This is a genomic window from Candidatus Omnitrophota bacterium (assembly GCA_016929445.1).
Classification (GTDB): Bacteria; Omnitrophota; Gorgyraeia; order JAFGIU01; family JAFGIU01; genus JAFGIU01.
This window is the reverse complement of record JAFGIU010000063.1, coordinates 1-55,737: the sequence shown is the minus strand read 5'-3', so window position 1 is coordinate 55,737 and position 55,737 is coordinate 1. Positions and strand designations below refer to the sequence as shown.

The 55,737-nt window shown below is 55.0% G+C and carries 63 protein-coding genes and 1 tRNA gene; all 64 read left to right on the top strand.

The features are described from left to right. A partial coding sequence (locus JW937_05680; GenBank protein MBN1586905.1) for an elongation factor Tu occupies nucleotides 1-91 on the top strand: 91 nt, incomplete at its 5' end. A gap of 15 nt (nucleotides 92-106) precedes the next feature. Further along, on the top strand, nucleotides 107-412 hold the full coding sequence (gene rpsJ, locus JW937_05675) for a 30S ribosomal protein S10 (protein ID MBN1586904.1): 306 nt from the start codon (nucleotides 107-109) through the stop codon (nucleotides 410-412). Nucleotides 413-466: 54 nt separating this feature from the next. Continuing rightward, entirely contained in the window at nucleotides 467-1,333 is an 867-nt protein-coding gene (rplC, locus tag JW937_05670) for a 50S ribosomal protein L3 (GenBank protein MBN1586903.1), read from the top strand. A 2-nt stretch (nucleotides 1,334-1,335) separates the two neighbouring features. After that, nucleotides 1,336-1,998, top strand: a complete 663-nt coding sequence (gene rplD / locus JW937_05665; protein MBN1586902.1) for a 50S ribosomal protein L4 — start codon at nucleotides 1,336-1,338, stop codon at nucleotides 1,996-1,998. Further along, on the top strand, nucleotides 1,995-2,273 hold the full coding sequence (gene rplW, locus JW937_05660; GenBank protein MBN1586901.1) for a 50S ribosomal protein L23: 279 nt from the start codon (nucleotides 1,995-1,997) through the stop codon (nucleotides 2,271-2,273). The genes rplD and rplW overlap by 4 nt, the downstream gene beginning before the upstream one ends. Nucleotide 2,274: 1 nt before the next feature. Continuing rightward, a complete protein-coding gene (gene rplB / locus JW937_05655) occupies nucleotides 2,275-3,117 on the top strand; it encodes a 50S ribosomal protein L2 (protein ID MBN1586900.1) in 843 nt (280 codons plus the stop codon). Nucleotides 3,118-3,154: 37 nt separating this feature from the next. Then, entirely contained in the window at nucleotides 3,155-3,448 is a 294-nt protein-coding gene (gene rpsS / locus JW937_05650) for a 30S ribosomal protein S19 (protein ID MBN1586899.1), read from the top strand. Next, nucleotides 3,448-3,816, top strand: a complete 369-nt coding sequence (rplV, locus tag JW937_05645) for a 50S ribosomal protein L22 (protein ID MBN1586898.1) — start codon at nucleotides 3,448-3,450, stop codon at nucleotides 3,814-3,816. The genes rpsS and rplV overlap by 1 nt, the downstream gene beginning before the upstream one ends. Continuing rightward, nucleotides 3,817-4,503, top strand: coding sequence for a 30S ribosomal protein S3 (rpsC, locus tag JW937_05640; protein ID MBN1586897.1), 687 nt, complete (start codon nucleotides 3,817-3,819; stop codon nucleotides 4,501-4,503). A 14-nt stretch (nucleotides 4,504-4,517) separates the two neighbouring features. Next, nucleotides 4,518-4,937: a 50S ribosomal protein L16 gene (gene rplP, locus JW937_05635; GenBank protein MBN1586896.1), complete on the top strand. Its 420-nt coding sequence runs from the start codon at nucleotides 4,518-4,520 to the stop codon at nucleotides 4,935-4,937. Nucleotides 4,938-4,944: 7 nt separating this feature from the next. Then, nucleotides 4,945-5,139, top strand: a complete 195-nt coding sequence (gene rpmC, locus JW937_05630) for a 50S ribosomal protein L29 (GenBank protein ID MBN1586895.1) — start codon at nucleotides 4,945-4,947, stop codon at nucleotides 5,137-5,139. Then, nucleotides 5,139-5,429 carry a 30S ribosomal protein S17 gene (gene rpsQ / locus JW937_05625; protein MBN1586894.1) on the top strand — a complete coding sequence of 97 codons (291 nt, stop codon included), beginning with the start codon at nucleotides 5,139-5,141 and terminating at the stop codon, nucleotides 5,427-5,429. Before rpmC ends, rpsQ begins: the two co-directional genes overlap by 1 nt. Next, a complete protein-coding gene (gene rplN, locus JW937_05620; GenBank protein ID MBN1586893.1) occupies nucleotides 5,426-5,797 on the top strand; it encodes a 50S ribosomal protein L14 in 372 nt (123 codons plus the stop codon). Before rpsQ ends, rplN begins: the two co-directional genes overlap by 4 nt. A 10-nt stretch (nucleotides 5,798-5,807) precedes the next feature. After that, on the top strand, nucleotides 5,808-6,068 hold the full coding sequence (rplX, locus tag JW937_05615; GenBank protein ID MBN1586892.1) for a 50S ribosomal protein L24: 261 nt from the start codon (nucleotides 5,808-5,810) through the stop codon (nucleotides 6,066-6,068). A 4-nt stretch (nucleotides 6,069-6,072) separates the two neighbouring features. Then, nucleotides 6,073-6,624 (top strand): 50S ribosomal protein L5, encoded by a 552-nt coding sequence (gene rplE / locus JW937_05610; protein ID MBN1586891.1) that lies wholly within the window; start codon nucleotides 6,073-6,075, stop codon nucleotides 6,622-6,624. 8 nt (nucleotides 6,625-6,632) lie between these two features. Next, nucleotides 6,633-6,818: a type Z 30S ribosomal protein S14 gene (locus JW937_05605; GenBank protein MBN1586890.1), complete on the top strand. Its 186-nt coding sequence runs from the start codon at nucleotides 6,633-6,635 to the stop codon at nucleotides 6,816-6,818. Between the two features lie 12 nt (nucleotides 6,819-6,830). Then, entirely contained in the window at nucleotides 6,831-7,229 is a 399-nt protein-coding gene (gene rpsH / locus JW937_05600; protein MBN1586889.1) for a 30S ribosomal protein S8, read from the top strand. Nucleotides 7,230-7,235: 6 nt separating this feature from the next. Further along, nucleotides 7,236-7,775 (top strand): 50S ribosomal protein L6, encoded by a 540-nt coding sequence (gene rplF / locus JW937_05595; GenBank protein ID MBN1586888.1) that lies wholly within the window; start codon nucleotides 7,236-7,238, stop codon nucleotides 7,773-7,775. A gap of 14 nt (nucleotides 7,776-7,789) precedes the next feature. Then, nucleotides 7,790-8,155, top strand: coding sequence for a 50S ribosomal protein L18 (locus JW937_05590; GenBank protein ID MBN1586887.1), 366 nt, complete (start codon nucleotides 7,790-7,792; stop codon nucleotides 8,153-8,155). 5 nt (nucleotides 8,156-8,160) lie between these two features. After that, nucleotides 8,161-8,856: a 30S ribosomal protein S5 gene (gene rpsE / locus JW937_05585; protein ID MBN1586886.1), complete on the top strand. Its 696-nt coding sequence runs from the start codon at nucleotides 8,161-8,163 to the stop codon at nucleotides 8,854-8,856. Next, nucleotides 8,856-9,305, top strand: coding sequence for a 50S ribosomal protein L15 (gene rplO, locus JW937_05580; protein ID MBN1586885.1), 450 nt, complete (start codon nucleotides 8,856-8,858; stop codon nucleotides 9,303-9,305). Before rpsE ends, rplO begins: the two co-directional genes overlap by 1 nt. A gap of 4 nt (nucleotides 9,306-9,309) precedes the next feature. After that, the gene (secY, locus tag JW937_05575) at nucleotides 9,310-10,659 is read left to right on the top strand and encodes a preprotein translocase subunit SecY (protein MBN1586884.1); all 1,350 of its coding nucleotides are present in this window, start codon (nucleotides 9,310-9,312) and stop codon (nucleotides 10,657-10,659) included. Continuing rightward, nucleotides 10,656-11,417: a type I methionyl aminopeptidase gene (map, locus tag JW937_05570; protein ID MBN1586883.1), complete on the top strand. Its 762-nt coding sequence runs from the start codon at nucleotides 10,656-10,658 to the stop codon at nucleotides 11,415-11,417. The genes secY and map overlap by 4 nt, the downstream gene beginning before the upstream one ends. Beyond that, nucleotides 11,396-11,614, top strand: a complete 219-nt coding sequence (gene infA / locus JW937_05565; protein MBN1586882.1) for a translation initiation factor IF-1 — start codon at nucleotides 11,396-11,398, stop codon at nucleotides 11,612-11,614. Before map ends, infA begins: the two co-directional genes overlap by 22 nt. A gap of 42 nt (nucleotides 11,615-11,656) precedes the next feature. Next, nucleotides 11,657-11,770: a 50S ribosomal protein L36 gene (gene rpmJ / locus JW937_05560; GenBank protein ID MBN1586881.1), complete on the top strand. Its 114-nt coding sequence runs from the start codon at nucleotides 11,657-11,659 to the stop codon at nucleotides 11,768-11,770. A 6-nt stretch (nucleotides 11,771-11,776) separates the two neighbouring features. After that, a complete protein-coding gene (rpsM, locus tag JW937_05555; GenBank protein MBN1586880.1) occupies nucleotides 11,777-12,145 on the top strand; it encodes a 30S ribosomal protein S13 in 369 nt (122 codons plus the stop codon). Nucleotides 12,146-12,158: 13 nt separating this feature from the next. Next, complete coding sequence (gene rpsK, locus JW937_05550) at nucleotides 12,159-12,530, top strand: 30S ribosomal protein S11 (GenBank protein ID MBN1586879.1); 372 nt, start codon at nucleotides 12,159-12,161, stop codon at nucleotides 12,528-12,530. A 12-nt stretch (nucleotides 12,531-12,542) separates the two neighbouring features. Next, nucleotides 12,543-13,175 carry a 30S ribosomal protein S4 gene (gene rpsD / locus JW937_05545; protein MBN1586878.1) on the top strand — a complete coding sequence of 211 codons (633 nt, stop codon included), beginning with the start codon at nucleotides 12,543-12,545 and terminating at the stop codon, nucleotides 13,173-13,175. A gap of 50 nt (nucleotides 13,176-13,225) precedes the next feature. Continuing rightward, nucleotides 13,226-14,239 (top strand): DNA-directed RNA polymerase subunit alpha, encoded by a 1,014-nt coding sequence (locus JW937_05540; GenBank protein MBN1586877.1) that lies wholly within the window; start codon nucleotides 13,226-13,228, stop codon nucleotides 14,237-14,239. Nucleotides 14,240-14,255: 16 nt separating this feature from the next. Continuing rightward, a complete protein-coding gene (rplQ, locus tag JW937_05535; protein ID MBN1586876.1) occupies nucleotides 14,256-14,780 on the top strand; it encodes a 50S ribosomal protein L17 in 525 nt (174 codons plus the stop codon). A gap of 97 nt (nucleotides 14,781-14,877) precedes the next feature. Continuing rightward, nucleotides 14,878-16,050 (top strand): pyridoxal phosphate-dependent aminotransferase, encoded by a 1,173-nt coding sequence (locus JW937_05530; GenBank protein ID MBN1586875.1) that lies wholly within the window; start codon nucleotides 14,878-14,880, stop codon nucleotides 16,048-16,050. A gap of 5 nt (nucleotides 16,051-16,055) precedes the next feature. Then, nucleotides 16,056-17,327 (top strand): aspartate kinase, encoded by a 1,272-nt coding sequence (locus tag JW937_05525; protein ID MBN1586874.1) that lies wholly within the window; start codon nucleotides 16,056-16,058, stop codon nucleotides 17,325-17,327. Next, complete coding sequence (locus JW937_05520; GenBank protein MBN1586873.1) at nucleotides 17,324-18,937, top strand: citramalate synthase; 1,614 nt, start codon at nucleotides 17,324-17,326, stop codon at nucleotides 18,935-18,937. Before JW937_05525 ends, JW937_05520 begins: the two co-directional genes overlap by 4 nt. Further along, complete coding sequence (locus JW937_05515) at nucleotides 18,934-21,609, top strand: valine--tRNA ligase (GenBank protein MBN1586872.1); 2,676 nt, start codon at nucleotides 18,934-18,936, stop codon at nucleotides 21,607-21,609. Before JW937_05520 ends, JW937_05515 begins: the two co-directional genes overlap by 4 nt. Then, entirely contained in the window at nucleotides 21,497-22,348 is an 852-nt protein-coding gene (locus JW937_05510; protein MBN1586871.1) for an rRNA pseudouridine synthase, read from the top strand. Before JW937_05515 ends, JW937_05510 begins: the two co-directional genes overlap by 113 nt. Next, nucleotides 22,348-23,325, top strand: a complete 978-nt coding sequence (nadC, locus tag JW937_05505) for a carboxylating nicotinate-nucleotide diphosphorylase (GenBank protein MBN1586870.1) — start codon at nucleotides 22,348-22,350, stop codon at nucleotides 23,323-23,325. The genes JW937_05510 and nadC overlap by 1 nt, the downstream gene beginning before the upstream one ends. Then, nucleotides 23,322-25,370, top strand: coding sequence for an excinuclease ABC subunit UvrB (gene uvrB / locus JW937_05500; GenBank protein MBN1586869.1), 2,049 nt, complete (start codon nucleotides 23,322-23,324; stop codon nucleotides 25,368-25,370). The genes nadC and uvrB overlap by 4 nt, the downstream gene beginning before the upstream one ends. A gap of 101 nt (nucleotides 25,371-25,471) precedes the next feature. After that, the gene (locus JW937_05495) at nucleotides 25,472-26,260 is read left to right on the top strand and encodes a biotin--[acetyl-CoA-carboxylase] ligase (protein MBN1586868.1); all 789 of its coding nucleotides are present in this window, start codon (nucleotides 25,472-25,474) and stop codon (nucleotides 26,258-26,260) included. After that, nucleotides 26,257-27,036, top strand: coding sequence for a type III pantothenate kinase (locus tag JW937_05490; protein MBN1586867.1), 780 nt, complete (start codon nucleotides 26,257-26,259; stop codon nucleotides 27,034-27,036). The genes JW937_05495 and JW937_05490 overlap by 4 nt, the downstream gene beginning before the upstream one ends. A gap of 254 nt (nucleotides 27,037-27,290) precedes the next feature. After that, nucleotides 27,291-27,584 carry a co-chaperone GroES gene (groES, locus tag JW937_05485; protein MBN1586866.1) on the top strand — a complete coding sequence of 98 codons (294 nt, stop codon included), beginning with the start codon at nucleotides 27,291-27,293 and terminating at the stop codon, nucleotides 27,582-27,584. A 39-nt stretch (nucleotides 27,585-27,623) separates the two neighbouring features. After that, nucleotides 27,624-29,246 (top strand): chaperonin GroEL, encoded by a 1,623-nt coding sequence (groL, locus tag JW937_05480; GenBank protein MBN1586865.1) that lies wholly within the window; start codon nucleotides 27,624-27,626, stop codon nucleotides 29,244-29,246. A gap of 480 nt (nucleotides 29,247-29,726) precedes the next feature. Next, nucleotides 29,727-30,890 carry a GuaB3 family IMP dehydrogenase-related protein gene (locus JW937_05475; protein ID MBN1586864.1) on the top strand — a complete coding sequence of 388 codons (1,164 nt, stop codon included), beginning with the start codon at nucleotides 29,727-29,729 and terminating at the stop codon, nucleotides 30,888-30,890. Continuing rightward, on the top strand, nucleotides 30,887-32,428 hold the full coding sequence (gene guaA / locus JW937_05470) for a glutamine-hydrolyzing GMP synthase (protein ID MBN1586863.1): 1,542 nt from the start codon (nucleotides 30,887-30,889) through the stop codon (nucleotides 32,426-32,428). The genes JW937_05475 and guaA overlap by 4 nt, the downstream gene beginning before the upstream one ends. A 254-nt stretch (nucleotides 32,429-32,682) precedes the next feature. Next, nucleotides 32,683-36,132, top strand: a complete 3,450-nt coding sequence (dnaE, locus tag JW937_05465; GenBank protein ID MBN1586862.1) for a DNA polymerase III subunit alpha — start codon at nucleotides 32,683-32,685, stop codon at nucleotides 36,130-36,132. 76 nt (nucleotides 36,133-36,208) lie between these two features. Further along, a complete protein-coding gene (locus JW937_05460; protein ID MBN1586861.1) occupies nucleotides 36,209-36,481 on the top strand; it encodes an integration host factor subunit beta in 273 nt (90 codons plus the stop codon). Nucleotides 36,482-36,571: 90 nt separating this feature from the next. Continuing rightward, nucleotides 36,572-36,772: a cold-shock protein gene (locus JW937_05455; protein ID MBN1586860.1), complete on the top strand. Its 201-nt coding sequence runs from the start codon at nucleotides 36,572-36,574 to the stop codon at nucleotides 36,770-36,772. A gap of 102 nt (nucleotides 36,773-36,874) precedes the next feature. Then, the gene (locus JW937_05450; GenBank protein ID MBN1586859.1) at nucleotides 36,875-38,161 is read left to right on the top strand and encodes a histidine--tRNA ligase; all 1,287 of its coding nucleotides are present in this window, start codon (nucleotides 36,875-36,877) and stop codon (nucleotides 38,159-38,161) included. Between the two features lie 155 nt (nucleotides 38,162-38,316). Continuing rightward, a complete protein-coding gene (gene aspS / locus JW937_05445) occupies nucleotides 38,317-39,729 on the top strand; it encodes an aspartate--tRNA ligase (GenBank protein MBN1586858.1) in 1,413 nt (470 codons plus the stop codon). Between the two features lies 1 nt (nucleotide 39,730). After that, nucleotides 39,731-39,940, top strand: coding sequence for a hypothetical protein (locus JW937_05440; protein MBN1586857.1), 210 nt, complete (start codon nucleotides 39,731-39,733; stop codon nucleotides 39,938-39,940). A gap of 10 nt (nucleotides 39,941-39,950) precedes the next feature. Continuing rightward, nucleotides 39,951-40,913 carry a PhoH family protein gene (locus JW937_05435; GenBank protein ID MBN1586856.1) on the top strand — a complete coding sequence of 321 codons (963 nt, stop codon included), beginning with the start codon at nucleotides 39,951-39,953 and terminating at the stop codon, nucleotides 40,911-40,913. A gap of 2 nt (nucleotides 40,914-40,915) precedes the next feature. Beyond that, the gene (locus tag JW937_05430) at nucleotides 40,916-43,192 is read left to right on the top strand and encodes an HDIG domain-containing protein (GenBank protein MBN1586855.1); all 2,277 of its coding nucleotides are present in this window, start codon (nucleotides 40,916-40,918) and stop codon (nucleotides 43,190-43,192) included. Continuing rightward, a complete protein-coding gene (gene ybeY, locus JW937_05425) occupies nucleotides 43,134-43,586 on the top strand; it encodes an rRNA maturation RNase YbeY (GenBank protein ID MBN1586854.1) in 453 nt (150 codons plus the stop codon). Before JW937_05430 ends, ybeY begins: the two co-directional genes overlap by 59 nt. 11 nt (nucleotides 43,587-43,597) lie before the next feature. Beyond that, a complete protein-coding gene (locus tag JW937_05420; protein ID MBN1586853.1) occupies nucleotides 43,598-44,230 on the top strand; it encodes a DUF502 domain-containing protein in 633 nt (210 codons plus the stop codon). A gap of 9 nt (nucleotides 44,231-44,239) precedes the next feature. After that, entirely contained in the window at nucleotides 44,240-45,031 is a 792-nt protein-coding gene (gene recO / locus JW937_05415; GenBank protein MBN1586852.1) for a DNA repair protein RecO, read from the top strand. After that, nucleotides 45,003-45,914, top strand: a complete 912-nt coding sequence (locus tag JW937_05410) for a glycine--tRNA ligase subunit alpha (GenBank protein ID MBN1586851.1) — start codon at nucleotides 45,003-45,005, stop codon at nucleotides 45,912-45,914. The genes recO and JW937_05410 overlap by 29 nt, the downstream gene beginning before the upstream one ends. Then, nucleotides 45,907-47,997: a glycine--tRNA ligase subunit beta gene (locus tag JW937_05405; GenBank protein MBN1586850.1), complete on the top strand. Its 2,091-nt coding sequence runs from the start codon at nucleotides 45,907-45,909 to the stop codon at nucleotides 47,995-47,997. Before JW937_05410 ends, JW937_05405 begins: the two co-directional genes overlap by 8 nt. A 14-nt stretch (nucleotides 47,998-48,011) precedes the next feature. Beyond that, nucleotides 48,012-50,663 (top strand): pyruvate, phosphate dikinase, encoded by a 2,652-nt coding sequence (locus JW937_05400; protein ID MBN1586849.1) that lies wholly within the window; start codon nucleotides 48,012-48,014, stop codon nucleotides 50,661-50,663. Between the two features lie 128 nt (nucleotides 50,664-50,791). Next, nucleotides 50,792-51,646 (top strand): RNA polymerase sigma factor RpoD/SigA, encoded by an 855-nt coding sequence (locus tag JW937_05395; GenBank protein MBN1586848.1) that lies wholly within the window; start codon nucleotides 50,792-50,794, stop codon nucleotides 51,644-51,646. Then, nucleotides 51,621-52,178 (top strand): adenine phosphoribosyltransferase, encoded by a 558-nt coding sequence (locus JW937_05390; GenBank protein MBN1586847.1) that lies wholly within the window; start codon nucleotides 51,621-51,623, stop codon nucleotides 52,176-52,178. The genes JW937_05395 and JW937_05390 overlap by 26 nt, the downstream gene beginning before the upstream one ends. A gap of 1 nt (nucleotide 52,179) precedes the next feature. Then, nucleotides 52,180-52,251 (top strand) — tRNA-Arg (locus tag JW937_05385). A gap of 428 nt (nucleotides 52,252-52,679) precedes the next feature. Continuing rightward, a complete protein-coding gene (locus tag JW937_05380; protein ID MBN1586846.1) occupies nucleotides 52,680-54,257 on the top strand; it encodes a hypothetical protein in 1,578 nt (525 codons plus the stop codon). An 87-nt stretch (nucleotides 54,258-54,344) separates the two neighbouring features. Beyond that, nucleotides 54,345-54,704 (top strand): DUF4870 domain-containing protein, encoded by a 360-nt coding sequence (locus JW937_05375; GenBank protein ID MBN1586845.1) that lies wholly within the window; start codon nucleotides 54,345-54,347, stop codon nucleotides 54,702-54,704. A gap of 110 nt (nucleotides 54,705-54,814) precedes the next feature. After that, nucleotides 54,815-55,438, top strand: a complete 624-nt coding sequence (locus tag JW937_05370) for a hypothetical protein (protein MBN1586844.1) — start codon at nucleotides 54,815-54,817, stop codon at nucleotides 55,436-55,438. Nucleotides 55,439-55,551: 113 nt separating this feature from the next. Next, on the top strand, nucleotides 55,552-55,737 hold a 186-nt coding region (locus tag JW937_05365), incomplete at its 3' end, for a hypothetical protein (GenBank protein ID MBN1586843.1).

Genomic DNA, 55,737 nt, shown 5'->3' with positions numbered 1-55,737 from the left:
GCCGATCGCGATGGAGAAGGAATTGCGTTTCGCGATTCGAGAAGGTGGCCGTACGGTTGGTGCCGGCGTCGTCGCCGAAATCTACGAGTAGTAAGGAAGGTTAGCAATGTCTCAGACAAAAATCAGGATTCGGCTGCGGGCCTTTGACCACCGGCTCCTGGACCAATCCACTTTTGAAATCGTGGAAACAGCAAAGAGGACCGGGGCGCGTGTTTCCGGGCCCATTCCTCTGCCTACCAAGCGGGAGATCTTCACCGTATTGAGGGGTCCGGTCATTGACAAGAAAGCGCGCGAGCAATTTCAGATCAAGACCCATAAACGGCTCCTTGATATCATCAATCCTACCGCCAAAACCATTGATGCTCTGAGAAAGCTGGACCTCTCCGCGGGAGTCGATGTAGAAATCAAGTAACCCACGAAAAGACCTCACTTTATAGATGTCTTTTTTGTTTCTATTAGGATCGCTATGCAGAAGCTTGCTATTTTGGGTAGAAAAATCGGGATGACTCAGATCTTTAAAGAGGAAGGGGACCGCGTTCCCGTGACTGTGGTGCAGGCAGGGCCTTGTCCTATTCTGCAGGTGAAGTCGCAGGAAAGTCATGGGTATTCTGCGCTTCAAATCGCCTTTGAGGATAAAAAGGCTGCTCGATGCACCAAAGCAGCTCTTGGTCATTTCAAGAAGGCGGGTGTGAGCCCCAAGCGTTTTGTGCGGGAAATCCGTGTGAAGGATGTGCCTGAGCAATACCAGGTCGGCGGCTCAGTGACCGTGGATGTCTTCCAGGAGGGTGACTGGGTGGATGTGACGGGCACGACCATCGGCAAAGGTTTTGCCGGGGGCATGAAGCGCTGGAATTGGCGCGGAGGGCCAGGGGGCCACGGTTCCATGAGCCACCGTGCGCCGGGTTCCATCGGCCAGAGTTCCAGCCCGTCCAGGGTTTTTCGCGGGCTGCACATGCCCGGGCATATGGGAAATGTGACACAGACTGTTCAGAATCTGCGGGTGGTGTCTGTGGATTACGATCGGAATCTTCTCCTCATCAGGGGCGCTGTCCCGGGTTCTGAGGAAGGCTGTTTGGTGATTCGCCATGCAGTTAAGAAGAAGATGAGTCCGCGTATCGAGCGCGTCAAACCCGAACCAGAGGTTCAGGAAGAAGCCCCGGTTGAGGAAGAGGTGGTGAACGAGGCTTCTCAGGCCGTCCAAGAGGCGGCTGTGGAGGCTGTTGCGGATTTGGAAGCCCAGGCAGAAGGCCTTGTTGACGGGGCTCCTGAGAAAAACCAAGAGACTGCTGAAGAAGCTCCCGAGCCCGAGGGCGAAGAGAAGAAAGAGTCATAGGGATGGCGACGAGCAAGTTAAAAGAATCACAGATATTGCCTGTATTGGATGCGGATGGAAAGCGGGTGGGCAAGCTTTCTTTGGATCCCCAGGTTTTTGACGGGAAAACCAATCGTAACGCTATCCACCAGGTTTGGGTCAGTTCCCAAGCCAATCAGAGACAGGGCAATGCTTCCACCAAGCATCGTGGTGAGGTGAGCGGAGGGGGCGTTAAACCTTGGCGTCAGAAAGGGACCGGCCGCGCACGCCATGGTTCCAGCAGATCTCCGATCTGGCGCGGAGGGGGCACTGTTTGGGGGCCGAGGCCCCGGGACTATTCCCAGAAGGTGCCCAGGAAGCTGGGCCGCGCTGTACTCCGGTGGGTGCTTAACGAAAAGCTTTTGGCTGAAGAGATTGTTATCATCAAAGAGTGGAGCACTCCTGAGCAGCCCAAGACCAAAGCCATGGTTTCCCAACTTGAGGCATTCGGAGTCCTCAAAGACCGTCCTTTGTTGGTTACTGATGAAGTGGCGCCGTTAATTTATAAGTCAGCAAGGAATCTTCGAGGCGTGGGCGTGGTTTCAATTGATCAAATCGGAGTCCGGGATCTCTTGACTCACGGCAAGTTGGTGATTACGGAGAATGCATTCGGCAAGCTTGTAGAGAGGGTACAGGTGTCCTCATGAGAACCTCCCACGACGTTATTGTTTCTCTGATGCGGACTGAAAAGGGCGCATCGATGGAGCCCTTGAGAAAGTACCTTTTTAGAGTTTCGATGACAGCGAACAAAATCGAGATTCGCAGGGCGGTCGAACAAATTTATAAGGTCAAAGTGGAGCAAGTGAATACGGCGACAATGCGGGGAAAGAACCGCCGTGTTCGCCATCAGATCGGCAAGACTCCTAATTGGAAGAAGGCCATCGTGACATTAGCCCCGGAAAATAAGATAGAGACAATTTGACATGGCTGTAAAACGATATAAACCCACAACCCCGTCACGGCGCTACGCGGTTACGCAGAGCACTTCCGATATCACAAGCACCAATCCCGAGAAGAGCCTGCTGCGCCCTCTGAAGAAGTCCGGGGGCCGGAATAGTCACGGGCACATTACCATGCGCCGTCGCGGCGGGGGTCACAAGAGACGCTACCGTTTGATTGATTTCAAGCGGTTGCGTGAAGATGCCCCTGCTGTGGTTTTGAGCGTGGAATACGATCCTAACCGTTCCGCGCGTATTTCCCTTGTGCAGTATCCTGACGGGGAGAAAGCCTATGTGCTCTGTCCGGCGGGTATCAAAGTCGGTGAGCAGCTCCACGCGGGTGTGGATGTGGAAATTAAACCTGGGAATACCCTTCCGCTTCGGGCAATTCCCACCGGCACACCGATTCACAATATTGAATTGATTCCCGGTAAGGGCGGGGAATTGGCGCGCGCGGCAGGGACTTCGGCCCAGCTCTTAGCCAAAGAGGACAAGATGGGGCATGTGAAACTGCCCTCGGGTGAAGTCCGGTTGATTCCTCTCAAGTGCCGTGCCACTGTGGGTGAACTCAGTCCTTTGGATCACCTGCTCATCGTTTCGGGTAAGGCGGGGCGTTCCCGCTGGATGGGGCGCCGTCCTAAGGTTCGAGGTGTGGCAATGAATCCGGTGGATCACCCTCATGGAGGGGGTGAGGGTAAGGCGGGTTCCGGAAATCCGCATCCTGTTTCTCCTTGGGGTACACCGACCCTCGGGTATAAGACCCGTAAGCTTCGCAAGGCATCTGATCGCTTTATTGTGAGAAAGCGGCCAAGTAGGCGTAAGAAGTAGAGTCATCAAAGTGTTTTTGACGGAGGAATACTGAAATATGGGGCGTTCACTAAAAAAAGGCCCGTACGTTGATCCCCGGCTGGTAGAAAAATTCGAGCGTTACTCCAAGTCCGGAGACAAGAGACCCTTGCAGACTTGGTCCCGTCGCTCAACGATTATTCCGGAATTTGTGGGCTATACATTTGCGATTCATAACGGCAAGACGTTTATCCCTGCGTTTATCACTGAGAATATGGTGGGCCATAAGCTGGGGGAGTTCTCTCCTACGCGCACATTCCGTCGCCATGGTGGAAATGAGAAGGCATCTGCCGGAAAGATTGGAAAGAAGTAATGAAGGGTAAAGCGATTTGGAGACATGCCAGGGTTTCTCCGCGCAAGGCGCGCCTGGTCGCCGCTGCGGTACAGGGCAAGCAGGTGCCGCAGGCCTTGGCAGAACTGGAGTTTATGGGCAAGCGTGCCGGGCAGCTTTTGAGCAAGGTTATCCGCTCAGCCACTGCAAACGCCACCCGTGACGGGAGTGTTCATGCGGGGGAGCTGTATATCTCGAAGATTACTGCAGACGGTGGGCCGAGTTGGAAACGCTGGATGGCTGTGCCGATGGGGCGCGCCACGCGGGTTCTGAAGAGGACCAGTCATTTGGCTGTGGAGCTGGATGTGAAGCGGCCGGCCGGTAAAGAGGAATCGAAAGCGAGGGCTTAAGTGGGTCAAAAGGTTCATCCGGTCAGTTATAGGTTAGGTTATATTCGTCAGTGGGACTCCCGCTGGTATGCGGACAAGGCCTCGCTCCCCAAAATCCTCAATGAGGATATGCGGATTCGCAGACACGTTAAGAAGAATTTTGCGCAGGCGGCCATTGCGCGAACCGAGATCGAACGCTCCGGTGAAAAGATTCGCGTTTTTGTGCACACGGCCCGTCCGGGGGTTCTGATCGGGCGCCGGGGCACTGAGATTGACCGGCTTCGGGATGACTTAGAGAAGATTGCGGGGCGGGAGGTTCAAATTGAAATCCGGGAGATCAAGAACGCCGCGATTGAAGCCCAGCTGGTAGCCGAAAATATTTGCTTCCAACTTGAAAAGCGCGTTTCCCATCGCCGGGCCATGAAGAAGGCTGTTTCCGCAGCAATGGAGGCGGGCGCCGGGGGTGTGCGTGTCCACTGTGGCGGTCGTTTGGGCGGAGCGGAAATGTCCCGTCGTGAAGGGTACCATGAAGGCAAGGTCCCTCTCCATACCCTTCGGGCGGATGTGGATTATGGTTTTTCGGAGGCGCGCACTACTGCCGGGGCGATTGGTGTGCGGGTTCATATTTATAAGGGAGAAATACTGGACCCGATGGCCAAAGCCAGAGATGAGGCAGCGGAACGTAAGCCTCAACGCAGGCGCGGTTAAGGAGGTTTTAAGTTATGGCGCTTTTAATGCCCAAGAGAGTCAAGCATCGGAAGATGCAGCGCAGAAGACGCACGGGCCTGGCCACAAGCGGTGGGTCGTTGAGCTTTGGGGAGTTCGGGCTTAAGAGCCTCGAGAACCACAGCCTGAGCAATCGTCAGTTGGAGGCGGCCCGCGTGGCCTTAACCCGGCATCTTCAGCGCGGTGGAAAGGTATGGATCCGGGTGTTTCCGGATCGTCCCTTCACTAAAAAGCCGGCGGAAACCCGTATGGGTAAGGGAAAGGGCGCATTGGAGTACTGGACCGCGAACATAAAGCGCGGGCGCATGCTTTTTGAGACAGAAGGCGTACCCCAGGAGCTGGCGCGTGAAGCCATGCGCCGTGCCGCACATAAGTTACCGTTTCGAACCAAGTTTGTCGTTAGGGCCCACCATTGAGATGACTATGAGAGCGCAAGAAATTAGACAACTTTCTGATGACGAGATTCGCGAGAAGGTGCAGGCCTTCAAGGAAGAAATGTTCAACCTGCGGGCACAGGCTGCCTCCGGGCAGCTGGATCGATCCAGCCATATAGCCGAAGTGCGCCACGATATAGCGCGCGCACTGACCATCCTTCGTGAAAGGAAAGGCGAAAACTGATGCAGACAGAGGGACGTGGAAAGCGCAAGCAGCGGGTTGGGAAGATCGTCAGCGATGCCATGCAGAAAACACGCATGGTGCAGATTTCTACCCTGACTCCGCACCCCAGGTACAAGAAGGTAGTGACCCGCTTCCTCAAGGTGGCTGCTCACGATGAGAAGAACGAGTCCCGAAAGGGAGACTTGGTTCGCATTATCGAGACGCGTCCGCTATCGAAGACGAAGCGCTGGCGTGTTGTTGAGATTGTCAGGCAGGGAGAGATCGCTGCTTCCGTGGAGCAAGAGTCATGATCCAGGGCTTCAGTTTATTACAGGTTGCCGACAATTCAGGCGCCAAGAAGGTCAGGTGTATCGGTGTTCTCGGGCGCGGCAACAAGCGTTACGGCGAAATTGGAGATATTGTCACTGCCAATGTGCGTGAAGTCAGCACGGTTTCAACGAATGTTAAGAAGGGTGAAGTGGTTAAGGCGGTGATTGTGCGCACCAAAGATACGATTGTGCGGCCGGACGGCACTTATGTGCGCTTTGATCACAACGCTGTAGTTTTGATCGATAACCAGAAGAATCCCCGTGGAACGCGTGTCTTCGGTCCTGTGGCCCGTGAACTGCGCGAGAAGAATTTTACCAAAATAATTTCTCTGGCCCCTGAGGTCGTTTAAGGAACTGAGTATGAAGATCAAAAAGAATGACAATGTGATCGTAATTGCGGGCAAGGACAAGGGTAAGACCGGCAAAGTGCTCGCGGTATTCCCGCGCAGAGAGCGTGTATTGGTGGAACACATCAATATGGTGAAGAAGCATAGCCGTCCCAGGCGCCAGGGAGAGCTCGGCGGAATCCAGGAGCGCGAAGCGCCGATTCACGCGTCCAATGTGATGTTATTTGACCCTCGGCGTAACAAGGGTGTTCGATCACCCAAGTCTTTGGAATAAATTCATGGAACATTCACGATTAGAGAAAATCTATCAAGAAAAAGTCGTCCCGGCCTTGCAGGAGAAGTTTGGCTACAAGAATGCAATGCAGGTACCGAGACTCAAGGCAATACACGTCAACATGGGATGCGGCGAGGCGTCTAAGGACGACAAAATTTTAGAAGAAGCGGTGAGGGATCTGGGCCGGATCACCGGGCAGAAGCCGGTAGTGACTTTGGCCAAGAAGTCCATCGCCGGATTTAAAATCCGGGACGGCATGCCGGTTGGATGCAAGGTAACGCTTCGCCGTGCCGCTATGTATCACTTTTTGGATAAGCTTATCAGTGTTGTTCTGCCCAGACTTCGCGACTTCCATGGGGTTCCGGCGAGTTCCTTTGACAAGAACGGGAATTATTCCATGGGTCTTACGGAACAGAGCCTTTTCCCTGAGGTAGACCTGGACAAGGTGCAGCATGTTCAGGGGATGCATATCACTGTGGTGACATCCGCAAAGAAGGCGGATGAGTCACGGGAACTCCTGAGTCAGTTTGGATTCCCGTTTCAGAAAGAGGGGTAGTTTAGTTTATGGCGAAGAAAGCATTAATCGAGAAGGCCAATAGGACCCCCAAGTTCAACGTGCGCAAGTACCATCGCTGTAATATGTGCGGCCGTTCAGGTGGGTACGTTAGGCGCTTCGGCCTCTGCAGAATCTGCTTCAGAGAAGCAGCGTCCAGAGGCGAGATCCCCGGCGTGGTTAAGGCCAGCTGGTAAAAGGAATACAACGTGAGTATTACTGATCCCATTGCTGACATGTTGACGGTGGTCCGGAATGCCATTCAGGCAAAGAAGGCGCAGACCGTTGTACGTAATTCCAAGATGGCCCGTGAGATTCTAGGGATTCTCAAGGCCGAGGGTATGATTAAGGATTTTCGAGTTCTTGAAACAGATGTGCAGGGGGCAATCCGCGTGTACTTGCGGTATACGCCTGGAGGCAAGCCTGTTTTGACCGGCTTGCAGCGCGCATCCAAACCCGGGCTTCGGGTTTACAGGGGCTGCGATAAGCTGCCGAAGGTGCTCAGTGGTCTGGGCACTTCGATTATTTCGACTTCAAAGGGTGTGATGACCTCACAGGAAGCTCGCAAGCAGAAGCTTGGCGGCGAGGTCCTGTGCTACGCATGGTAGGTTCCGATGTCTCGAGTGGGTAAAAAACCAATATCAGTGCCGCAAGGCGTACAAATTACGATTGATGGGAGAGATATCGCGGTCAAGGGTCCCAAGGGGAGCCTGTCCCTGCGCTGTGATCCACGCATGAAGGTGGAAAAGCAGGAGCAGGAATTGGTGGTGAACCGCCCTACGGACAACAAGCTTGATCGTTCCCTGCACGGATTGACCCGCTCCCTGATCGCTAACATGGTTGAAGGGGTGTCCAAGGGTTTTGTCCGTAAACTGGAAATTGAGGGTGTGGGTTATCGTGCGGAGATGAAGGGCAGGACTTTGAGTATGAATGTGGGCTATTCGCATACCATTACCTTTGATTCACCCGAGGGCATCACGATTCAGTGCCCCAAACCGAATCAGATTGTGATTGAAGGCTCGGACAAGCAGCTGGTGGGGTATTCCGCCGCGCGCATCCGGGGATTCTGCAAGCCCGAGCCCTATAAGGGCAAGGGGATTCGCTATGCCGGGGAGCGTGTTCGTCGCAAGGCCGGCAAGTCTGCAGCGAAGTAGTAAGGAGTTGAGGAATGGCCTTTAAAAATTTAAAGAGGATATCGTTGAATCGCCGTCACCGCCGTGTTCGCAAGAAGGTGCGCGGATCAACGGATAGACCCCGGGTGGCTGTTTTTAGAAGCAATATGCATCTGTATGCCCAAGTGATTGACGATATGGCTGCGCGCACTCTGGTGGCAGCCAGTACGAGCGAGCAGGCCCTCAAGGACTTGCCTCGTGGGAATAATGTGGCAGCCGCGACGAAACTGGGTGAAGTGCTCGCCAAGAAGGCCGGTGAGGCCGGGATCAAGGCAGTGGTCTTTGACCGTGGTGGGTATCGTTATCACGGGCGCGTTAAGGCTCTGGCCGAAGCGCTGCGCAAAGGCGGATTAGAGTTTTAGGAGGTATGAATTCAGTGTCAGACGAGCAGACTTTAGACAATCAGCCGACAGAGGATGAGCCTCAGGAAGACGTCCAGGCTCCGGATGAAAAGGATGCGGACCTTGAGGCGCCTGCAGCGGCTGCCCCCGGTAAAGGCGGTTCAGGCCGGGGGGCTTCGGGAGGCAGGCGCGGTCAACAGGGACGTGGCGGCCGCGAGGGCCGAGGCGGCCAGGGATGGGGCAAACAGGAACCCCGAGATACAGAGTTTACTGAGAAAGTTATTGCGATCAACCGTGTTTCCAAGGTTGTGAAAGGTGGAAAGCGGTTTTCCTTCAGTGCTTTGGTTGTGGTCGGAGACGGTAAAGGCCGGGTGGGTTATGGATTGGGCCGGGCCCGCGAAGTTGCGGAAGCGATTCGCAAGGGAGTTTCCATCGCGCGCAAGGGTTTGTTTTCCATCTCCTTGAAGGGTACAACGATTCCGCATGAGGTTCTCGGCCGCCAGGGCGCGGCCATTGTGCTTCTTAAGCCGGCGGGTGAGGGTACAGGTGTTATCGCCGGCGGCGCGGTCCGGGCCACCTGTGATGCTGCGGGCATTAAGGATATCCTGACCAAGTCTTTGGGATCCCGAAATCCGATCAATGTGGTGAAAGCCACTTTTGAAGGTTTGCAAAGCGTTCGGAGCAAGGAAGAACTGGAAAAGCTCCGAGAGGGGAATGACTGATGAAGGTTCATGAACTCAAATCCAATAGCGGCGCCCGGCGTTCTTCGATTCGCAGGGGCCGCGGGCGCGCCTCAGGAAAGGGTGTTCGCTGCGGCAAGGGTCAAACAGGACAGAACTCCCGTGCCGGCCACGGCCATAAGCTCTGGATGGGTGGGGGTGAGGTTTCTTTGATCCGGCGAGTGCCCCGTTTTGGTTTTAATCATGTGCCCAAGGTGGCCTATCAAATTGTGAACACCGGGCAGTTACAATCCTTGGACGAAGGAATAAATGAGATTACGCCGGAAATCCTTCTGGAGAACCGGGTGATTCGCAAAGCTTCCTTGCCGGTGAAGCTGCTTGCCGAGGGCGAGCTTAAACGCAAGGTCAAGATTTCTGTGCACAAGGCTAGCGTGGCTGCACGGGAAAAGGTCCAGGCTGCAGGCGGGACCGTAGAATTACTGGAGTTATAAGCGCATGCTGGGTGCATTGGTTAACGCCTTCAAAATACCGGACCTGAAAAAAAAGATCCTGTTCACCCTTGGGGTGGTCGCGATCTACCGGCTGGGCACCTATATTCCGACTCCGGGAATCAATAGCCATAAGCTGGCTGAGTTCCTTGATATGTTTACCCAAACACAGGGTGGGGCGATCTTTGGTGTTGTTAATTTATTTAGCGGCGGCGCCATGGAAAGAGCAACCATCTTTGCTTTGGGGATCATGCCCTTTATCACAGCGTCTATTATTATGCAGTTGTTGACGGCCGTAATCCCGGCCTTTGAGAAAATGGCAAAGGAAGGCGGGGACCAGGGGCGCAAGCAGCTGACACAATATACGCGCTACGCCACTGTGGGTTTGAGTGTGGTGCAGTCTTTCTTCATCGCCCTATGGCTGGAGAGTCCCGCGCGTTTCGGGGGTTTGCAGATTGTGGACTACCCCGGTTGGGGATTTCGCCTGCTGACCATTTTGACTCTGACCAGTGGTTCAGCCTTCATCATGTATTTGGGCGAGCTTATTACCGAGCGCGGCGTAGGGAACGGGGCTTCGCTCTTGATTACCGCGGGTATCATTGCCGGTTTGCCGACAGCAGGTTTTCAGCTGTGGGTTTTGGCCTCGCCGCTTTCCGCGGCGCGGCGCCAGATACAACCCATCACCTTGGTATTGCTGGTGATCATGATGGTCCTTGTAGTTCTTGCGGTGGTGCTTATTACGCTGGGTCAAAGAAAGATATCCGTTCAATATGCTAAACGCATGGTAGGACGCCGCATGTACGGTGGCCAGAGCACGTTTATTCCGCTCCGTGTAAACCAAGCGGGTGTTATCCCCATCATTTTTGCGCAATCCTTGCTGGTTTTTCCGGCCACGATAGCGGGTCTGGTGCCCAATGCAGGGTTTCAGGGGCTTGCGAACATCATGCTCCAAAACAAGGCGATCTATATTCCGATGTATACCCTTTTGATTTTGTTCTTTTCATATTTTTATACTGCGATTACGTTCAATCCGGTGGATATCGCCGACAACATTAAGAAGTACGGTGGATTTATCCCGGGAATTCGTCCGGGCCGGCCGACCGTGGATTACCTGGATTTCGTGATGGTGCGTATTACTTTGGCGGGTGCTGTGTTCTTAGCTTTTATTGCCGTGTTCCCTGATTTGATCGGGCAGTGGATGAAGATTCCTTATTCGATAGCGAGTTTCTTCGGCGGGACGGCCATGTTGATTATTGTCGGTGTTATGTTGGACACGATGAGACAGATTGAATCCCACTTACTGACACGGCACTATGAGGGTTTCATGAAGCGCGGGCGCCTAAAGGGCCGCAGGTGATCGAGGTAAAGACACCGGATCAGATCGACCGGATGCGTAAGCCATGCCTGATGGTAGGAAAGGTCTTGGCACACCTGAGTGAGATGATTAAGCCTGGTGTGACTACGCAGGCTTTGGATGACGCGGCGCGGGATCTGATTTCTGAGCTTGGCGGCAAACCGGCCTTCAAGGGCTATCGCGGGTTTCCGGCACATATTTGTGCCTCGGTGAATACAGTTGTGGTCCACGGGATTCCAGGTGAAACCGTCCTCCAGGAGGGCGATATTGTGGGAATCGACGTGGGCGTAGAATACGATGGCTATTTTGGTGATGCGGCCTTTTCCGCAGCCGTGGGGCGAATCACACCCGAGGCACAGAAGCTTATGGATGTGACTCAGGAGTGCTTAGCCGTCGGGATTGCGCAGGCGAGACCGGGCGGGCGCGTAGGTGACATTGGCGCTGCAGTGCAAGCCTTCGCGGAGAGTCATGGATTCGGAGTGGTCCGGGAGTTTACCGGGCATGGGATTGGGACGCAGATGCACCAGGATCCCCAGGTGCCGAACTTCGGCAAGGCCGGGTTCGGGGCCTTACTAAAAGAGGGGATGTGTCTGGCAATAGAGCCCATGATTAATGCGGGCCGCCCTGAGGTGGAAATTCTGGAAGACGGGTGGACAGTAGTAACTCAGGATGGGAGCTTGGCAGCCCACTTTGAGCACAGCATCGCGATTACTGCAAACGGTCCGGAGATTCTAACTGAATGGCCAAAGAAGAAGCAGTAGAAGTTGAAGGAAAAGTCATTGAAGCACTTCCCAATGCAGTGTTTAGGGTTGAGCTTGAGAATGGGCACCAAGTCAGAGCCCACGTTTCAGGCAAGATGCGGATGCATTTTATCCGGATTCTGCCCGGAGATCGAGTAACGGTTGAACTCTCCCCGTATGATTTGACCCGGGGCCGAGTGACTTATCGACACAAGTAATTGCCGTCCGGCTTGTAGGCCGGTCCGAAAACGGGTGTAAAGATGAAAGTTAAGTCATCAGTGCGAAGAATGTGTGATCAGTGCAAGATCGTCCGGCGCAAAGGCGTCGTGCGCGTCATCTGCACGAATCCCAAGCACAAGCAAAGACAGGGATAAGCTTCTATGGCACGTATTGTTGGAGTTGAACTCCCCAAAGAAAAAAGGATGGACGTTGCTTTACGGTCTATTTATGGAATCGGACCTACGCGGGCAGCGGAGATCTTAGGCCGGACCCAGATTGATCCGGCAATCCGCTCGAAGGATCTTTCAGAGGCGGATGCCTCCAAACTGACCTCTTTTATTCAGAGCGAGTACAGAGTCGAAGGTGAATTGCGCCGTGAGGTGACTGGGAACATCAAGCGCCTCATGGAAATTAGCTGCTACCGCGGGAATCGGCATAAGAGGTCTTTGCCCGTGAGGGGACAGCGTTCCCATACGAATGCCCGAACCCGGAAGGGTCCTAGGCGAGCTGTTGGCGGCCGCAAGAAGTAGGAAGGAATAGACGTTGGCTAAGAAGAAAATCACAAGACAAGTCGTAAGTGGAATCGTTCACATCCAGGCAACCTTCAACAACACCATTGTGACGATCACGGATCGCCAAGGAGCAACGCTTTCTTGGGCTAGCAGTGGTTCCGTAGGTTTCAAGGGTTCGAAGAAATCAACTCCTTTTGCTTCGCAGATGGCTTCGGAAACCGCAGCTAGAAAGGCAAAGGAGTACGGGCTTAAAGAGGTTGAGGTGTATGTGAAGGGTCCGGGTTCCGGTCGCGAATCGGCGATTCGCGCACTTCAGTCGGTGGGTATCACCGTGACTGCTATCCGGGATGTGACGCCGATTCCGCATAACGGGTGCCGTGCACCAAAGCGCAGAAGAGTTTAAGAGGAGTAGAGAATGGCAAGATATTCCGGTCCCTCTTGTCGGTTATGCCGTAGAGAGGGAGAGAAGCTGTACCTCAAGGGCATCAAGTGCCAAATGGAGAAGTGCGCGGTAAATCAGCGAGCCTATGCCCCTGGACAGCATGGCGCAATGCAGCAGAGGCGTAAGGCGTCCAACTACGGATTACAGCTGCGCGAAAAGCAGAAGGCAAAGCGCATTTACGGTGTGTTGGAGCGGCAGTTCAGACGGTACTTCAAGATTGCCGACCGTTCCAAAGAGGTGACCGGCGTGCGCTTGTTGCAATTTTTGGAGATGCGTCTGGATAATATTGCTTACTCTTTGTGTTTAGCCGCTTCTCGTGCGCAGGGACGCCAGTTGGTACGGCACGGATTTGTGTATGTGAACGGAAGGAAGGTTACTATTCCATCCTATCAAGTCAAGGTTGGAGATGAAATACAGGTACGAACCAGCGACGAAGGACTCAAGCGTATCAAGGAGATTCTTGAGCAGGTCCAGGACCGTGGCGTACCGAGTTGGCTTAAGTTAACTGCGGACGACCTGTCCGGTGGCGTTTTGAGAATGCCAATGCGCGAAGATATCCAGCAGCCGATCCAAGAGGCGCTGATCGTCGAGTTATACTCCAAGTAGCGCGGGACTCCGAGGAGCCACCATCATAAAGGGGAGGCAGAGAGTAGATTATGGGAATCAAATGGAAAGATTTTGAAATGCCGAGGGAAGTTGTTTGGGAAGAGGAAACTCTCACGAACACCTACGGCAAATTTTCCGGGGAGCCGTTTGAGCGTGGCTATGGGATGACGATAGGAAATTCTCTTCGCCGGATCCTTTTATCATCTATCGAAGGCAGTGCTGTGACATCCATTAAGCTGGACGGGGTGCTCCATGAGTTCACAACGGTTGAGGGAGTTACCGAAGATGTTACGGAGATCGTCCTCAATGTGAAGCAGCTTGTTGTGCGCTGCCATTCCAGGCAGTCCAAGACGGTTTCTTTGATTACCGACAAAAAAGGCCCGATCACGGCCGGGATGATCGAGAGCACGGATCAGGTGGAGATCCTCAACCCGGATCTGGTTCTTGCCACTTTAACCCGTCCCGAGCGCTTTGCTATGGAGTTGGAAGTAGGCCGGGGCCGGGGCTATGTGCCGGCTGAAGGGAATAAGAGGGCTGATCAGCCCATTGGTGTGATTGCGGTGGATTCGATCTTTAGCCCGGTTAGGAGGGTTAGCTTCAAAGTGGAAGATGCCCGCGTCGGACACATCACGGATTACGATCGTCTCATTATGGAGATAGAGACCAATGGGTCTGTGACCCCCAAGGAGGCTCTGTTGCACGCCTCAAATATTCTCCGTGCGCACTTGGATATTTTCCTCTGCACCGGGGAATTGCCGCCGGAAGTGGCTGATGATGAGGAACATGAGTTTGACCGTGAGCTTTACGAGAAACTGAAAATGTCTGTCTCCGAACTGGAACTTTCTGTTCGCAGCGCAAATTGCCTACGCGAAGCAGGTATCAAGTCACTGGCGGAGTTGGTCACCCAGGATGAGAATGAGATGCTTAAATATCGCAATTTCGGCAAAAAATCCTTGGGCGAGATCTCTGCAACCCTTGAGTTGATGGGCCTTAGGTTGGGAATGGATATTGATACCTCCAAACTGGTGGACACTGTGTCTGATCCGGGTACGGAGACTGTTTAGGGAGAAGGTTTGAGCAATGCGACACAAAAAAGCTGGAAAAAACTTTGGCAGACAGAAGGCACACCGGGACGCGACTGTGCGCATGCTCGTCAGGGGCTTGTTTGAGCGCGAGATGATTGAGACTCCGGTGGTGAGGGCCAAAATGGCCCAGCGCCTGGCGGAACGCCTAATTACCCTGGGCAAGCGCGGGGACTTGCATGCGATCCGGCAAGTCAACTCGGTGCTCAATGATCGTAGCTTGACCAGGAAACTCTTCCGGGAAATCGCGCCGCGTTTTGAGGAGCGCCAGGGGGGATACACCCGGGTGATTCGTACACGACGGCGGGTCGGTGACGGGGCGAGTCTGGCGGTCCTTGAGCTGACAGAGCGTAGTATTCAGATTTCTGAACCCATTAAGGCCGCTCCAGTCAAGGCGCCCGAAACCCCTGAGGAAGCCAAACAAGAAACCAAATCAACGGAAGAGCCGAAGAAATCTTCAAAGGGGGACAAAGAGGACCCCGGCTTCATTGGGAATCTCCGGAAGTTTTTCAAAAAGAAGTAACTTTTCAGAGTTGTACAGCGGTTCCTGATCCCTTTGGCCCTAGGCTCCTTGTGACCCTAGGGCCTGTTTTTAGTCAAAGCCTAACAGGAGGATACTGATGCGACTGAGTTCCCGTATTTCCCAGGTTCAACCTTCCGCTACTTTGGCACTTACGGCCCGTGCGGGTGAATTGCGATCCGAAGGCCACAAAGTCATTTCTTTGGCAGCGGGGGAGCCTGACTTCAATACCCCTGTCCATATTTCCGAGGCTGCTGCGAAGGCCGCCAAGGAAGGGTTCACGCGTTATACCCCTGTGGCCGGAATCCCTGCCCTGCGCGATGCCGTGGCGAATCTGCTCAAATCGGACTATGGCCTGGAATATAGCCGTGACCAGATTCTCATTTCTTGTGGAGGAAAGCATTCGCTGTATAACGTGCTTCAGGTCACTTGCGAGGAGGGGGATGAAGTGCTCTTTCAGTCCCCCTATTGGGTCAGCTATCCGGAAATGGTGCGTCTGGCCTCTGCCACGCCCGTAATTCTGGAGACGACTGCAAAAGAAAATTTTAAGATTACGCCGGAGAATCTCAAGGCCAAGCTTAGCTCCAAGTCGCGCGTTCTTATCCTGAACAGCCCGAGCAATCCTACGGGAGTCGTTTATGACCGGGAAGAGTTGGAGGAGCTGGTCAATATCGCGGTGGAAGCGGGTCTCTTGATTATCAGTGATGAGATCTATGACAAGATCATCTACGATGGTGCGAAGCATGTGTGTGTACCGGCGCTGAGTGCCGCAGCCAAAGAACACACCATTTGGTGTAATGCGGTTTCAAAGACTTATGCAATGACGGGCTGGAGAGTGGGTTATGTGGCCGGCGATCTCAGTGTCATAAAGGCGGCAACACGTTTGCAGAGTCATTCGACTTCGAATCCGGTTTCGGTGAGTCAGTACGCAGCTCTGGCCGCGCTCCAGGGAGATCAGACTTGTGTCCAAGGGATGCTGAAGGCATTTACCCGGCGCCGCCAGATCGCGATCGATTTTTGTGAATCCCATGGGATACCGTATGTCAAGCCTCAGGGGGCTTTCTATTTGTTCCTGGGCGTGTCCCAGTGGGGGTTGACGGGGAATCAGTTCTCGGATGGGTTGTTGGATGATTCCAAGGTGGTTGTGGTGCCCGGAGAGGCCTTTGGGTGCAGTACGCATGTTCGTTGCAGCTTTGCCTGCGGTGACGAGGAATTGAAAGAAGGATTGGAATTGATTGCGGCGTATGGCAAAAAAGTATTAACGGTGGTGTAAAGCAAATGACAAATCTTGTAGTCCAGAAATACGGCGGGACCTCGGTTGCAGATCCTCAAAAGATCATGAGTGTGGCCAATCGTGTGATGAAACGCGTTCGCAAAGGGTCTCAGGTCGTGGTTGTAGTCTCTGCTCTCGGGGATACCACGGATCGATTGCTGGAACTGGCGGCTGAGATTACAGATTCTCCGTCGGAGCGGGAATTGGCTGTTCTCATGTCTACAGGCGAACAGATTTCTGTGGCGCTTTTGGCCATGGCCATAGAGAAGCTCGGCGGCTCTGCCATATCATTCACGGGTATGCAGGTGGGTATTCGTACCCAGGGTTCCCATACCCGGGCGCGTATCCAAGAGATTAGCACGAGTACGGTGCTTAAGGCGCTGAAGGCGGGCAAAGTGGTGATTGTGGCCGGGTTCCAGGGAGTGGATACGGAACTCAATGTGACCACTCTTGGACGCGGGGGATCGGACCTTACAGCCGTTGCCATGGCAGCGGTTCTCAAGGCGCCTGTGTGCGAAATCTATACGGATGTGGACGGCGTTTACACGGCAGATCCTCGTATCTGTCCGGATGCGCGGAAACTCGATGCCATTTCTTCGGATGAAATGTTCGAAATGGCTTCTCTGGGATCACAAGTATTGCAGACGCGGAGTGTTGAGCTGGCAAAGAAGGCAGGTGTGGAAATCCACGTGCGCTCCAGCTTTTTGGACAAGGAGGGAACGGTGATTGTTAACCAGGCCGATGCATTGGAAGGTGTGGTGGTTACTGGGGTGACGTGTAACAAGAATGAGGCAAAGGTCTCGGTTTTGGATGTTCCGGACCGCCCGGGTATTGCCGCAAAGCTCTTCAAAATGCTTGGCGCAGCTGAAATCAATGTGGACATGATCATTCAAAACATCAGTCGAACGGGCCATACGGACATTACGTTTACTGTGCCTCAGGAAGACGTTAAGCGCACGCTCGAAGTCGTCGAACCCGAGGCCAAAAAGATCGGCTTTGCCGGGGTCCAGGCCGACAAGAATGTGGCCAAGGTTTCAGTGGTGGGAGCGGGCATGCGCAGCAGCGCGGGCGTGGCCGCCACGATGTTTGAAGCCCTGGCCAAGGCCAAGGTCAACATTGAAATGATATCCACTTCCGAGATAAAAATATCGTGTGTGGTCCGGCAAGAGAAAGCGGACAAAGCGGTTAAGGCCCTGCATGACGCTTTTCAGTTGGGGAAGAAGCGTCAAACTTCGTCGAAGGTGAGCAAGAAGAAGCCCTCAGGGAAGCGATCATGAAAAAGACAGTCAAGCTTTACGATACAACCCTTAGGGATGGCTCTCAAGGGGAAGGGATTTCTTTTACCGTCCAGGACAAGCTCTTTATTGCCGAGAAGCTCGACCAGTTGGGGATTCACTATGTGGAGGGCGGATGGCCCGGTTCCAACCCCAAGGACATGGAATTTTTCAAGCAGTACAAGAAGCTCCACTTGAAGAATGCCAAGGTGGCGGCTTTCGGGGCTACGCGGCGCGCTAATTTGAAGGCCGGTCAGGATCCCAATCTGAAGGCAATCTTGGAGGCTGATACGGAGGTCGTTACGATTTTTGGCAAGTCTTGGGATCTGCATGTGACGGATGTTTTTCGTATCAACCTGGATGAAAATCTCAAGATGATCTGTGACTCGGTCAATCTGCTTAAGTCCAAAGGACGCGAAGTTATCTATGATGCCGAACACTTTTTTGACGGCTACAAGGCCAATCCCGAGTACGCGATCCGTTCCCTGCGGGCTGCGGAAGAGGGAGGGGCTGATCTATTGGCTCTCTGTGATACCAACGGCGGGACCTTGACCCTGGAGTTGGCCCGCATTGTCGCAGAGGTCGGACAGCATGTGTCCGTGCCTTTAGGAATCCACGTGCATAATGATGGAGCAGTGGCTGTAGCCAACTCTGTTTCGGCAGTTGAGGCCGGTTGTGTGCAAGTGCAAGGGACGATCAATGGTTACGGGGAGCGCTGTGGTAATGCGGACTTGGTGCCCATTATTGCAAACCTGCAACTCAAACTGGGGTACAAGTGCGTGACAGCCGCACAGCTGGAATCTTTGACTTCAGTTTCTCACTATGTCGCGGAGATTGCCAATATGCGGCAGGCGGGAAACCAACCGTACGTGGGGGCCAGTGCATTTGCACACAAAGCCGGGGTGCATGTGAATGCCGTTCGCAAGAATTCGGTGACCTATGAACACGTGGATCCAAGCAAGATTGGGAATGCGCGGCGATTCTTGATGTCTGAACTTTCCGGTGTCTCCAATGTCCTCTGGAAGGCCGAGCAGCTGGGCTTTAAACTGGACAAAGGCTCGCCGGAGGTCAAGAAAATCCTCAGCACCATCCAGGATCTGGAATTTGACGGATATCATTTTGAAGAGGCTGAGGCTTCCCTGGAGATTATGATGCGCAGGTTGACGAAGAGCTTTGAGGAGTTCTTTGCCAGGGAAGGTTTCCGCGTTGTTGTGGCGGAGCGCGCGGGCAAAGTCTATTCCGAGGCCATCATCAAGGTCAATGTGGACGGCGAGTCCGAACACACTGTGGCGGAAGGGGACGGCCCGGTTAATGCTTTGGACAACGCTGTGAGAAAGGCGCTGGAGAAGTTTTACCCCTCCCTGTCCGAAATGCATCTTTCGGACTTCAAGGTGCGTGTTTTGGACGAAAAGGCCGGAACAGCGGCTAAGGTGCGCGTGTCCTTAGTCAGCCAGGACAAGGAAGACAGTTGGACCACGGCCGGGGTTTCGGAAAATATTATCGAAGCCAGCTGGATTGCCTTAATCGATTCAATTGAGTACAAGCTCCTCAAAGACTCGCGCCGGTCCAAGGCTGCCCCGCGCCGCAAAAAAGTAATCCGGCGAAAGAAATAATCATGACTCAATTAGCGACACGCTATGACCCTCAGGCCAGCGAGGAGAAGTGGTACTCCTATTGGGAGGATCGCGGTCTTTTTCAACCTGTGGATTCGCATAAAGAACCGTATACCATTGTCATTCCTCCCCCGAATGTCACGGGCATTCTTCATATGGGGCATGCGCTGAACAACACGATCCAGGATATCCTGATTCGATGGCAGCGCGCCAAAGGGCGTCCTGTTCTTTGGGTTCCGGGTACCGATCATGCGGGGATCGCCACCCAGAATGTGGTGGAAAAGAAACTTTGGCGCGAAAAAAAACAGCGCCGGCAGGACTTAGGCCGCAAGGCATTTGTGGAAGAGGTTTGGAAGTGGAAAGAAGAATACGGTTCGACGATCATCAGACAGCTCCGGAAACTGGGCTCTTCCTGTGATTGGAGCCGCTTGCGCTTTACCATGGATGAAGGCCTCTCCAAAGCCGTGCAAGAGGTCTTTGTCCGGCTTTACGAGAAGGGCCTGGTCTATCGCGGTCACTATATCGTCAATTGGTGCCCGCGCTGCCATACGGCTTTGGCTGATGAAGAGGCTCCGCACAAGGATCAGAAGAGCCATCTTTGGTATATTCGTTATCCCTATGACGGAGGGCATATCGTGGTGGCCACAACGCGGCCTGAGACCATGCTCGGTGACGTGGCTGTGGCAGTTCATCCCGAAGATTCGCGCTTCAAGAAGCTGATCGGCAAGAAGGTGACTTTGCCTCTGATTAACAAGGAGATTCCCGTCTTAGCGGATGAGATGGTGGACCGGGAGTTCGGAACAGGGGCTGTGAAGATCACTCCTGCGCATGACCCGAATGACTTTGAGGCCGGGAAGCGCCATGGAATAGACCCGGTCTGTATTTTGCATCCGGACGGGCGGATTGATTTACCCGGTTCGGAGTTTGACGGTCTGGACCGCTTCAAAGCGCGTGAACTTGTGGTTCAGCGACTCGAAGAGCAGGGACTTCTGGATAAGACTGAGGATTATGATCACGCAGTCGGCCATTGCTACCGCTGTGACACGGTGGTGGAACCCTATCTTTCGCCGCAGTGGTTTGTGAAGATGAAACCCTTGGCTGTGCCCGCCTTACAAGCCTGTAAGGATGAGCGCCTGCGTTTTTATCCCGCGCGCTGGACCCGGGTCTATACGGATTGGATGGAAAACATTCGGGATTGGTGTATCAGCCGCCAGATTTGGTGGGGACACCGCATTCCCGTATGGTATCCGGTCAATGCGGACGGAACTCTTGACGAGGAGAACCTGGTGGTCTCTCCTGTGCAGCCCGAGACGGATAAGCAGGGCAGGACCTACCAGCAGGATGAGGATGTCTTGGACACTTGGTTCTCTTCCTGGCTTTGGCCTTTTTCCACCCTGGGCTGGCCTGAGAAAACCGGGGATTTGGAGAAATTTTATCCCACGAATTGCCTGGTCACGGCCCCGGAGATCATTTTTTTCTGGGTGGCCCGCATGGTGATGTCCGGCTGTGAGTTCATGGGGGACATCCCGTTTAGCGATGTGTATTTGCACGGCACTATCCGCGATACCACGGGCAAGAAGATGTCCAAGTCTTTGGGCAATATCATTGATCCTTTGGATGTAATCGAGCACGTCGGCGCAGATGCCTTGCGTTTCAGTTTGGTATCCATGCAGGCACAGGGGCAGGATCTGTTTTTGTCTGAGGACAGTTTCTTGATTGGCCGGAATTTTGCCAACAAGATATGGAATGCCTCGCGATTTGTGCTGATGAATCTTCCGGAGCAAGGTGCGGACCCCGGCGCGCCGGGCCGCGAGAACCTTGCGGACCGGTGGATTCTTTCCAGGTTACAGAGTCTGGGAGAGAAGCTCGAGGACAATATGGGCCGTTACCGCTTCAACGATACAGCGGGGGCTTTGTATGAATTTTTCTGGGGAGATTTCTGTGATTGGTATTTGGAGTGGATCAAGCCCGTTCTGACGGATGCGGACGCGGACTCGAAAAAGCGCCGGGACCACCTCAATACTGCGGTCCATGTGCTGCGCTCCTTTGCTATCTTGTTGCAGCCGGTCATGCCTTTTTTGGCCGAAGAGATTTGGCATCAGTTGCACGAGCGTCTCGGGTGCAGTCCGGAATTCGAGTCCGTTATGGAGGCGCGTTGGCCTGAGACCGATCCTCAATTAAGGGATACGGGTGTGGAGTCCGAGGTGGCTTCGGTGCAGGCCGTGATTGCCCAGATCCGGAACTTGCGGGCCGAGTTCAAGGTGCCCCCGAAAACCGAGGTTGAGACCTTGTTGCGCAGCCGCTGCCAGGACGCGCGATCCACGCTGGAGTCGCATATGGATATTATTTGCCGTCTGGCAAAGGTCGGCACATGGAGCTGGTTGGGTGAGGATGAGAATTTGCCCCACGGCTATGTGTATGGGGCTTTGGATGGCGGTCAGATTGAGCTGCTGGCCACATGGACGGGACTAGACATTGATAGCGAGCGCAAGCGATTGCAGCAACGGGTAGACACTTTGCGCAATGAGCTGCAATCCTACGAGGTGAAACTTCAGAATGATGACTTTGTCCAAAAGGCACCGCCCGAGGTTGTCGCGGTCCAGCAACGCAACCGGGACGCCAAAGCCGAAGAGCTCCAGAAGGCCGAAGAGCGCATCCTCTCCTTCCAGTAAGGCCTCAGAGCCGGTTCGCCTTCAGGTGGCCTTGGCCCATGCGGGCGTGGCTTCCCGCAGAAAGGCGGAGACCCTTATTACCCAGGGGCGCGTCAAGGTCAATGGGAGCACGGTGCGCGAACTGGGAGTCAAGGTGGATCCGGCCAAGGACCGGGTTGAGTTTGACGGCAAGCCTCTGCGAAAGAGTCCGGAGGAATTCATCTGTCTTTTGCTGTACAAACCCAAGGGTGTGATTTCGACTGTTTCGGATGAGCGTTCGCGACGTACAATTATGTCCCTTTTGCCGCCGGACACGCCCCGTGTCTATCCGGTTGGGCGTTTGGACCGGGACACCACAGGGCTGTTGCTTTTGACCAATGACGGAGAGATTGCCTTTCGCCTGGCTCATCCGAGCTTTGAGGTCCACAAGAAATACCGGGTTTGGGTGCGGGGCAAGGTGCGCCTGGAGGATTTGCGCAGGCTGGAAAAGGGTGTTCAGCTGGAGAGGCGGGAGCGCAAGACTGCGCCGGCGCGTCTGGAGCGCTTGAGTATGGAGGAAGGCGTGACCTGTATCGAAGTCGTGCTTCACGAGGGCCGGAACCGGCAGATCCGGCGGATGTTCGAAGGTTTGGGCTATGAGGTACAGCGACTCAAGCGCGTAGAGCTCGCAGGCTTGACTCTCGGACGTCTCAAACCCGGGGAATCGCGGCGTCTCTCAACGCAAGAGGTGACACAGCTCAAGAAGGCGGTAAAATTGTAGTGGTTGTCATCCCCGCGCAGGCGGGGATCTACTTTGGTCAACTTATGGAAATCACGAGACTTGCCCATCCTAAGCGCGCGGACGCGCGTCGAATTATCCTGGAAGCCCTGCGGGAGGATTCTGCCCGTAAGGACTGTACGTCCAGGGCGGTCTTGTCTCCGCGCATCCGGACCTTGGGCCAGATAACGGCTAAGGAAGAAGGAATACTCTGCGGGATTCGTATTGCCAAGTGGGTCTTTGAAGAAATTTCCACCAAGGCCAAGGTTCGTTTGTTGGCTAAGGATGGAGATAGGATTGAAAAGGGCCAGGTGGTGGCTGACGTCACGGGCACGGCCTGGGTTGTGTTTGCCGGTGAACGCGTGGCTCTCAATCTGTTGTCTCATCTCTCGGGAATTGCCACAGAAACACAGCGTTATGTAGAAAAGGTGAAACCCCATCCTGCTAAGATTTTGGATACGCGCAAGACATTGCCCGGTCTGCGTCTGTTCCAGCGCTATGCCGTGGGTGTGGGCGGGGGAATGAACCATCGCTTCGATTTGGCGGATGAGATTCTTATCAAGACCAATCACCTGCGTTTGATGTCCGGTTGGGATGAAGAGACTCAGAGCCATCGTAAAGCTTTACGTGAGGCCATGCAGAGAGTCCAAGGGCGCACACCAGACGCTGAAGGAACCAGGGTTATGGTGGAGGTCGCCAATCTGCACGAATTCGAAGAGGCACTTCATATGAAGCCGGATGTGGTACTTTTGGACAATATGGGGCCGGCCGAGTGTGCCGAAGCAGTGCGTATTTCCCGTACCTTGGCCCATCCTCCGAGGCTCGAGATCTCAGGAGGCATTAACTTGGCCAATGTGGGCCGGTATGCCGAGACCGGGGTAGACCGGATTTCCGTGGGGGCCCTCACCCATTCGGTACGCGGCCTGAATTTTTCTCTGCGTGCCCAACTCATCTTTCCTGAAGGCGGACGGCATTCGTGAGCCTGTTCCAGATTGAAAGCCCTTTTCCTCCTGCCGGCGACCAGCCACAGGCCATTGAATCCTTGGTCAAAGGAATCCGCAATAACGAAAGGGCCCAGGTCCTCATGGGGGTGACGGGCAGCGGTAAGACTTTTACCATGGCCCACGTTATTGCGCAGTTAAACCGGCCTACCCTGGTCATGTCCCATAATAAGACTCTCACCGCCCAACTCTATAGTGAGCTCAAGGAGTTCTTTCCGCATAACGCAGTGGAGTACTTTGTGAGCTACTACGATTACTATCAGCCCGAAGCCTACATCCCCCATACGGATCTGTATATCGAAAAGGATTCTTCGGTCAACGATGAATTGGACCGCTTGCGCCTTTCCGCGACGACCTCTTTGATGTCGCGCGAGGATGTCATTATTGTGGCCAGTGTTTCCTGTATTTATAACCTGGGTTCGCCTAAGAACTACCGGTCTATGCTGCTGTTTTTGGAAAAGGGTCAGATTGCCAACCGCGAAGAGGTGATGGAAAAGCTCGTGGCCATTCAATACGATCGGACGCAATATGATTTGACTCGCGGCAGCTTCAGGGTCAGGGGAGATGTATTGGAGATTCTGCCGGCCTATTCGGAGAAGGCTTTTAGAATCGAGTGGTGGGATGATGAGATCGAACGCATTGCCGAAATTCATCCGGTGAGCGGTAATATCCTGGAACGGCGCGAAAAGGTGGCGATTTATCCGGCCAAGCATTTTGTCATGGAAAAAGATTCCATGGGGCCGGCGCTGAAAGCCATCAAGCAGGAAATGATTGAGCGCGTTAGGGAACTCAATGCTGCCGGCAAACTGGTTGAGGCACAGCGTTTGGAGTCACGGACGCTTTACGACTTGGAGATGCTTGAGGAACTCGGTTTTTGCCACGGGGTGGAAAACTATTCGCGGCATTTGAGCGGCCGGGAGCCGGGTTCGCGGCCGGATTGCCTGCTGGACTATTTTCCGCCCTCTTTTCTCACCTTCTTCGATGAGTCCCATGTGACGATCCCGCAGGTAATCGGCATGTATGAGGGAGATCGCGTTCGGAAGAGCACGTTGGTGGAATACGGATTCCGTTTGCCGTCTTGTTTGGATAACAGGCCTTTGCGTTTTGAGGAATTCAACCAGACTATCGGACAGCAGGTATTCATGTCGGCTACGCCGGCCAAGTACGAACTCACCCTGGCTAAGGGACGGGTGGTGGAACAGATTGTGCGGCCCACAGGCCTGGTGGACCCGCCCATTGAAGTGCGGCCGACTGAGGGACAGGTGGATGATTTGGTTGAGCGCGTCCGGGAGCGCGCCAAGCGCCATGAGCGTGTGTTGGTGACAACCCTTACCAAACGCATGGCCGAGGATCTGAGCGGCTATCTGCAAAAAATGGACTTGCGCGTCAAGTACCTGCACAGTGATATCGGCGCGCTTGAACGCGTGGAGATTCTCCGGGACTTGCGCCTGCGCAAATTCGATTGCCTGGTGGGTGTGAACCTGTTGCGTGAAGGTTTGGATTTGCCGGAGGTGAGTTTGGTTGCTGTTTTAGACGCAGACAAAGAAGGTTTCTTGCGTTCGCAGACCTCTCTGATTCAGGTATCGGGCCGCGCTGCGCGTAACATTAACGGAGAGGTTGTGCTTTACGCGGATCGGGAGACGGGTTCAATGCAGCGGGCCCTGGAGGAATGCAATCGCCGCCGCAAGATCCAGGAGGCTTACAATAAAGAACACAATATTACGCCGCGGAGTATTCAAAAGGCAATCCGGGATGGGATCGAAACCCACAAGGAGGCCGAGGACATAGAGCTGCAAGTCACGGGCCAATCCGAAGCGGAATTTATCAATGAGACGGTGATTGCGGATTTGCAGGCCGAGATGGAACGCGCGGCCAGAAACTTGCATTTTGAGCGAGCTGCCCTCATACGCGATCAAATCAAAATACTGCGCGGGGAGAGCGACCAATCCAAAGCCGCGCTCCAGCAAGGCCGTTTTATGCACAAGAGCCGCAAGACCCACAAGAACAAGCGGAAGTTTGGTTGAAGCCTCAACACTGTCATCCCCGCGAAAGCGGGGATCTAGTTGGATGACTGAAGGCAAGAAAATTCCCGCCGGAGTTTACCCTGAGCTTGTCGAAGGGGGGAATGACATCAGAAGTGGGGCTGGACGCTCCGGTCAGCCGGAACATCAAAGAGAATGGGACCATGAGCACACCCACAATCGGTAACACCGTAAGACACCTCAAAGAGGTCGGCTCCACCCAAGACGCAGCTCGCTCCTGGGCTGCTGAAGGGGCCGCCGTGGGTGCGGTTGTGGTGGCTGACTCCCAGACTGCGGGCCGAGGCCGCCACGGGCGCCCTTGGATTTCTCCGGCAGGCAAGGGGCTGTATCTTTCGGTGGTGCTCGGCCAAGATGGAGCCGAGAGGGGGATACAGTGGTCCATTGCCGCGGCAGTGGCTGTGAGCCGGGCTCTGGAGGGCATGACCGGTCTGCGGGCCGGCATTCGCTGGCCCAATGATGTGCTTGTCACGGGCAAGAAGGTTTGCGGTATTCTGGCAGAGACCTATAGCGAGGGCCCTCTGATCCTGGGCTTGGGAATTAATTTGAGCGGCAGCGGTTCAGACCTGGATCCCCAGGCCTCTACTCTGGCTGAGCTCAGAGGTTCGGAATTGGAGCCTGAGGCCTTGCTGGAGCGGCTTTTGGAGGAGCTTGGACTTTGCCACACTGTGTTGAGCGAGGGTCGTTTTGAAGTGCTTCTCATGGAAGCACGCGAAAGATCCGTGCTCCTGGGCCGGCAGGTGCGGGTGCAGTGTTCGGGACGCGAATTCACGGCACAGGCCGTGGATTTGGAAGCCAACGGCGCACTGCGGGTTCGTACGGAAGACGGCAAAGAAGAGAGTCTGACTGCCGCTGAGGTGGAGAGATTGCGATGAAGGCTTGTCAAATTTTGGCCATTGACATCGGAAACACGCGTGCAAGCTGCGCTTGCTTTGTGGGAAGGCGTTTGATGTCAACGGCCCATGTGCCCACTGAAGGGCTGCGGAGCGTGTCTGTGGCTGATGTGAGGCGCATCTGGAAGCAACTCGGACCAAAGGATGCCGGGCCGGATGCAGTGGTTTTGGCCAGTGTGGTGCCTCGTGTGAGCGCGGGCCTGCGCAAGGCGATCAAGGCATGGTGCGGATCCGGACCATTGGAGCTGGGACGCAACCTGACAGTGCCCCTGAAGGTCAACTACCGGCCGAGTTCCTCGGTGGGCCCGGATCGCTTGGCAGCCGCTTTGGCAGCAGTCGCGAAACTGGGAGCGCCGGTCATTGTCCTGGATTTTGGCACAGCCCTCACCATTGATGTGGTCAATGCACAGGGAGTGTACGACGGGGGATTGATCGTGCCTGGGATCGAACTTAGTCTGGATTCTCTGTACAAGTACACGGCTCTCCTGCCTGCAGTGAAGGTCAAAGCCCCGGCCGGGGTCTTGGGTCATTCCACAGAGGCCAGCCTGCTCAGCGGGGCAATCCGGGGATTGGGCTATGTGTGTGACGGGGCGGTTGCAGAGATCCGTTTATCTCTGGGAAAGAAGACTCCGGTATTGGGTACAGGGGGGCGGGCATCGCTGATGCGGCGCTACACCCGTTGCTTGGATCAAGTGGATCCCCACCTGACTCTCCGCGGCCTTGAAATTGCCTTTAGATCCAGGGACAGGTCTCTCTAACCCACTCTCCCCCAAAATGTTGTGTAAGGGTCGTCCCCATCAGCTATCCGGCCCAAGGGGACGGATCTCGTGTAACTTACTGTGAAAATTGGGGATAGCGAGAACCGTCCCTGAATAGGGAAATACTGCATTTTTTGCTTGCTCTGTGTTCCCACATCCACTAAACTAAGCCTAATGAATTTTCTGGCACTCAACGGGATAGAGTGCTGATAACTGAAGAAGGATCATGGAACCAACGAGAAGGAGGAGTTACGATGGCCCTTAAGCCTTTGGGTGATCGAGTCCTGGTCAAGCTTCTGGAAGCAGAAGCAAAGACCCAGGGGGGTATTTTGTTGCCGGACACAGCCAAGGAAAAGCCCCAAGAGGGCGAGATTGTGGCCGTGGGCACGGGCAAGGTGCTGGACAGCGGTGAAGTGAAGGCGCTGGACGTCAAGGTGGGTGACAAGGTGCTTTTCGGCAAGTATTCCGGCACTGAGGTCACAATCAAGAATACTGACGAAGATTATTTGATTATGAGGGAAGACGACATTCTGGCCATTGTGCAGTAAGCACGGGGACAGAGTTTCGAAACGAAGGAGGAGTTTAAAGTGGCTAAGCAGCTGCAATATAAAGATGAAGCCCGGCGCTCGGTGCTCCACGGAGTGGAGCAGTTGGCCGCAGCGGTCAAGGTGACCCTGGGTCCCAAGGGCCGGAATGTGATTTTGGACAAAAAATTCGGCGCTCCGACCATTACCAAGGACGGGGTGACCGTTGCCAAGGAAGTGGAACTGGAGGATCCGTTTGAGAACATGGGCGCCCAGCTCGTGAAGGAAGTGGCGGAGAAGACCTCGGATGCAGCCGGTGACGGCACCACGACTGCGACGGTTTTGGCCGAGTCGATTTATCGCGAGGGACTGAAGAACGTGACAGCGGGTTCCAACCCGACAGCCCTGAAGCGCGGTATCGAAAAGGCCGTGGAAGCCGCGGTGGAGGCACTCAAAGGTCTGTCAAAAGAAGTGAAGAGCAAGAAAGAGACGGCCCAGGTAGCCAGCATCGCAGCCAACAACGATCAGTTCATCGGCGAGATCATTTCCGATGCCATGGACAAGGTCGGGCGTGACGGAGTGATTACCGTGGAAGAGGCCAAGAGCATGGAGACCACGCTTGAGGTCGTCGAAGGGATGCAGTTCGATCAGGGTTACTTGTCCCCGTACTTTGTGACCGATTCAGAGCGCATGGAAACCTCCTTGGAGAATCCCTATATCCTCATCCATGAGAAAAAGATCTCTGTGATGAAGGATATGCTGCCAGTTTTGGAAAAGATTGCCAAGACCGGCAAGCCGCTCCTGATCATTGCGGAAGATGTGGACGGTGAGGCCCTGGCCACTCTGGTGGTCAACAAGCTGCGCGGCACGCTTTCTTGCGCAGCGGTCAAGGCCCCGGGTTACGGCGATCGCCGCAAGCAGATGCTCGAGGATATTGCCATTCTCACGGGCGGAAATGCCATCAGCGAGGACCTGGGAATCAAGCTCGAGAATCTGAGTTTGGAGGATCTGGGGCGCGCCAAGCGGGTCACAATCAACAAGGACGACACCACGATTATCGAGGGTGCGGGCAGCACCGATAAAATCAATGCCCGGGTATCCCAGATCAAGAAGCAGATCGAGGACACGGATTCGGACTACGATCGTGAGAAGATGCAAGAGCGTCTGGCCAAGCTGGCCGGGGGTGTGGCGGTGATCAACGTGGGCGCCGCGACTGAGACTGAAATGAAGGAGAAGAAGGCCCGTGTCGAGGATGCCCTGCATGCGACCCGCGCAGCTGTGGAAGAGGGGATCGTCCCCGGCGGTGGCGTGGCTTTGCTCCGTACCATCTCAAGTATTGAGGGCCTGAAGCTCAAGGGCGATGAGGCGATCGGCCGTGACATTGTCTTGCGCGCTGTTGAGGAACCGCTCCGGCAGATTGCCGCGAATGCGGGCCAGGAAGGTTCCATTGTGGTGCAGCGGGTCAAGAGTGAGACCGGTGCCAACGGGTACGATGCCCAGGCGGATCAGTACAGGGATATGATCCAGGCTGGAATCATCGATCCGACCAAGGTCACGCGCACGGCTCTCCAGCATGCGGCGAGTATTGCCGGTTTGCTGCTGACGACCGAGACCCTAATCACCGAAAAGCCGGAGAAAGAGAAGGCCATGCCTTCAATGCCCGGCGGCGGGGATATGGGTTATTAATCCAGCATGAAATAGTCGTTCCAAAGGCCCTGCTGTCACACCGGCGGCAGGGCCTTTGTCTTTTGCGCGCTCCAGGGAGGAACCTAGGCTTTGAACCAGGGACAGGTCTCGGCTATTCATTGTGCGGCAGTAAGTTACGTGAGAACCGTCCCCTTTGGTCAGGGTGTCGGGTCTGCATTCCCCAAAGATCGGGCCGGTCGTCCTCACTCGGGATCGCCTTAGCTAATCTGTTCCTCATTAGGTGAAGTGCAGAGGGCTGCCCAACATCGCGGGGCAAACGCCCTCAAGACATTTGTGGCTTTAGCGATTTTGAGCTCCTCCGTGAGGCGCCGCCCCTCCGGAGGGTGTCTCCATCCGGTCCTAAGCAAGCTTCCAAGCCCGACCGGGGGAATGATTTCGGGATATGGAGCCACGATTGACACCCCCAGATGCCGCGACTATATTAATCGGATAACGTCGTTAACCGGGAGGAAGGTCTAGATGGGAATGTGGATTGGACGGGGCCGGAAGGCCCGTAGATGCTACGGATTTGATGAGATTGCACTGGTGCCCGGCTCGGTCACCATCAACCCCAATGAGGTGGACACAAGCTGGAAATTGGGGGGGCGGAAATTTGATGTGCCGATCCTGGCTGCAGCCATGGACGGGGTTGTGGACGTGCCCTTTGCCGCGAAGATGGGCGAACTCGGAGGCATCGCCGTTCTCAACCTGGACGGGGTTCAGACCCGTTACGAGGACCCGAATGAGGTCCTGGACAAGATTGCCAAGGCGCCCCCCGAGGAGGCCACTCACCTGGTTCAGGGGCTCTACACGGAACCGGTCAAAGAAAAGCTGGTCGAAAAGCGCGTGAAGGAGATGAAAGCTGCGGGCGCCACGGCCGTGGTTAGTTGTATTCCCCAGAATGCCGAGCGCAACGGGAAGATTGCCCAGGATGCGGGTGCGGATGCGTTCTTTGTCCAGTCCACAGTCGCCACAGTGGAACACATTGCCACGGAATATAAGGTCTTGGACCTGCCCAAATTTCTCCAAAAGACAATGAAGATTCCCGTTGTGGTCGGGAATGTGGTGACCTATGAGGTGGCTCTTCAGCTCATGCAAGCCGGAGCCAAGGGCGTCTTGGTGGGTGTGGGGCCCGGAGCGGCGTGTACCACCCGGGGGGTCTTGGGCCTGGGTGTTCCCCAGGTGACGGCCACCTGCGATGTGGCGGCAGCTCGGGACTTTCACTATAAGACCTCGGCCGAATATGTGCCGATTATCACGGACGGGGGGATGAATACGGGCGGGGACATCTGCAAGGCCTTTGCCTGCGGGGCGGATGCGGTAATGGTCGGTTCGGCCTTTGCCCGCGCGCAGGAAGCGCCGGGCCGCGGTTACCATTGGGGCATGGCCACACCTCATCACAACCTGCCTCGCGGCACGCGGATACGCGTCGGCACCACAGGAAGCCTGGAGCAGATTCTTTTTGGTCCCGCAGATCTGGATGACGGCTCTCAGAACTTAGTGGGGGCTCTGCAAACGTGCATGGGCAGTATTGGCGCGCGCAATATCCAGGAAATGCAGATCACCGAAATCATTATTGCTCCGTCGATTCGTACTGAGGGAAAGATCTTCCAGCAAGCGCAGCGCGTTGGGATGGGGAAGTGAGGCACGAGACTGTCCTCATCCTGGATTTTGGTTCCCAATACAGTCAGCTCATTGCCCGTCGTGTTCGCGAGTCCAAGGTTTTTTGCCGCATTGTTCCCTATACAGTGAGTCCTGAAGAGATCCGGGAGATTGCGCCCAAGGGTGTGATTCTTTCCGGCGGTCCGGCCAGTGTGAATGAGCCGGATTCACCGCGCCTGGACCCCAAGGTTTTTGACGCGGGGGTTCCTATCCTCGGAATCTGCTACGGCATGCAATTGCTTGCCACGCTGACAGGCGGGTCTGTGCATGCATCCTCAGGCCGGGAATACGGGCGCACCGCGCTGCGGGTGTGCAACCATGAGGATCTCTTTGATGAGGTGGAGGCAGAGAGTGTTTGCTGGATGAGTCATGCGGATATTGTGGACTCCTTGCCTCCGGCATTCGATGTTTTGGCCACAACCTCTCAGATTCCGCTTGCTGCTGTGGCCGACCGTAAGCGCCGCTTCTACGGCGTCCAGTTCCATCCGGAGGTTGTGCACACATCCCAAGGCGCGCAAATTCTCCGGAACTTCCTCTATAAGATATGCGGCTGCAAGGCGGATTGGACCGCAGATTCGGTAATCGAGGAATCTGTGTCCCGGATTCGAGAGCAGGTGGCCGCCGACCACGTGGTCCTGGGCCTGAGCGGCGGGGTGGATTCCTCTGTGGCCGCGGCCCTCATTGCAAAGGCCATCGGGCGCCGCCTGACCTGTATCTTTGTGGACAACGGGTTGCTTCGCAAGAACGAGAGGAAAACAGTTGAGGCGGCAATCGGAGAGCATTATGACGTGGATCTCCGTGTGGTCGATGCGCGCAAACGATTCATCGATGCGTTGCGCGGCGTTGAGGATCCCGAAAAGAAGCGCAAGATTATCGGCCATCAGTTTATCGAGGTTTTTGAGGCTGAAGCGGCCCAAATAAAGAACGCCAAGTTTTTGGCCCAGGGCACGCTTTACCCGGACGTCATTGAATCCGTTTCTCCAAAGGGGGCGCCCTCGGCCGTGATCAAGAGCCACCACAATGTGGGGGGCTTGCCCGAGCACATGAAACTCGAACTTTTAGAACCCTTGCGCGATCTTTTCAAAGATGAGGTGAGGGTGATCGGAACCGCTTTGGGTTTACCCGATTCCCTGGTATGGCGCCATCCATTTCCCGGCCCGGGCTTAGCCGTGCGTATCTTGGGCGAGGTGACTGAAGAGCGATTGAAAGTCCTGCGGGAGGCCGATGTCCGTGTCCTGGAAGTGCTGCGCACGAGCGGGCATGAGCGGTCTGTGTGGCAGGCCTTTGCTGTGCTGCTGCCTGTGCGCAGCGTCGGAGTGATGGGCGACGCGCGGACCTATGAGAATGTGGTGGCCATCCGGGCGGTGACGAGCCAAGACGGCATGACTGCCGACTGGGCACAACTCCCGCATGACGTGCTCAATCAAATGTCCTCGCGCATTATCAACGAAGTGCCCGGTGTGAACCGGGTTGTCTACGATATCAGCTCCAAGCCACCCGCTACGATTGAGTGGGAATAACTGATCCAGGAGCTGATTGTTTTGGTGCGCAACCTGGTCTTGCGCTGGGAATGCCCCATTTACTCCGGACCGCCTCACGTAGGCTTTTCATCCTTTTGAGAAATGCGGGGGGCTACACGAAATCGCAGGGCGTGTGCTCCGAAGTAATCTAAGGCTGTTGCGATTTCGAGTTCCTCCGTAAATGGCCATTCCCGTCTTATACGAGCTGCGCATGGGGAACGATCAGCCCCCGGCAAGCTCAGTTAGTGAATCCGATGCCTACACAATTTGTCCATCTGCATGTCCACACCCATTACAGTCTTCTGGCAAGCTCCTGCACCATTCCCGCCTTGGTCCAGCGCGCCGTGGAATTCGAAATGCCTGCCCTGGCTGTGACGGATTACGGAAATCTCTTCGGGGCTATCGAATTTTTGATTGAGTGCCGGAATGCCGGGATCAAACCCATTGTGGGTTTGGATGCCTATGTGGCGCCCAAGGACCGGACGGAGCGCGCCACGCACGGGCTGCGCGAAGCCTCTCACCGGCTGGTGCTTTTGGCGGCAAACGAGGCCGGCTATCGCAATCTGCTCAAGCTCGCGAGTGCGGGTTACCTGGAAGGTTTTTACTACAAACCGCGCATCGACAAGGAACTCCTGCGCCGCCATGCCGAGGGCCTGATCGGGCTTTCCGGAGGCATGCGGGGAGAGGTCTCGCATTTCCTTTTGGAACAGCAGGAGGCCAAGGCGCGGGAAGCTGCTCAAACCTACCTGGAGATATTGGGGCCTGAAAATTTTTATTTAGAACTCGAGGATCACGGACGTCCGGAACAAAAGGAGCTCAACCAGCACCTAGTGGCGCTTTCCAAACAGACAGGGGTGCCTTTGGTGGCCACAAATAATGTGCACTATCTGGAGCAGGACCATGCCGAGGCCCAGAATGTGCTGGTGTGCATCCACAACCAGTGGACCCTGGACGATCCTCGCCGCATGAAGAACCCTTCCGATCAGCTCTACTTCAAATCAGCGGAACAGATGTGCCGACTTTTTTCCGAGCTCCCCGGGGCCACGGCCAATACCGTAAGGATCGCCGAGCGCTGTAATCTGGACCTGGATTTCACCCAGCGGCATATGCCGGAATTCGAACCGCCCCAGGGCTACACACACGAAGCCTACCTGGCGCATCTCTGTGAAGAAGGTTTGAAATCCCGCTATCCCAACCCCGGCGAAGAGGTCCGGCGCCGGCTCAAGCATGAACTCAATATTATCCAGAGCACGGGCTATGTGAGCTATTTCCTTATTGTTTGGGACTTCATCCGCGCTGCAAGAGAAAAGGGGATTCCTGTGGGACCGGGCCGGGGTTCGGCGGCAGGGAGCATCATTGCCTATTTGCTGGGGATCACCAATATTGACCCGCTGCGTTACGGCTTGCTATTTGAACGCTTTCTGAATCCTGAGCGTGTGTCCATGCCGGATATTGATATTGATTTTTGTTATGAGCGGCGCGGCGAGGTCATCGAGTATGTGATCCAGAAGTACGGCGATCAGAATGTGGCGCAGATCATTACCTTTGGAACCATGATGGCTAAAGCGGTTGTCCGGGACGTGGCGCGTGTAATGGCCGTGCCCTATGCGGAAGCGGACCGGATTGCCAAACTCATTCCCAATGAACTCAAGATGACTTTGGAGCGCGCCTTGGAGCTGGAGCCTGAACTCAAACAGCTCCAAGAGTCGAATGAGCAGGTGCGCAAGCTCCTGGAAATTTCCATGGTCCTGGAGGGCCTGAACCGGCACGCATCCACGCATGCCGCGGGCGTGGTGGTCAGCCGGGAACCCATTACCGAAAACGCGCCTCTGTACAAGACCGGGGACGGCCAGGTTTCTACCGGGTATTCCATGAATTACCTGGAAAAGATCGGGCTCCTCAAAATGGACTTTTTGGGGCTCAAGACGCTGACGGTGATCGACCAGGCCTGCAAGATCATCAAGCGCACCCGCGATGTGGATGTGGATATTCGTTCGATTAGCCTGGAGGACGCCCCGACTTTTGAACTTTTGTGCCGGGCTGAGACAGAGGGCGTGTTCCAGTTGGAAAGCTCGGGCATGCGGGATTTGCTAAAGAAACTTCAGCCTGCCAGCTTTGAGGATGTGATTGCGCTCTTGGCCCTTTACCGCCCCGGCCCGATCGGCAGCGGCATGCTGGACGATTTTGTGAATCGCAAACACAGCCGCTCCAGAATCACTTACGACCATCCGCTCTTGGAGCCCGTGCTCAAAGAAACTTACGGCACGATTTTGTACCAGGAGCAGGTCATGCGGATTGCAAGCGACCTCGCGGGATTTACCCTGGCCCAAGCGGATTTGTTGCGGCGCGCCATGGGGAAGAAAAATCCTGCGGTAATGGAGAAAATGTCCAAGACCTTTGTGGAAGGCGCCCTGAAACGGGGTCTGAACAGGGGCTTGGCCGAAAAAATATTTGGGCTCATCGAATATTTTTCAGGGTATGGATTCAACAAGAGCCATAGCGCCGCCTATGCCCTGATTTCGTATCAGACCGCCTACCTGAAAGCTAATTTTCCGGTGGAATTCCGGGCGGCTTTGCTCACAAGTGAGCGCGACAACACGGATAAGGTGGTTCAGTACATTAGCGAGACCCGGCGTTCGGGCATCGAGGTGCTCCCGCCGGATGTCAATGAGAGCCGGGCTAATTTTACTGTTTCTTCCCCTAATGCGATTCGTTTTGGTCTGGCGGCCATCAAGAATGTGGGGGAGGGTGCCATTGAGTCCATTGTGGAGGCCCGGGACCGCACGGGCCGTTTTGAGTCGCTCGAGCAGTTTTGTGAGTCCGTGGACACGCGTCTGGTCAACCGGAAGATTTTGGAAAGCTTGATTCGCTGCGGGGCCATGGACACCCTGGGGTCCAGCCGCGCCGTGCTCATGGCCAAGGCGGAGGCGGCCATGGAGTCGGCTGCCGTTTTGCAGCGGGATCGCCAAAAGGGGCAAATGTCTTTTTTTGACGGAGCCGCAGCCCAGGGCGTCGGGTTTGACGCGTCCGCCCAGACCGCGCAGACAGCGGAAATCGAAGAGTGGCCTGAATCTGTGCGCCTGGCCGCTGAAAAGGAACTCCTGGGCTTTTATGTGAGCGGTCATCCTTTGAGCCAATACCGGGCCTGGCTGGAGATTCACGCCACTTGCCCGCTCAAACAGCTGGATGAGGCTTCTGAGGAGGAGGAGGTCAAGGTCGGGGCTTTGATCGCCCGCTCCCGGCTCACGACCACCAAACGGACCGGAGAGCGCATGGCCATCCTCTGGGTGGAAGATCTGGAGGGGGAGTGCGAGGTCCTGGTATTTCCTGAGACCTATAAGAAATGCTCGGAATACCTCGGGAACGCGGATCCTCTTTGGATCCGGGGCCGTCTGTCCAAACGGGAGGAGAGTCCCAAGATCCTGGCCAGTCAGATAATATCCTTACCTATTGCAATTAAATCACTTCAGAGTATAATGTCCATTGACCTGGTCGGGAGGGCTGTGGACGAGCCCCAGCTCGAGGCCCTGAAAGGCCTCCTGGGCCGGCACCCCGGTCAGGTGCCTGTCAGTCTTGAGATGGTCAACGGGGCCGGGCAGCAGGTCCGGATCATGGTCGGCAAGGATTTACATGTGACTCCGTCTCCTGCTTTGACCCGCGGGATTGAGGGTATTTTGGGTCCCGGAGTAGTACATACAAGATAAGGAAATATTTGAAAAATTAGTCTTGACGGGCATTTAGGGTTGATGCTAATTTATTCGGCGAAGGAGGGAAGCGCGGATGACGAAGAAAGACATCGTGATGAAAATCGCGCAGGAGTCGAACATCAAGCAGGTCGACGTCAAACGCGTGGTTCAACGCACCCTGGATTGTATTGTTGAGAGCCTCGCTGTGGGGGAGAAGGTGGAGCTCCGGAATTTCGGCGTTTTCAAGGTGAAGTCCCGCCGGGGGCGCACCGGCCGGAATCCCAGAACCGGACATGCTGTGCCTGTGCCTCCCAAGAAGGTCGCGGTGTTCAAGCCTGGTTTGATTATGAAGCAGAAGATCGGATAAGTATTAGACTTATCTGATTTCTTGACAGTGACTGTCTGAGCCGGCTGGTCCGAGGCCAAGTTTGAGCCTGACAGTCGGAGGTTCGGAGAAATGCCTGAAGGCACTGTAAAGTGGTTTTCGAGCCAAAAGGGGTATGGCTTCATCGAGCAGGAAGGCGGCGAAGATGTTTTCGTCCATTTTTCTGCGGTTGAGATGGAGGGATACAAGACCCTGCAAGAGGGTCAAAAGGTCGTATTCGAGCTGGTACAAGGCGAAAAGGGCCCCCAGGCAGCGCATGTCAAACTCGCTTAATGCGTGATTGACCACACATACCTAGAGATTTTTTGAGCATGACAGGGCGCAAGTTCCATTGCGCCCTGTTTGTCATTGACCCCCTATTGCTGCAATGCTAAATTGATATTTCCCAAGGAGTTGCCGGTGCAAATCAAAGCGCTGCGAGGGACCCGAGACATTTTGCCGGAAGAGTGCTTGCGCTGGCAATGGTTGGAGGGCGCTGCTCGAGCTATTTTCCGCACTTATGCTTATGACGAAATCCGTATGCCTCTCTTGGAGGATCTCGCAGTGTTTACCCGCGCAGTGGGGGAGACCACGGAGATCGTGCAAAAGCAGATGTACACCTTTAGAGACCGCGGAGACCGGGACGTTTGTCTGAGGCCGGAGGCCACGGCCTCTGTGGTGCGGGCCTATCTGGAAAACGGACTGACGGCCGCAGGGCGCCAAAAGCTCTACTATTTAGGTCCCATGTTTCGGGCCGAGCGTCCCCAGGCCGGGCGCCAACGCCAGTTTCACCAGGTCGGGGTTGAAAACATCGGTCCCTCTTCCCCTTATGTGGACGCAGAAGTGATTCTGCTGGCCTGCCGGTTTTTGGAAGCCTTGGGGATTCAGGGATACCGTGTCCTGCTCAGCACCCTGGGAGAAGCCGGGGAGCGCTCCCATGTGGCGGCCCGGCTTCGGGAGCACTTGGAGCCCGGGCTGGATCGCTTGAGTGAGACCACGCGCGCGACGGCCGAGCAGAATATTTTTCGTTTGTTGGATTCCAAGGACCCGGATGCGCGGGAGTTGACACGTTCCTGCCCGGGAGTTATAGAGTTTCTCTCAGAGCAGAGCCGGACCCGTTTTGAAAGCGTGCGGAAGATTTTAGACCAGAATGGGGTGCGCTATGAAGTGGATCCGTATCTGGTGAGGGGGCTGGACTATTATTCCCATACGGTCTTTGAAATCACGCACAGTGCTTTGGGGGCTCAGGATGCTTTGGGGGCCGGGGGGCGTTATGATGGATTGATTGCCCAACTGGGCGGACCTGAAACAGAGGCCGTCGGTTTTGCCATGGGTGTGGAACGTCTTTTTCTGGCGGCCGAAGCGGAAACAAGTTTGACGGATGCAGGCCGTTTCCTGGTCTTTGTGGTAGCCGCGGATGAAAGCGCTGTGCCCAAGGCCTTTGAGTGGGTGCAGGCCTTGAGGTCGGACGGGATTCCTGCGGATTGGGACTGTACGGGGAAGAATCTCAAGGCCCAGATGAAGCAGGCCAATCGCCGGAACGCATCCTGGGTCTTGATTCTCGGGGAACGAGAGCTTTCAGGAAACTCTCTCACAGTGAAGGATATGGCGACCGGGGAACAGGAATCCATGGACGCGGACCGGATTTTGGGTTGGGCCAAGGCTCAGTTTGCTGATGAGTGAGCTGAGGGTGTCATCGCAAGCGGAGCGCGGCGAAGAGTAAATCATCGTCATTGCGATCCGCCACGATTCATGGCGGAGAAGCAATCTTTGTTTCACAAAGATCCCCATGCCCCTTGCTGGGCCCGGGATGGCGGACGAAGGTTAGGAGAATATAAGTGGAAAAGCGGACACATACCTGCGGAGGGCTGCGGCCTGGGCAGGTCGGAGAGAAAGTGACCTTGCTGGGTTGGGTGGCTGCCCGCCGGGATCACGGTAAACTCATTTTTATTGATATTCGCGATAGGGAGGGTATCACCCAGGTGGTTTTTGTGCCCTCGGTCTCTCCGGATGCGCACAAGGTGGCGGAAACTTTGCGGAGTGAGTGGTGCGTTCAGGTAAAGGGCGAAGTCGTGAAGCGACCCAAGAAGACCGAGAATCCTGATATTCCGACAGGCCTTGTAGAAGTTTGCGCCGAGGATCTTCTGGTGCTTTCCGAATCCGAGACAGTTCCGTTTGAGGTCGAGGACGCCGAGACAGCCAATGAAGACGTGCGTTTGGCTTATCGCTATTTGGATTTGCGGCGTCCCAGCATGTACCGGCGCCTTAAGATGCGGCATGATGTTATTGCCGTTATCCGCAAGGTCCTGGACGAAGCGCAGTTTTTGGAGGTCGAGACTCCGATCCTCACGCGCTCTACGCCTGAAGGCGCCCGTGACTATCTGGTTCCAAGCCGTTTGAATGAGGGCCAATTCTACGCCTTGCCTCAATCCCCGCAGCTTTTTAAGCAACTGTTGATGGTCGGCGGCGTGGAAAAGTATTTTCAGATTGCGCGTTGTTTCCGGGATGAGGATCTGCGTTCCGACCGCCAGCCTGAGTTTACGCAGCTCGATCTGGAGATGTCCTTTGTCACCGAGGAAGACATTTTTGCTCTAATGGAGAATCTCTTCTATCAGATTTTCAAGCAGGTCTTGGACGTGGAGCTCACTCTGCCCTTTCCGCGTATTCCTCACTCTGAAGCCATGGCCCGATACGGTACCGACAAACCGGATTTGAGGAAGGGGGAGGCCGGAAGGGAGTTTGCATTTTGTTGGGTCACGGAGTTTCCTCTTTTTGGCAAAGACGAGGAAAGCGGGCGCTTGATGGCGGAACATCACCCCTTCACCTCTCCCTTTGAGGAGGACATCCCCAAAATGGAGACCCATCCTTTGGAGGTGCGCTCCCGTGCCTATGATTTAGTGCTCAATGGCGTGGAGGTGGGCTCAGGCAGCATCAGAATTCACCGCCGTGATTTGCAGGAGAAGGTTTTTGCCGCAATCGGTATTAACGGTGAGGAGGCCCAGCGCCGGTTTGGTTTTCTTTTGAACGCTTTCCGGTACGGGCCGCCCCCGCACGGAGGGATTGCTCCGGGTATTGACCGCCTCGTGGCAATCATGGCCGGCGTGGATTCGATACGGGAAGTGATTGCTTTCCCCAAGACGCAGAAAGCTGCGTGTCCTTTGACGAATGCGCCTTCGACAGTGGATGATAAACAGTTGCGCGATTTGGGTATTACAGTGAATCAATTGAGTCCTTCACAAGAGGGAGGGTGAGATGAAAGTCAGCCAACGTTTGATTCTATTGCTCCTCGCAGTTGCCGCTACGGCGGGTTGTTGGAGCATGAGTGCGCGCAGGGAGGAAATGCCCCGAGTGGATCAGGAGGTGCGGGGAAATCAAGGGTATATTGCCGGACAGGCGCCTGCAGCCGAGCGCAATGGGGATACGACCCGCACTCTTTTGCGCTTCGATTTCGAAAAGCTGTAGTCTCTATCCTATGGAACGATCCTTTACGCTTAGGGACGATCGCCAGGCCTTGTTGCTGTTCGGTAATCAGGATGAACACCTGAAGTTGATCGAGTCCGAATTTGGTGTGAGTACGGTGGCGCGCGGGCATCTCCTGATCCTCAAAGGCGAGGATGAGCCGGTTGAGCGTGCCGCGCGTTTTGTTGAGGATCTCCTGGAGATTCTCGACCACGACGGTGATTTGCGCCGCGAACAGGTAGTCAACGGTTTGCGTCTTGTCACCCAGGATAGCCAAGCGGATTGGGCCAAACTCAGCCTGGACCGCATTGAGGTTTCTTCCAAGAAACGCTTCATCAGCCCGCGCACCCCCCGCCAACGTGAATATGTTGAGGCCATCCGGAACCAGCACATCACTTTCGGTATCGGACCGGCCGGGACGGGCAAGACCTACCTAGCCATGGCCATGGCCGTGGCTGCTCTCAAGAAACAACAAGTGGAGCGGATTATTTTGACCCGGCCTGCGGTTGAGGCGGGAGAGCGGCTTGGTTATTTGCCGGGCGATTTGGCGGAAAAGATTTCTCCTTATCTGCGTCCGCTCTATGACGCGCTTTTCGACATGATGGATACGGATTTGGTCCATCGTAATATTGAAAAGGGTGTGATTGAAGTGGCCCCCTTGGCATTCATGCGCGGAAGGACGCTCAACGATTCCTTTGTGATTTTGGACGAGGCGCAGAATAGCACACCCGAACAAATGAAGATGTTTCTTACCCGGCTGGGATTCGAATCAAAGGCTGTAGTGACCGGAGACCTGACGCAGAGCGATTTGCCCAATCACCAGGATTCCGGGTTGGAGCAGGTCCGTTCCTTTCTGGACCACATTCCGGGAATCGAATTCACCTACTTTACCGGGAGAGATGTCGTCCGGCACGAGCTGGTTCAACGCATCATCGAGGCCTATGAAAAATTCGAGGCAGGGGCACAGGGGGCGTAGCAGTGTTCACGAAAAAAGGCAATTTGGTCAAGCTGCGCCGCCGTGTGCTTCTCGGACTCATGGCCCTTGGGGTGGGGCTTAGCGCTGTACTCGTTCTCTCCTTGGGTGAGGCGTCTTTGCGCGGTTCTCTTCAAGAAGGTGATATTGCTCTCCGCAGTATTTACGCCCCATTCAATTTTTCTTATGCCTCCGAAAAGATTGACGCTGCAGCCACCGACCGTTTGCGCGCGCGCGCGGCCAACGGAATTCTGCCTGTCTATGAGATGAACCTGAAGCAGGCCAATTTGGAGATGGAGAAACTCCAGGCCTTCCTGGAGGTCATTGTGGGTGTGCAAAAGGGTGAGAAGTCTAAGGAGGAGGCGGTCCTAGTGGCGCAGGATCTGTTCGGCGAAGAACTTCGTGCAGAGATGCTGGACAAGCTCCTGGATTCCAATCCCGAGAGGATTGAAAAGCTCGCCCGCATTCTGGATTCCACGGTTTTCTCCCTCAATCTCTCCGGGCTCATGGCGCTCTCCGAACGGGATCGGCTTCTCGAAAACCGAGTGTCCCAAATCATGATTCGGGATGACGAAGAACTGGTGGAGCAGGCAAAGGATGTCTCGCTCTTGCTCTCACCCGAGGAAGTTCTGGCCCGCATCCCCGCCTTTTTATTGGATGAGTTTCCGGAGGACCGGCGATTCCGGGAGACTGCGGTGATTCTTGCAAATAGGCTGGTCGTTCAGACCCTGGTGCCGCGCGAGGATATCACCGGGGAACGTAAACAGGCGGCCATGGATGCTGTGGAGCCCGTGTATCAGCGCGTGGAGGTGCGGCGCGGTCAACTGGTCGTAAGCCGGGGGCGCAGGATTGCGCGCGACCATATTATGCAGTTGGATGAGATCGCCAGGTTGCAAGTCCGTTCCAATCGAGCGCTGCACGCCACAGGCATGATTATCCTGGTTTCCCTTTTTGTTATCCTCTTTTTCCTGTGTGTGGATTTGATCCGCCGTACCAAACGGGAAACCCCCATCAAATACTATTCTTTGCTGGGTACCATCATTCTGCTTTCGGTCGTTCTCTATAAAGGGATTGTGCTCTCACCTTTGCCTAGCTATTGCATGCCCGTGGCCCTTGCCTCGATCCTTGTAGTGTTACTGGTAAATACAGAGGTCGCCATTGTGGTAACAGTCATATTGAGTCTTCTTGCCGGATTGATATCGGGTATGAATCTAAACGTGGCATTGGTCACCTTCCTGGGGGGCGTGTTTGCCGCTTATTTTGCAAGAAACGCCAGGCGCAGAGCCCAGATTCTACAGGCAGGTTTTGCCGCAGCAGTAGTGCAGTTTTTGTGTATTGTTGCCATTGGCTTAATCAACGAACTCAGCGTAAGTGTTTTTGTGCAAGAGGGATTCTGGGGTTTCGGCAACGGGATGGTCTCCGCTATTTTGGTAACCGGTCTCTTGCCTCTCTTTGAATGGGGTTTCAAAATTATTACCAATATCAGTTTGATCGAATGGTCGGATCTGAATCATCCTCTCATGAAGGAAATGGCGGTCAAGGCGCCGGGTACCTATCACCACAGCATGACGGTGGGGAACCTCTGTGAGGCCGCGACTGAGGCCATCGGCGGCAATGCTCTGCTGGCGCGTGTCGGAGCCTATTTTCACGACATCGGGAAGATTGACAAGGCCGAGTACTTTACGGAAAACCAAGTCAACCTTGAAGACAAGGAAATCCACGAGAAGCTCACTCCGGCGATGAGCCGGTTGATTATTATCAATCACGTCAAAAACGGACTGGAGTGCGCGCGCAAACACAATCTGCCCCAAGCCATTGCCGACTTTATTCCGGGGCACCATGGCACAAGTCTGGTCTTCTATTTCTATGTGCGCGCGCTGGAAAAGACACCCCAGGATGAAGAACTGGAGGAAGAAAGCTTTCGCTATCCGGGGCCTAAGCCCCAGACCCGCGAGACAGCGGTGAGTCTTTTGGCGGATTCCGTAGAGGCGGCCTGCCGTTCTATGGAAAATCCGACTCCGGAAAGAATTAAGGAATTGGTGCGGAAGATTATTAACAATAAGTTTATCGATGGCCAGCTCGATGAATGTGAGCTCACACTGAGGGACTTGGAAAGAATCGCGGATGCATTCCTCAGGATTTTGGTCGGAATGCACCACTCCAGAGTGAAGTACCCTCCGGATGACCGCGGGCGTCCTGTCGAGGGATCCAAGGAAGGACCCAATGCCGAAGGCCAAAGTCCGGTTCTACCTAAGAAACAAGCGAAGAAAAATCCGTCTTAAGAAAACGGATATCAGGCGTTTGTTGTGTGCGGCGCTTTCAGAGGATTCGTCAGCCAAGGAATGGGTGGTATCCGTAGTCATCGGAACAGATGCTTTTTTGAAGCGTCTCAACCGGGAATACAAGGGCAAGGATGTCGCGACGGATGTCTTGTCGTTTTTGACGGAGGATCCGGCGAATCTGAACGCGCGTTGTGTGGATGTGGCAGTCTCGGCAGACCGTGCAATCGAGAGCGCGCCGCAATACGGGAACAGTGCGGACCGGGAATTGGCCCTCTACATTTTGCATGGAGTTCTCCACGCCATGGGCTACGAAGACTCCTCTCCTGCATTGAAAGAGAAAATGTTCAAGCGTCAGGATGAGTTGATGAGACGCTACTGGGATGAAAGGAAATAATGGATAGTTCAATGATTAAGAAATTTCAGAGAGGTTTTTTTACCGGGTTGTTGGTTATCCTGCCGGTTTTTCTCACTTTCCTGATTTTCAAGTTTGTGGTCGTGCAACTGAACGGGCTTCTGCTCGAGCCCTTTGTCAGTATTTTGGGCGAGTACCGGGTCAGAATTCCCGAGTTCATCATTGTGTTTCTCAAGGCCATCATCTTTGTTCTGGTAATGGCCGGTGTTTGTCTCTTGGGCTTGGCCACGGAGCTGTTGGTTCTCAAACGCATATTGAGATTTTTTGAAGACCTTTTTGCGCGGGTGCCGTTGGTTGGCCGGATCTACACCAGTATCAAAAAGATCAGTGAAGCCTTCTTGGGCCAGGCCCAAGGCAGGATTTTTCGCAAAGCCATATTGGTGGAGTATCCGAGAAAAGGGATCTATTCAATTGGTTTTGTGACGGGCGAACCAATGGGAGAATTGCAGGAAAAGACACCGCAGGATATGATCAGCATCTTTTTGCCCACGACGCCCAACCCGACAAGCGGATTCTTTTTATTGATAAAAAGAGACGAAGTGATCGATGTGGAGATGACAGTTGAAGAGGCTTTGCGCGTGGTGATTTCCGCCGGAGCAGTCAGTGCGGGGCCTTTGCGGCTCTAGGGAGAGTGGATGGCCATTGAAAAGGCGACGGGCATTGTGCTCAGACGGAGGGATTTTCGCGATACCTCCTTTGTGGTCTCCGTGTTTTCCCGGGAATTCGGCAAGTTTCACGGCCTCTTAAAAGGGGCTCGAAGTGAAAAGTCCCGCTTTGGCAGCATTGTTGAACCGGTTACTCTGAATGACTTTGTTTTTTATCACGGCCAGCGCACAGACCTGCATCTGGTTTCGCAGTGTGATTTGGTCAAGCCTTATTTGGAGTTGCGCAAGGATCTGATTCGTTTGGGCTATGCGAATTATGTCGTTGCGCTGCTGGAACAGATGATGGAGCTGATGGATCCTCATCCGGAGGCCTTTGACCTGGCCGAGAGGACATTGGATTGGTTACAGTGGGCTCCAAATCCGGTTAGCTGCCGCCTGAGTTTTGAGATCCGCTTGCTGACACAACTGGGGAGCTTTCCCGATCTTTCCCGTTGCTCGGGCTGTTCAAAAAGTCTGGCAGAGCCCGGGGAGTACTTTGGTTACAAATTGGGGGGTTTTTTGTGTGAGTCTTGCCGGAACCGCGATCCAACAGTGGATCGCGTGTCCAAGGCTGCTTCCGCCACGCTGAGGCAGCTGGCGGAAGCGGACTTCAGTTTTCTTCCGCGCCTCTCTATGAGTCCCGAAATGGCTTCGGATTTGGAGAATTTGATGGAGCGCCATTTGGTTTACCATCTTGGGAGCCTTCCCAAACCGGCGCGTTTTTTGCAGGCAATGAAACAGAGGAAGAAGATTCATGGCAACACAGCAAAAGCAGCTTGTTGACTTTCAAACGCTGATCGAGCGTCTGGCGGCGTTTTGGAAGAAGCAGGGATGCGCAATTTTGCAACCCTATGACGTGGAGATGGGGGCGGGGACTTTTCACCCCGGGACTTTCCTGGCGAGTCTCGGGCCCAAACCATGGCGTGCCGCCTATGTGCAGCCTTCGCGCAGGCCTGCGGACGGGCGTTATGGTGAGAATCCTCTGCGCACCCAGCACTACTACCAATACCAGGTAGTTCTGAAGCCCGCGCCGGACAATGTGGTGGACCTCTATCTCCAGAGCTTGAAAGCCGTGGGCGTGAAGCTCGAGAATCATGACCAGCGCTTTGTCCAAGATGACTGGGAGTCGCCGACTCTGGGTGCCTCGGGATTGGGTTGGGAGGTCTGGTTGGATAGTCTGGAAATCACGCAGTTTACCTACTTCCAGCAGATGGCGGGGATGGAGCTCAATCCGATCACTGCTGAGATCACCTACGGCTTGGAACGTATTGCCATGTTCTTGCAAAACCGTTATGACCTCTTTGATCTGGCTTGGGGCAAGGATCTGGGGTGGACCCGCGAGCTCAGCTACGGTGAACTGGCCCGGAACCGGGAGCGCGAATCCTGCCAGTACAATTTTGAGGAAGCGGATGTGCAGGTTTATCAGCGTTGGTTTAGAGAGGCCGAGCAGCTGGGGCAGTCCATGGCCGCTAAAGGTCTTTTAAGTCCTGCTTATGAGTGCATGCTCAAGATGTCGCACTATTTCAATATTTTGGATGCGCGCGGGGCTGTGAGTGCCATGGAGCGGGCCGCGTATATTGGGAGGGTGCGCGAGATGGCTAAGCATTGCGCGAATCTCTACCTCGGAATTGGCGAAGATCCGGCGGAGGACCCGGGCGATGAGTAATACGACAAAGACTTTGCTTCTGGAGATCGGTTGTGAAGAGATCCCGGCAGACTATATGCCGGACGCCTTGGCGCAGATTCGAAACCTGGCCCAACAATATTTAGAGGAAGAGCTGCTCGAGTACGGAGACATTCAGGTGCTGGGTACTCCGCGCCGCCTTGTCTTGCATGTGCGCGGGCTGGCTGTTCGCCAGAAGGACCGTGCGATGCGCAGGGAAGGGCCTCCCAAGGAAAGGGCCTATGATGCCGAAGGCAAGCTGACACGGGCGGGCCAGGGCTTTTGCGAGGGCCTGGGTATCAAGGCGGATTGCCTGAGCTTGGAAGAGGTCAAAGGAAAGGCAAAAGTGGTGGCCCATTGGACCCGGAAAGGGGCCTCTGCCGCCACAGTGTTGAAGGTCCTGTTGCCGCGGCTCATCTCTGAGCTGAAATTTCCGAAGATGATGCGTTGGGATGATACGGGTGTGCGTTTTGCGCGCCCGGTTCGCTGGATTCTGGCGCTTTTGGGTGAGACACCGCTGGTCTTCACATGGGGAAGAGTTAAGGCAGGCGCCCGTTCGCTGTCGCCTCGATACTCCGGTTCCAAACCCTTTGGCGTCAAATCTCCTGCTGACTATTTCCGGCAAGTCAAACAAAAGGGGATTCTCCTCGACCCTGAGGAACGCAGGCAAAAAATTGCCCGGCAATTGGACGTGGCTGCTAAGAAGGCCGGAGGCATTTTGCACAAGGATGAAGGGCTCTTGCAGGAGATCAGTTTTCTGGTTGAAGATCCATCGGTGTTAACCGGGGGTTTTGATCCGGATTATGCAGAGCGGCTTCCTTTGGATGTTTTGTCTGCTGCAATGGCCAAAGGACAGCGGCTCTTTGGAATCCTCCATGCTTCGAAATCCAGGAGGTTGAAGCCGCTTCCCAAGTTTATCGGCGTATTGAACGGGCCGCGCCCGGCAGAGGCGCGGCAGGCAATCCGGCGCAATTGCGAGAATATTCTCAATGCCAAATTGGCGGATGCGCGTTTTTTCTTTTTGGAAGACACGAAGCGCGGGATGGATTTTTTTGCCTCACTTTTGCCAGGAATCGTTTTTCTGCGCGGAGCCGGAACCATGGCTGAGAAGACCGGCCGCATCCGGAATCTGGCCCGGTATCTGCACCAGCAGGTGGACTCCATCGAGTACACCGAAGAGGAACTCGAGCAGGCTGTTTCCTGGTGCAAAGCGGATCTGGCCTCGCAGATGGTCAAGGAGTTTCCCGCATTGCAGGGTGTGATCGGAGGGGTCTACGCCGGCGAACAGGGGGCCTCGCCCAAGGTTTGCGTGGCGATCGGGGAGCACTACTTCCCGCGTTCAGCTGAGGACCGCCTGCCGCAGACTGTGTTTGGGTCCATCCTCTCTGTGGCGGACAAATTGGACTCCGTGGCCCAGTGCTTCCGCGTCGGACTTAAACCCACAAGCAGCGGGGATCCTTACGGAATACGGCGTAATGTGCAGGGCGCCCTTCAGATTGTGCTGGAACGGGGTTGGAATCTCCGGCTTAGTGAGCTCTTGCAGATTGCCGCAGGGGACGGAGACCCTGCGGCTTTGGAGCGCACTGCGGAATATTGTATGGCCCGGTTGCAGGTTTTGCTGAAGCTGCGGTATCCTGATGCCTGGGTTGATGCTGTTTTTCCGCTGTGCGGCGACCGCCCTCAGGAGCTTGTTCAAAGACTGGATCAGCTCCAGGAAATTCCTTCCAAATATTTCCGCGATGCAGCCAAGATTGTGGAGCGGGCCCATCGTATTGTTCGAGCCGGGGGAGAAGTGGAGTCGGAGGTTCAGCCTCAGTTATTCGAACACCAATTGGAACATCAGGTTTGGGACGTATGTCTGCAGCAGGAGGGGGTGGTTGAGAATTTAACGCGGAATCAGCAGTATGGTGAGGCCACGCGGCAATACGCAGAGGCCTTTTCGGATCTATTACACGAATTTTTTGACCAGGTCATGGTCAATGTGGAACAAGCAGAAGTCAGGGCGAACCGATTGTCCCTGATGAAACGGGTGTACGACATCTTTGCCTCGCGCATTGCGGATTTGAGCGTCGTGCACGTTGAATAGGAACAGGAGCAACTATGTCTGAAAAATATGTTTATTATTTTGGTGATGGAAAAGCCGACGGCGACGGTTCTATGAAGAACCTGCTCGGGGGCAAGGGCGCCAATCTGGCAGAAATGACCCGGCTCAATATTCCGGTTCCTCCGGGGTTTACTATTTCTACCGAAGCCTGTTTGGTTTTCCAAAACACGAAAGATTATCCCGAGGGAATGATCGACCAGGTCCGCGAGGCCATTGCCCGTTTGGAGAAGGCCTTGGACAAGGGTTTTGGGGATAAGGATAATCCGTTGCTCGTGTCCGTGCGGTCGGGCGCGCGTGTTTCCATGCCCGGGATGATGGATACGGTTCTCAACCTCGGTCTGAACGACACAACGGTTCAAGGGTTGGCTGCCAAGTCCAACAACGAGCGTTTTGCCTATGATTCGTACAGGCGGTTTTTGCAAATGTTCGGCGATGTGGTTTTGAATGTGGAGCACCGGCTTTTTGAGAACAAGTTGGACGATGCCAAGAAGGCCAAAGGTGTGGAAGTGGACACCGGCTTGGATGCAGCAGACCTGAAGAAGCTGGTGGAGGTTTACAAGGGGGTCATTAAGCAAGCGACAGGGCAGGACTTTCCTTCGGATCCTTTTGAGCAACTCAAGTACGCGATCAACGCGGTCTTCGGTTCCTGGGACAATGATCGAGCCTATACCTACCGGAACCTGAACCGCATTCCCCATGACTGGGGAACAGCAGTCAATGTGCAGAGTATGGTTTTTGGCAACTTGGGCGAGACCTCAGGCACAGGCGTGGCCTTTACCCGCGATCCGGGCACAGGGGAGAAGCGCTTCTACGGTGAGTTCTTGATGAACGCGCAGGGCGAGGACGTGGTGGCCGGCACCCGCACACCGCGCCCGATTGAGGAGCTCCAAAAACTCATGCCCGATGCTTACAAGCAGCTGGTCGAGGTGTATCAGAATCTGGAGAATCACTATCGTGATATGCAGGACTTGGAATTTACGATCGAGGACAAGGTGCTCTTCCTGCTCCAGACGCGTTCGGGCAAACGGACTATCCAGTCTGCGGTTCGAATTGCCGTCGAGATGCAGAAGGAAGGACTGATTGACGAGCGTACGGCCGTATCCCGGATCAATGCCGATGCCTTTGACCAGCTCTTGCACCCGACCATCGATCCCACAAGCGAGAAGCAGGTGATTGCCAAAGGCCTGCCCGCGTCTCCGGGCGCGGTCGCCGGCACGGCGGTTTTTACCAGTGCGGACGCGATTGAGGAAGCGAAGAACGGCAAGAAGGTGATTCTCGTGCGGCTGGAGACCTCTCCGGAAGACGTGGGGGGTATGTCCGCTTCACAGGGGATTCTTACCTCGCGCGGCGGTATGACCAGCCACGCCGCTGTTGTGGGGCGCGGAATGGGCAAGTGTTGTGTGGTGGGTTGCCAGGGAATTACCGTGAATGAGGAAAAGGGCTATTTCAAAGCCGGCGATATTACTGTTAAGAGGGGGGATGTAATCACACTGGACGGGAATAGCGGGGAAGTCATTCTCGGTGAGGCCCAATTCCAGTCCACGGGACTTTCCGACGATTACCATACGCTCATGGCGTGGGCCGATGAGTCGCGTACCCTGGGCGTGCGCGCCAATGCCGACACCCCGCACGATGCGCGGGTGGCCCGTGAGTTCGGCGCCGCAGGCATCGGGCTTTGCCGCACTGAACATATGTTCTTTGGCGAGGATCGGCTGCCTTGGGTCCAGAAGATGATCCTTTCCAAGGATACCTCCCAACGTGAGGAAGGTTTGGCGACTTTGTTGCCCATGCAAAAGGGCGACTTCTACGGGATTCTGGAGGCAATGAACGGGCTGCCCGTGACCATTCGCCTTTTGGATCCGCCTTTGCATGAGTTCCTCCCGCGCACCGATGAAGAAATAAAGCGCCTGTCCAAAACCATTGGTTTTCCGGTCAAGCAGATTGAAGAGACCGTGGTTTCCTTGGAGGAGAGCAATCCGATGCTGGGGCACCGCGGCTGCCGCTTGGGCATTACTTTCCCGGAGATTTACCGCATGCAGGCGCGCGCTATCTTCGAGGCCACGGCTCAACTGGTTAAGGAAGGCAAGCAGCCCATGCCCGAGGTCATGATTCCGCTGGTTGGAACTGTGCGGGAGTTTACAGATCTCAAAGCGATTGTTGTGGGTGAGGCCGATGCTGTGATCGCCGAGACTGGTACCGAGTTCCAATACTTGGTTGGGACCATGATCGAGATTCCGCGCGCGGCCATTACCGCGGATGAGATCGCAAAGGAAGCGCAGTTCTTTAGCTTTGGGACCAATGACCTGACTCAGATGACCTTTGGGTACTCTCGTGACGATGTGGGCAAGTTCCTTCCCGCATATGTCGAGAAGGGGATTCTGAAGGATGATCCGTTTATGCGTTTGGACCAGATCGGGGTCGGATCCCTTGTGAAGATGGCGGTTGAAAAGGGGCGTCAGGGGCGTCCGGAGATCAAGCTGGGTATCTGTGGCGAGCATGGCGGAGATCCTTCTTCTGTGGAGTTTTGCCACGGTGTGGGGCTCAACTACGTGAGCTGTTCGCCCTTCCGTGTGCCTACAGCTCGCTTGGCAGCAGCCCAGGCAGCGATCAAAGATCCGTCCTTGCAAACGCAAACGGCAGGTAAGTAAACTGAAATTGTTCAGGGACGGTTCTTACAGCCCGCGGAGTCCGGCAGAATTAAGAACCGTCCCTGGCCTCTGAGCTTTCGGCGACGGATAATGGAAGTTCAACGGTTGAAGTTCCACAAACGGCTTATATGGATCCAATCAAGCTCTACCTAAAAGACATCCGCAAGATTCCTCTTCTCACTCCGGAAGAGGAGTTTGAGCTGGCTCAGCGGGCCCGGGCCGGCGACCCCGAGGCCCGCGAGGCCATGATTCGTTCAAACCTCCGCCTGGTCATCAACATTGCAAAAAAATACAACCATCTGGGGCTGCCCATGATGGATTTGATCGAAGAGGGAAATCTCGGTTTGATCAAAGCAGTGTCCAAGTTCAATCCGAACCGCGGATACCGCTTTAGCACTTATGCGGCATGGTGGATCAAGCAGTATGTAACCCGTGCTTTGGCCAATCAGGGCAAGTTGGTTCGCATTCCTGTTTATATGACAGAATTGATTGCGCGCTGGAAACGGGTGACCGAAAGACTGACGCATGAGCTGGGATGCAAGCCCAAGCCCAAGGAAATTGCCAAGGAAATGGACCTGCCTCTGAAGAAAGTGCGGGAAATTTCCACGCTCGTTTCCAAAGTCTCCTCCTTGGACGCACCGATTGGCGATGACGGCGATGCGGAATTCATCGACCTTTTGGAGGACGTGAACCAGGTCCCTGTATCCGACGAGATTTCCCAGGTTCTCCAGCACGAGCTGGTTTTTAAGGTCATGACGCGGCTCGGGGACCGGGAGCGCCAAGTCCTCTACATGCGCTACGGGCTCAATGACGGCACACCCCGTACTTTGAAGGAGATTGCCGGTGAAATGGGTATTACGCGGGAACGTGTCCGGCAGATCGAAAATTCGGCGCTCAAGAAGCTCAGAGGCTTTTTGAGAGAAGTTGAAGAACAGGCGGAGAAAGCGCTCAATGGAGATGACGGTGAACAAGACTCTCGTTGAGAATCTCAAGGGAGCTATCCGGGATGTGCCTGATTTCCCCTCTGAGGGGATCATTTTTAAGGACATTACGACCCTGCTCAAGCAAGGCGAACGATTTAAGGAAGTGATCGATTTGTTTGCAGCCCGCTACGGGCCCGGGGGACCGGTGCCCGGTGTTGAGGCCATTGTGGCAATCGAAGCCCGGGGATTCATTTTGGGGGGGGCGTTGGCCGTTGCCTTGGGTGTGGGCTTTGTTCCTGTGCGCAAGCAGGGGAAGCTGCCGGCGCAGGCCACCCGCATGACCTATGAGCTGGAATACGGCCGGGACACCATTGAGATGCATCAGGATGCTCTATCCGCCGGGCAGAAGGTGGTGCTCCTGGATGATGTGATCGCGACCGGGGGAACAGCCGAAGCCACGGTGAGGCTTATTCAGGGAGTGGGGGCCGAGGTGCTGGAGACGGCCTTTTTGATTGAGCTGGGATTTTTGCCCGGCCGCTCCAAGTTGGAGGCTTTGGGCCAGTCGGTCTTCTCCATATTGAAGTACGATTAAGGCCCCTGTAGCTCAGGGGATAGAGCATTGGTTTCCTAAACCATGAGCGGAGGTTCGAGTCCTCCCAGGGGCAGTTATTTCTCGGCAAGGGGCTTGACTTAGGGGGTGAAGGGGCGTATTTTGCAGCCAGTCTCAGGCAGGATCTGGACCTCGAAGAGGGGTGGCTCAGGCTACCCGGGGAAAAGGGCCCGGAGGGGGAGTTTTAATAAGGTGGCAAGCGGCTTACCCAAAAAAATACTCCACTTAAGTTCAATCATTGTATGTGTTTATGTCAAGATGGAAAATTTACCATCTTGACAATAATAAGTTTTATGTGGTAATATTCTGCTTTGTGCCTCAAAACATAGCCCTCAGAGACGGCTTTAATCGGGCAAAGGAAGGGGGGATGAAAACTTTAGGCCACGGGTCGTCACAAATCTTGAGGGATAACTTAGAAAACAATCCCCGGACGCGCGGAGCGGCCGGGATTCTGAAATTGCTGGTGTTTGAGGAGGATTCATAATGAATAAGTTAATCGGGGGTAGTTTAATTGCTCTGCTGGCTTCCCTGACGATCGCCGCGGCTCCGGCTGCTGCGAGTGTTCAGAATGTGAAGATCAGTGGTGACATAGACGCCAAAGCGATCTATCAGACAAACTACGATCTGAAGAGAAACGATCAGACGATCGGTACCGCAAATGCTCTTACCCGCTATGCGGATACGGAAGGTTACTTCCTATCCACGGTTCGGGTGCGTGTGGATGCCGACTTGACTGATAACGTCTCCACTACTGTCCGCTTGCTGAATCAGCGCAGGTGGGGTGCGGATGGCGCGAGCACGGGCGATATCGATCTCAACTTGGCGAACTTGACCTTAAATGAGGTCATGTATTCGCCGTTGAGCTTGATCATCGGTCGTCAGGACCTCAACTATGGCCGCGGCTTTATTATCGGCGCAGGTATTCTGGCGGATCCGAATGCTGTCTTCACTCAGGCTACTGTCACAGGCCTTCCGGCTGCGACTCAGGATAGCGGTGCCACGTATACGGTCCTCAACGGCCGCGAATACAGCGCATACAACTCGTTTGATGCGATTCGCGCGGTGTTGGATCTGGATCCGGTAACCATCGACGGCTTCATCGCCCAGGTAGTTGAGTCCGGCCAGGCCCGTAACGACAACATGATCTGGGGTGTGGAAGGTTCTTATCGTCTCGAAGACAATATGGACACTTCGGTGGACCTTTACTACTTCGGGAAGAACGATGAGGCTTTCGCCGCTACCGATGCGCTGCGTTTTGGTGTCAACGGCGCAGGCAGCTACGGTCTGAACAACAACAATAATACCGGAGTCATTTCCGTGTACGAAGCCAACCAAGTCCATACGATCGGTGGTTTGGTGCAGAGCGAAGTGGTCGAAGGTATGATGTTGACGGGTGAACTGGCTTATCAGTTCGGTGAATTGCAGGATGGTACCATTAACGGTACACAGACTGCTCTTGCCGCGGACAGAGACCGTTCGGCTTGGGCCTTCAATCTTGAAGGCGCAATGAACTTCAACGAGCTCATGAATGAGGATGTGTCCTGGAACCCGACCGGTGGTATGGGCTTCTTGTATCTTTCCGGTGAAGAGGCCGGCAACAGCGGTGATTACGGTGCCTGGGACAATATGTATCGCGGACACTTTTTCTCCGGTATTCGCGACTTCTTGGCTGGTACGCAGGGCGATGGCCTCTACTCTACGGGCGACCCGTATGACAGCGCCGGCAACACCAACACCATGGCTCTGTATTTCGACGCGGGCGCCGAGTTGATGGATGACCTGCACCTGAGTGGCCGTTACCTTCACTTCTGGTTTGACGAGAAGCCTCTTGCTGGTCGTGATGACGGCGCCGGCGACGAGATCGACCTGAAGCTGGTTTACGACTACACCGAGGATGTGCAGTTCGGTTTGAGCGCGCTGTGGTTCATCCCGGGTAACTACTATGAAGGCGAAAACGACAACACCCCCATCAATGCGGGTAATGCAACCGGCAATGGTGTGGGCAACAAGTCGGAAGATGTTGCTTTTGGTTTGACCGGTTCTGTTACAGTTAACTTCTAAGAGCCGATTGTCTGCAGTTCAAATCCCCCTGGGCCGAAAGGCCCGGGGGGATTTTTTTGTGTTATGCTGTCTGCAAAAGGAGGTGTTATGGACAAGCAAGAGCACATACCTGAAGAACAAGTTGCGTCCGTAACGGTTAAGGAAGAACCGGGCATTAACCGCGCATTCGCCGCCCTGGGCTATTTATCCATCCTTTGTTTGGTGCCGCTCTTCCTGAAGCGGGATTCGGAATTTGCACAGTTCCACGGCCGCCAAGGATTGGCGATCTTCATCCTGGAGTTGGCTTGCGCCCTCCTGGCGTGGATACCCATTGTCGGATGGGTGCTTGCCGTGATTCTCAAGATCGTTTTTCCGCTTGTCTCGCTGGGGGGCGTGATCAGCGCGGCCACCGGCAAGCGGTGGCGGATTCCTTTGATCGGGGATATGGCCGGGGCCTTGACGATATAGGGATTTGGGTAGAGGTGTCCGGCGCCGGTCGCCCTGCCCCGCCAGCCTTTTCTCCGCATGCTATACTTGGTATTGTTGCGCAATAGGGGGAGTTGAACGGGAGGGCGTGTATGCGACCCACGCCGTTCTACTACACTTTGAGCCAGCGGGAACGGGAGTCCTCAGAAGGCTATATGCTCACCTGCCTGATGCGGGTCCGCTCTGAAATCGCGGAATTGGCGACTAGCTCGGACGAGGATGTGAATGTCTACTTGGCCCATCTGCTGGTGGCTGTCATCCAGCCTCAATACCATGAGCAGTACGCCCGCTACGGGGCTGTTCGTGAAATCGACCTCCTTGATCTGCTGGAGGAGCCCGCGGATAAAGCGCTCAAATACCGCGTCTATCGGGTTAATGCGGATCACCGGCTTTTGTGGTTGGGGGTCTTCGACAACTTGCTCCGCGACAGGGAACCCGAGGGTGTGGACCTGCGCCGCCGGCACTGCACCGAAGGCTATGGCAGCGCGTATTACCATTACGCTGCCGAGTACGACCGCATGATCCACCGGGCCCGGACTCCTATTGCCGAAGTTCTGGATAAGCTTTCCGGCTCCTTCCAGCTCTATGAGGCTGTCCTTACCCGCGTGCGCCAGGACTATTTTGACCTGCTCCGGCGCGTCTCCGAACCCAGCCTGATTCGCTTCGTGGGCGGGCTTTCGGAAACTCCACCCGAGTCTGGTAGAATAGGTGATTAATTAACAGGGGGCATATCTCCTGCGGAGATGTGTCCCTTTGGGTTTTGAGAAATGTCCCTGGCCTCCGACCAATGACTCGATATACGCTCTTAGTCGATGCTTACAACGTTATCATGCGAATCCCCGAATGGGCGGGGCTCTCTTTGGAGCAGTCGCGGTATAAGCTTGCCTCCGAGGTAAGCCGCATCCGTTTTCCGCGCGGCTTGCGCAGGCGTATCCTCGTATTCGACGGTGCCCGGGATGCCCGTCCTTCGCGATGTGAACACCACTGCAACGTGGAGATGCGCTATGCCCGGCCG

Excerpts from the sequence above, each read along its gene's own strand:
- rpmJ (MBN1586881.1), top strand. The coding sequence starts at position 11,657 with ATGAAAGTTAAGTCATCAGTGCGAAGAATGTGTGATCAGTGCAAGATC.
- JW937_05540 (MBN1586877.1), top strand. The coding sequence starts at position 13,226 with ATGGGAATCAAATGGAAAGATTTTGAAATGCCGAGGGAAGTTGTTTGG.
- JW937_05510 (MBN1586871.1), top strand. The coding sequence starts at position 21,497 with ATGACTTTGTCCAAAAGGCACCGCCCGAGGTTGTCGCGGTCCAGCAAC.
- JW937_05370 (MBN1586844.1), top strand. The coding sequence starts at position 54,815 with ATGCGACCCACGCCGTTCTACTACACTTTGAGCCAGCGGGAACGGGAG.
- JW937_05530 (MBN1586875.1), top strand. The coding sequence starts at position 14,878 with ATGCGACTGAGTTCCCGTATTTCCCAGGTTCAACCTTCCGCTACTTTG.
- rplF (MBN1586888.1), top strand. The coding sequence starts at position 7,236 with ATGTCTCGAGTGGGTAAAAAACCAATATCAGTGCCGCAAGGCGTACAA.
- groES (MBN1586866.1), top strand. The coding sequence starts at position 27,291 with ATGGCCCTTAAGCCTTTGGGTGATCGAGTCCTGGTCAAGCTTCTGGAA.
- infA (MBN1586882.1), top strand. The coding sequence starts at position 11,396 with ATGGCCAAAGAAGAAGCAGTAGAAGTTGAAGGAAAAGTCATTGAAGCA.
- rpsS (MBN1586899.1), top strand. The coding sequence starts at position 3,155 with ATGGGGCGTTCACTAAAAAAAGGCCCGTACGTTGATCCCCGGCTGGTA.
- rpmC (MBN1586895.1), top strand. The coding sequence starts at position 4,945 with ATGAGAGCGCAAGAAATTAGACAACTTTCTGATGACGAGATTCGCGAG.
- JW937_05390 (MBN1586847.1), top strand. The coding sequence starts at position 51,621 with ATGACGGTGAACAAGACTCTCGTTGAGAATCTCAAGGGAGCTATCCGG.
- JW937_05440 (MBN1586857.1), top strand. The coding sequence starts at position 39,731 with ATGAAAGTCAGCCAACGTTTGATTCTATTGCTCCTCGCAGTTGCCGCT.
- JW937_05475 (MBN1586864.1), top strand. The coding sequence starts at position 29,727 with ATGGGAATGTGGATTGGACGGGGCCGGAAGGCCCGTAGATGCTACGGA.
- JW937_05520 (MBN1586873.1), top strand. The coding sequence starts at position 17,324 with ATGAAAAAGACAGTCAAGCTTTACGATACAACCCTTAGGGATGGCTCT.
- dnaE (MBN1586862.1), top strand. The coding sequence starts at position 32,683 with ATGCCTACACAATTTGTCCATCTGCATGTCCACACCCATTACAGTCTT.
- JW937_05380 (MBN1586846.1), top strand. The coding sequence starts at position 52,680 with ATGAATAAGTTAATCGGGGGTAGTTTAATTGCTCTGCTGGCTTCCCTG.
- JW937_05495 (MBN1586868.1), top strand. The coding sequence starts at position 25,472 with ATGACATCAGAAGTGGGGCTGGACGCTCCGGTCAGCCGGAACATCAAA.
- JW937_05395 (MBN1586848.1), top strand. The coding sequence starts at position 50,792 with ATGGATCCAATCAAGCTCTACCTAAAAGACATCCGCAAGATTCCTCTT.
- rplE (MBN1586891.1), top strand. The coding sequence starts at position 6,073 with ATGGAACATTCACGATTAGAGAAAATCTATCAAGAAAAAGTCGTCCCG.
- JW937_05525 (MBN1586874.1), top strand. The coding sequence starts at position 16,056 with ATGACAAATCTTGTAGTCCAGAAATACGGCGGGACCTCGGTTGCAGAT.
- recO (MBN1586852.1), top strand. The coding sequence starts at position 44,240 with ATGGCCATTGAAAAGGCGACGGGCATTGTGCTCAGACGGAGGGATTTT.
- secY (MBN1586884.1), top strand. The coding sequence starts at position 9,310 with ATGCTGGGTGCATTGGTTAACGCCTTCAAAATACCGGACCTGAAAAAA.
- rpsE (MBN1586886.1), top strand. The coding sequence starts at position 8,161 with ATGAATTCAGTGTCAGACGAGCAGACTTTAGACAATCAGCCGACAGAG.
- rplN (MBN1586893.1), top strand. The coding sequence starts at position 5,426 with ATGATCCAGGGCTTCAGTTTATTACAGGTTGCCGACAATTCAGGCGCC.
- JW937_05400 (MBN1586849.1), top strand. The coding sequence starts at position 48,012 with ATGTCTGAAAAATATGTTTATTATTTTGGTGATGGAAAAGCCGACGGC.
- JW937_05410 (MBN1586851.1), top strand. The coding sequence starts at position 45,003 with ATGGCAACACAGCAAAAGCAGCTTGTTGACTTTCAAACGCTGATCGAG.
- JW937_05420 (MBN1586853.1), top strand. The coding sequence starts at position 43,598 with ATGATTAAGAAATTTCAGAGAGGTTTTTTTACCGGGTTGTTGGTTATC.
- rplQ (MBN1586876.1), top strand. The coding sequence starts at position 14,256 with ATGCGACACAAAAAAGCTGGAAAAAACTTTGGCAGACAGAAGGCACAC.
- JW937_05490 (MBN1586867.1), top strand. The coding sequence starts at position 26,257 with ATGAAGGCTTGTCAAATTTTGGCCATTGACATCGGAAACACGCGTGCA.
- ybeY (MBN1586854.1), top strand. The coding sequence starts at position 43,134 with ATGCCGAAGGCCAAAGTCCGGTTCTACCTAAGAAACAAGCGAAGAAAA.
- rplV (MBN1586898.1), top strand. The coding sequence starts at position 3,448 with ATGAAGGGTAAAGCGATTTGGAGACATGCCAGGGTTTCTCCGCGCAAG.
- JW937_05460 (MBN1586861.1), top strand. The coding sequence starts at position 36,209 with ATGACGAAGAAAGACATCGTGATGAAAATCGCGCAGGAGTCGAACATC.
- rplP (MBN1586896.1), top strand. The coding sequence starts at position 4,518 with ATGGCGCTTTTAATGCCCAAGAGAGTCAAGCATCGGAAGATGCAGCGC.
- rplC (MBN1586903.1), top strand. The coding sequence starts at position 467 with ATGCAGAAGCTTGCTATTTTGGGTAGAAAAATCGGGATGACTCAGATC.
- rplW (MBN1586901.1), top strand. The coding sequence starts at position 1,995 with ATGAGAACCTCCCACGACGTTATTGTTTCTCTGATGCGGACTGAAAAG.
- rplB (MBN1586900.1), top strand. The coding sequence starts at position 2,275 with ATGGCTGTAAAACGATATAAACCCACAACCCCGTCACGGCGCTACGCG.
- rpsJ (MBN1586904.1), top strand. The coding sequence starts at position 107 with ATGTCTCAGACAAAAATCAGGATTCGGCTGCGGGCCTTTGACCACCGG.
- JW937_05455 (MBN1586860.1), top strand. The coding sequence starts at position 36,572 with ATGCCTGAAGGCACTGTAAAGTGGTTTTCGAGCCAAAAGGGGTATGGC.
- rplO (MBN1586885.1), top strand. The coding sequence starts at position 8,856 with ATGAAGGTTCATGAACTCAAATCCAATAGCGGCGCCCGGCGTTCTTCG.
- rpsM (MBN1586880.1), top strand. The coding sequence starts at position 11,777 with ATGGCACGTATTGTTGGAGTTGAACTCCCCAAAGAAAAAAGGATGGAC.
- rpsD (MBN1586878.1), top strand. The coding sequence starts at position 12,543 with ATGGCAAGATATTCCGGTCCCTCTTGTCGGTTATGCCGTAGAGAGGGA.
- JW937_05435 (MBN1586856.1), top strand. The coding sequence starts at position 39,951 with ATGGAACGATCCTTTACGCTTAGGGACGATCGCCAGGCCTTGTTGCTG.
- JW937_05605 (MBN1586890.1), top strand. The coding sequence starts at position 6,633 with ATGGCGAAGAAAGCATTAATCGAGAAGGCCAATAGGACCCCCAAGTTC.
- rpsQ (MBN1586894.1), top strand. The coding sequence starts at position 5,139 with ATGCAGACAGAGGGACGTGGAAAGCGCAAGCAGCGGGTTGGGAAGATC.
- rplX (MBN1586892.1), top strand. The coding sequence starts at position 5,808 with ATGAAGATCAAAAAGAATGACAATGTGATCGTAATTGCGGGCAAGGAC.
- JW937_05590 (MBN1586887.1), top strand. The coding sequence starts at position 7,790 with ATGGCCTTTAAAAATTTAAAGAGGATATCGTTGAATCGCCGTCACCGC.
- JW937_05405 (MBN1586850.1), top strand. The coding sequence starts at position 45,907 with ATGAGTAATACGACAAAGACTTTGCTTCTGGAGATCGGTTGTGAAGAG.
- rplD (MBN1586902.1), top strand. The coding sequence starts at position 1,336 with ATGGCGACGAGCAAGTTAAAAGAATCACAGATATTGCCTGTATTGGAT.
- JW937_05375 (MBN1586845.1), top strand. The coding sequence starts at position 54,345 with ATGGACAAGCAAGAGCACATACCTGAAGAACAAGTTGCGTCCGTAACG.